The 55,352-nt window shown below is 73.5% G+C and carries 52 protein-coding genes (1 of these 52 running past the window's edge); 21 read left to right on the forward strand and 31 right to left on the reverse strand.

From position 1 onward, the window contains the following. Nucleotides 1–748 precede the first annotated feature (748 nt). Nucleotides 749–1,747: a tryptophan--tRNA ligase gene (gene trpS, locus AC0693_RS35430; RefSeq protein WP_469339774.1), complete on the forward strand. Its 999-nt coding sequence runs from the start codon at nucleotides 749–751 to the stop codon at nucleotides 1,745–1,747. A 72-nt stretch (nucleotides 1,748–1,819) separates the two neighbouring features. Here trpS and proC read toward each other — a convergent pair whose 3' ends face one another. From proC to AC0693_RS35460, 6 genes are all read right to left on the reverse strand, one after another. Beyond that, nucleotides 1,820–2,629 carry a pyrroline-5-carboxylate reductase gene (gene proC, locus AC0693_RS35435; RefSeq protein ID WP_469320649.1) on the reverse strand — a complete coding sequence of 270 codons (810 nt, stop codon included), beginning with the start codon at nucleotides 2,627–2,629 and terminating at the stop codon, nucleotides 1,820–1,822. 22 nt (nucleotides 2,630–2,651) lie between these two features. After that, the gene (locus AC0693_RS35440) at nucleotides 2,652–3,389 is read right to left on the reverse strand and encodes an ABC transporter permease (RefSeq protein ID WP_469339778.1); all 738 of its coding nucleotides are present in this window, start codon (nucleotides 3,387–3,389) and stop codon (nucleotides 2,652–2,654) included. Further along, a complete protein-coding gene (locus AC0693_RS35445; protein ID WP_478804154.1) occupies nucleotides 3,386–4,300 on the reverse strand; it encodes an ABC transporter ATP-binding protein in 915 nt (304 codons plus the stop codon). The genes AC0693_RS35440 and AC0693_RS35445 overlap by 4 nt, the downstream gene beginning before the upstream one ends. A gap of 72 nt (nucleotides 4,301–4,372) precedes the next feature. Next, nucleotides 4,373–5,482, reverse strand: a complete 1,110-nt coding sequence (locus AC0693_RS35450; RefSeq protein ID WP_478804155.1) for a lysostaphin resistance A-like protein — start codon at nucleotides 5,480–5,482, stop codon at nucleotides 4,373–4,375. 10 nt (nucleotides 5,483–5,492) lie between these two features. Beyond that, nucleotides 5,493–5,945, reverse strand: a complete 453-nt coding sequence (locus AC0693_RS35455; RefSeq protein WP_356406845.1) for a hypothetical protein — start codon at nucleotides 5,943–5,945, stop codon at nucleotides 5,493–5,495. A 196-nt stretch (nucleotides 5,946–6,141) separates the two neighbouring features. Next, nucleotides 6,142–6,453, reverse strand: coding sequence for a peptidase (locus AC0693_RS35460; RefSeq protein ID WP_356406798.1), 312 nt, complete (start codon nucleotides 6,451–6,453; stop codon nucleotides 6,142–6,144). A 126-nt stretch (nucleotides 6,454–6,579) separates the two neighbouring features. On the opposite strand from AC0693_RS35460, the gene AC0693_RS35465 reads away from it, so the two are divergent. Next, nucleotides 6,580–8,784 (forward strand): serine/threonine-protein kinase, encoded by a 2,205-nt coding sequence (locus AC0693_RS35465; protein WP_478804156.1) that lies wholly within the window; start codon nucleotides 6,580–6,582, stop codon nucleotides 8,782–8,784. A gap of 450 nt (nucleotides 8,785–9,234) precedes the next feature. On the opposite strand, the gene ilvD is transcribed toward AC0693_RS35465, so the two are convergent. From ilvD to AC0693_RS35485, 4 genes are all read right to left on the reverse strand, one after another. Further along, nucleotides 9,235–11,085 carry a dihydroxy-acid dehydratase gene (ilvD, locus tag AC0693_RS35470; RefSeq protein WP_356406792.1) on the reverse strand — a complete coding sequence of 617 codons (1,851 nt, stop codon included), beginning with the start codon at nucleotides 11,083–11,085 and terminating at the stop codon, nucleotides 9,235–9,237. Nucleotides 11,086–11,229: 144 nt separating this feature from the next. Further along, nucleotides 11,230–11,856: a TetR/AcrR family transcriptional regulator gene (locus tag AC0693_RS35475; protein WP_478804157.1), complete on the reverse strand. Its 627-nt coding sequence runs from the start codon at nucleotides 11,854–11,856 to the stop codon at nucleotides 11,230–11,232. After that, nucleotides 11,853–12,719, reverse strand: coding sequence for a sugar phosphate isomerase/epimerase family protein (locus tag AC0693_RS35480; protein WP_478804158.1), 867 nt, complete (start codon nucleotides 12,717–12,719; stop codon nucleotides 11,853–11,855). The genes AC0693_RS35475 and AC0693_RS35480 overlap by 4 nt, the downstream gene beginning before the upstream one ends. A gap of 306 nt (nucleotides 12,720–13,025) precedes the next feature. Further along, nucleotides 13,026–13,955 (reverse strand): Ppx/GppA family phosphatase, encoded by a 930-nt coding sequence (locus AC0693_RS35485; RefSeq protein WP_356406783.1) that lies wholly within the window; start codon nucleotides 13,953–13,955, stop codon nucleotides 13,026–13,028. Between the two features lie 62 nt (nucleotides 13,956–14,017). Between AC0693_RS35485 and AC0693_RS35490 the strand changes: the two genes are divergently transcribed. Continuing rightward, nucleotides 14,018–14,914, forward strand: coding sequence for a DUF3109 family protein (locus tag AC0693_RS35490; RefSeq protein ID WP_478804159.1), 897 nt, complete (start codon nucleotides 14,018–14,020; stop codon nucleotides 14,912–14,914). An 11-nt stretch (nucleotides 14,915–14,925) separates the two neighbouring features. On the opposite strand, the gene AC0693_RS35495 is transcribed toward AC0693_RS35490, so the two are convergent. Further along, a complete protein-coding gene (locus AC0693_RS35495; RefSeq protein WP_478804160.1) occupies nucleotides 14,926–16,689 on the reverse strand; it encodes an RNA polymerase sigma factor in 1,764 nt (587 codons plus the stop codon). A 168-nt stretch (nucleotides 16,690–16,857) separates the two neighbouring features. On the opposite strand from AC0693_RS35495, the gene radA reads away from it, so the two are divergent. Together radA and disA are read left to right on the forward strand one after the other, a co-directional pair. Further along, entirely contained in the window at nucleotides 16,858–18,267 is a 1,410-nt protein-coding gene (radA, locus tag AC0693_RS35500; RefSeq protein WP_356406776.1) for a DNA repair protein RadA, read from the forward strand. Nucleotides 18,268–18,442: 175 nt separating this feature from the next. Further along, a complete protein-coding gene (disA, locus tag AC0693_RS35505; RefSeq protein WP_356406773.1) occupies nucleotides 18,443–19,567 on the forward strand; it encodes a DNA integrity scanning diadenylate cyclase DisA in 1,125 nt (374 codons plus the stop codon). Between the two features lie 423 nt (nucleotides 19,568–19,990). Here disA and AC0693_RS35510 read toward each other — a convergent pair whose 3' ends face one another. After that, nucleotides 19,991–20,809 (reverse strand): hypothetical protein, encoded by an 819-nt coding sequence (locus tag AC0693_RS35510; RefSeq protein ID WP_469339800.1) that lies wholly within the window; start codon nucleotides 20,807–20,809, stop codon nucleotides 19,991–19,993. Between the two features lie 165 nt (nucleotides 20,810–20,974). Between AC0693_RS35510 and AC0693_RS35515 the strand changes: the two genes are divergently transcribed. The 7 genes from AC0693_RS35515 to AC0693_RS35545 all read left to right on the forward strand — a co-directional run bounded on the left by AC0693_RS35515 (nucleotide 20,975) and on the right by AC0693_RS35545 (nucleotide 27,315). Further along, nucleotides 20,975–21,613 carry a phosphatase PAP2 family protein gene (locus tag AC0693_RS35515; protein WP_478804161.1) on the forward strand — a complete coding sequence of 213 codons (639 nt, stop codon included), beginning with the start codon at nucleotides 20,975–20,977 and terminating at the stop codon, nucleotides 21,611–21,613. Then, nucleotides 21,610–22,587, forward strand: a complete 978-nt coding sequence (locus AC0693_RS35520) for an HhH-GPD family protein (protein WP_469339803.1) — start codon at nucleotides 21,610–21,612, stop codon at nucleotides 22,585–22,587. The genes AC0693_RS35515 and AC0693_RS35520 overlap by 4 nt, the downstream gene beginning before the upstream one ends. A gap of 174 nt (nucleotides 22,588–22,761) precedes the next feature. Then, nucleotides 22,762–23,322: a SigE family RNA polymerase sigma factor gene (locus tag AC0693_RS35525; RefSeq protein WP_356406762.1), complete on the forward strand. Its 561-nt coding sequence runs from the start codon at nucleotides 22,762–22,764 to the stop codon at nucleotides 23,320–23,322. 32 nt (nucleotides 23,323–23,354) lie between these two features. Beyond that, a complete protein-coding gene (locus AC0693_RS35530; protein WP_469339805.1) occupies nucleotides 23,355–23,972 on the forward strand; it encodes a hypothetical protein in 618 nt (205 codons plus the stop codon). A 43-nt stretch (nucleotides 23,973–24,015) separates the two neighbouring features. Continuing rightward, nucleotides 24,016–24,726 carry a two-component system response regulator CseB gene (gene cseB / locus AC0693_RS35535; RefSeq protein WP_356406756.1) on the forward strand — a complete coding sequence of 237 codons (711 nt, stop codon included), beginning with the start codon at nucleotides 24,016–24,018 and terminating at the stop codon, nucleotides 24,724–24,726. After that, a complete protein-coding gene (cseC, locus tag AC0693_RS35540; RefSeq protein ID WP_356406753.1) occupies nucleotides 24,723–26,036 on the forward strand; it encodes a two-component system sensor histidine kinase CseC in 1,314 nt (437 codons plus the stop codon). The genes cseB and cseC overlap by 4 nt, the downstream gene beginning before the upstream one ends. A gap of 82 nt (nucleotides 26,037–26,118) precedes the next feature. Next, complete coding sequence (locus tag AC0693_RS35545) at nucleotides 26,119–27,315, forward strand: LamG domain-containing protein (protein ID WP_478804162.1); 1,197 nt, start codon at nucleotides 26,119–26,121, stop codon at nucleotides 27,313–27,315. Nucleotides 27,316–27,328: 13 nt separating this feature from the next. On the opposite strand, the gene AC0693_RS35550 is transcribed toward AC0693_RS35545, so the two are convergent. Together AC0693_RS35550 and AC0693_RS35555 are read right to left on the reverse strand one after the other, a co-directional pair. Beyond that, nucleotides 27,329–27,940, reverse strand: a complete 612-nt coding sequence (locus tag AC0693_RS35550) for a M23 family metallopeptidase (protein WP_478804163.1) — start codon at nucleotides 27,938–27,940, stop codon at nucleotides 27,329–27,331. A gap of 596 nt (nucleotides 27,941–28,536) precedes the next feature. Further along, complete coding sequence (locus AC0693_RS35555; RefSeq protein ID WP_351049854.1) at nucleotides 28,537–31,062, reverse strand: ATP-dependent Clp protease ATP-binding subunit; 2,526 nt, start codon at nucleotides 31,060–31,062, stop codon at nucleotides 28,537–28,539. 475 nt (nucleotides 31,063–31,537) lie between these two features. On the opposite strand from AC0693_RS35555, the gene AC0693_RS35560 reads away from it, so the two are divergent. Then, complete coding sequence (locus AC0693_RS35560; RefSeq protein ID WP_478804164.1) at nucleotides 31,538–32,110, forward strand: SCO3374 family protein; 573 nt, start codon at nucleotides 31,538–31,540, stop codon at nucleotides 32,108–32,110. On the opposite strand, the gene AC0693_RS35565 is transcribed toward AC0693_RS35560, so the two are convergent. The 10 genes from AC0693_RS35565 to AC0693_RS35610 form a co-directional block, all read right to left on the reverse strand. Beyond that, on the reverse strand, nucleotides 32,092–32,430 hold the full coding sequence (locus AC0693_RS35565; protein ID WP_356406741.1) for a histone-like nucleoid-structuring protein Lsr2: 339 nt from the start codon (nucleotides 32,428–32,430) through the stop codon (nucleotides 32,092–32,094). The two genes, AC0693_RS35560 and AC0693_RS35565, sit on opposite strands and share 19 nt — an antisense overlap. A 198-nt stretch (nucleotides 32,431–32,628) precedes the next feature. Next, nucleotides 32,629–33,180 carry an amino-acid N-acetyltransferase gene (locus tag AC0693_RS35570; protein ID WP_356406842.1) on the reverse strand — a complete coding sequence of 184 codons (552 nt, stop codon included), beginning with the start codon at nucleotides 33,178–33,180 and terminating at the stop codon, nucleotides 32,629–32,631. Nucleotides 33,181–33,198: 18 nt separating this feature from the next. After that, nucleotides 33,199–33,648 carry a BlaI/MecI/CopY family transcriptional regulator gene (locus tag AC0693_RS35575; protein ID WP_356406738.1) on the reverse strand — a complete coding sequence of 150 codons (450 nt, stop codon included), beginning with the start codon at nucleotides 33,646–33,648 and terminating at the stop codon, nucleotides 33,199–33,201. Nucleotides 33,649–33,756: 108 nt separating this feature from the next. Continuing rightward, nucleotides 33,757–33,921: a hypothetical protein gene (locus AC0693_RS35580; protein WP_356406736.1), complete on the reverse strand. Its 165-nt coding sequence runs from the start codon at nucleotides 33,919–33,921 to the stop codon at nucleotides 33,757–33,759. Between the two features lie 13 nt (nucleotides 33,922–33,934). Further along, the gene (locus AC0693_RS35585; RefSeq protein WP_356406839.1) at nucleotides 33,935–34,501 is read right to left on the reverse strand and encodes a hypothetical protein; all 567 of its coding nucleotides are present in this window, start codon (nucleotides 34,499–34,501) and stop codon (nucleotides 33,935–33,937) included. Between the two features lie 163 nt (nucleotides 34,502–34,664). Continuing rightward, nucleotides 34,665–35,474, reverse strand: coding sequence for a type III pantothenate kinase (locus AC0693_RS35590; RefSeq protein ID WP_356406733.1), 810 nt, complete (start codon nucleotides 35,472–35,474; stop codon nucleotides 34,665–34,667). Then, on the reverse strand, nucleotides 35,475–36,500 hold the full coding sequence (gene nadC / locus AC0693_RS35595; RefSeq protein ID WP_478804165.1) for a carboxylating nicotinate-nucleotide diphosphorylase: 1,026 nt from the start codon (nucleotides 36,498–36,500) through the stop codon (nucleotides 35,475–35,477). Then, a complete protein-coding gene (locus AC0693_RS35600; RefSeq protein ID WP_469321042.1) occupies nucleotides 36,497–38,251 on the reverse strand; it encodes an L-aspartate oxidase in 1,755 nt (584 codons plus the stop codon). Before AC0693_RS35600 ends, nadC begins: the two co-directional genes overlap by 4 nt. Then, nucleotides 38,248–39,246 (reverse strand): pantoate--beta-alanine ligase, encoded by a 999-nt coding sequence (panC, locus tag AC0693_RS35605; RefSeq protein ID WP_478804166.1) that lies wholly within the window; start codon nucleotides 39,244–39,246, stop codon nucleotides 38,248–38,250. The genes AC0693_RS35600 and panC overlap by 4 nt, the downstream gene beginning before the upstream one ends. Next, nucleotides 39,243–40,208 carry a Rossmann-like and DUF2520 domain-containing protein gene (locus AC0693_RS35610; RefSeq protein ID WP_478804167.1) on the reverse strand — a complete coding sequence of 322 codons (966 nt, stop codon included), beginning with the start codon at nucleotides 40,206–40,208 and terminating at the stop codon, nucleotides 39,243–39,245. Before AC0693_RS35610 ends, panC begins: the two co-directional genes overlap by 4 nt. A gap of 134 nt (nucleotides 40,209–40,342) precedes the next feature. Here AC0693_RS35610 and AC0693_RS35615 point away from each other — a divergent pair, with 134 nt between their 5' ends. Beyond that, nucleotides 40,343–41,518, forward strand: coding sequence for a threonine aldolase family protein (locus AC0693_RS35615; protein ID WP_469321043.1), 1,176 nt, complete (start codon nucleotides 40,343–40,345; stop codon nucleotides 41,516–41,518). A gap of 56 nt (nucleotides 41,519–41,574) precedes the next feature. Here AC0693_RS35615 and AC0693_RS35620 read toward each other — a convergent pair whose 3' ends face one another. Then, nucleotides 41,575–41,823, reverse strand: a complete 249-nt coding sequence (locus AC0693_RS35620) for a hypothetical protein (protein WP_478804168.1) — start codon at nucleotides 41,821–41,823, stop codon at nucleotides 41,575–41,577. Between the two features lie 119 nt (nucleotides 41,824–41,942). On the opposite strand from AC0693_RS35620, the gene AC0693_RS35625 reads away from it, so the two are divergent. Both AC0693_RS35625 and AC0693_RS35630 read left to right on the forward strand, forming a co-directional pair. Continuing rightward, nucleotides 41,943–43,085 (forward strand): DUF5937 family protein, encoded by a 1,143-nt coding sequence (locus AC0693_RS35625; protein WP_469321045.1) that lies wholly within the window; start codon nucleotides 41,943–41,945, stop codon nucleotides 43,083–43,085. A gap of 242 nt (nucleotides 43,086–43,327) precedes the next feature. After that, nucleotides 43,328–44,881, forward strand: coding sequence for a M28 family metallopeptidase (locus AC0693_RS35630; protein ID WP_469337353.1), 1,554 nt, complete (start codon nucleotides 43,328–43,330; stop codon nucleotides 44,879–44,881). A 120-nt stretch (nucleotides 44,882–45,001) separates the two neighbouring features. Here the strand turns inward: AC0693_RS35630 and AC0693_RS35635 are convergent, their stop codons facing one another. Continuing rightward, entirely contained in the window at nucleotides 45,002–45,928 is a 927-nt protein-coding gene (locus AC0693_RS35635; protein ID WP_469319130.1) for an SAM-dependent methyltransferase, read from the reverse strand. 166 nt (nucleotides 45,929–46,094) lie between these two features. Between AC0693_RS35635 and AC0693_RS35640 the strand changes: the two genes are divergently transcribed. After that, nucleotides 46,095–47,288: a sensor histidine kinase gene (locus AC0693_RS35640; protein ID WP_469319069.1), complete on the forward strand. Its 1,194-nt coding sequence runs from the start codon at nucleotides 46,095–46,097 to the stop codon at nucleotides 47,286–47,288. Nucleotides 47,289–47,320: 32 nt separating this feature from the next. After that, complete coding sequence (locus tag AC0693_RS35645) at nucleotides 47,321–47,998, forward strand: response regulator transcription factor (protein WP_356406709.1); 678 nt, start codon at nucleotides 47,321–47,323, stop codon at nucleotides 47,996–47,998. 409 nt (nucleotides 47,999–48,407) lie between these two features. Here AC0693_RS35645 and AC0693_RS35650 read toward each other — a convergent pair whose 3' ends face one another. Continuing rightward, nucleotides 48,408–49,745, reverse strand: a complete 1,338-nt coding sequence (locus AC0693_RS35650) for a PH domain-containing protein (RefSeq protein WP_478804169.1) — start codon at nucleotides 49,743–49,745, stop codon at nucleotides 48,408–48,410. After that, complete coding sequence (locus tag AC0693_RS35655) at nucleotides 49,742–50,245, reverse strand: PH domain-containing protein (protein ID WP_478804170.1); 504 nt, start codon at nucleotides 50,243–50,245, stop codon at nucleotides 49,742–49,744. Before AC0693_RS35655 ends, AC0693_RS35650 begins: the two co-directional genes overlap by 4 nt. Nucleotides 50,246–50,276: 31 nt before the next feature. Here AC0693_RS35655 and AC0693_RS35660 point away from each other — a divergent pair, with 31 nt between their 5' ends. The 3 genes from AC0693_RS35660 (at nucleotide 50,277) to AC0693_RS35670 (ending at nucleotide 52,622) form a co-directional block, all read left to right on the forward strand. Continuing rightward, nucleotides 50,277–51,419, forward strand: coding sequence for an NADH-quinone oxidoreductase subunit D (locus AC0693_RS35660; protein WP_356406700.1), 1,143 nt, complete (start codon nucleotides 50,277–50,279; stop codon nucleotides 51,417–51,419). Nucleotides 51,420–51,487: 68 nt separating this feature from the next. After that, the gene (locus AC0693_RS35665; RefSeq protein WP_478804171.1) at nucleotides 51,488–52,363 is read left to right on the forward strand and encodes an arylamine N-acetyltransferase family protein; all 876 of its coding nucleotides are present in this window, start codon (nucleotides 51,488–51,490) and stop codon (nucleotides 52,361–52,363) included. A gap of 49 nt (nucleotides 52,364–52,412) precedes the next feature. Continuing rightward, a complete protein-coding gene (locus AC0693_RS35670) occupies nucleotides 52,413–52,622 on the forward strand; it encodes a hypothetical protein (protein WP_356406694.1) in 210 nt (69 codons plus the stop codon). Nucleotides 52,623–52,654: 32 nt separating this feature from the next. Here the strand turns inward: AC0693_RS35670 and AC0693_RS35675 are convergent, their stop codons facing one another. The 3 genes from AC0693_RS35675 to AC0693_RS35685 all read right to left on the reverse strand — a co-directional run. Further along, on the reverse strand, nucleotides 52,655–53,785 hold the full coding sequence (locus AC0693_RS35675) for a coiled-coil domain-containing protein (RefSeq protein WP_478804172.1): 1,131 nt from the start codon (nucleotides 53,783–53,785) through the stop codon (nucleotides 52,655–52,657). 132 nt (nucleotides 53,786–53,917) lie between these two features. After that, nucleotides 53,918–54,910, reverse strand: coding sequence for an ABC transporter substrate-binding protein (locus tag AC0693_RS35680; protein ID WP_478804173.1), 993 nt, complete (start codon nucleotides 54,908–54,910; stop codon nucleotides 53,918–53,920). 73 nt (nucleotides 54,911–54,983) lie between these two features. After that, nucleotides 54,984–55,352: the 3' portion of an ABC transporter permease gene (locus AC0693_RS35685; RefSeq protein WP_469319076.1), read on the reverse strand. The gene runs 303 nt beyond the window's last position; the window shows 369 of its 672 coding nt (coding positions 304–672); its start codon lies off the right edge, out of view; the stop codon is at nucleotides 54,984–54,986.

A 55,352-nucleotide genomic window follows, 5' to 3' on the forward strand; every position in this document is an offset into this window, starting at 1 on the left:
TCATCCACCGAAGTGGACGGGGTATCAACTTCTGGCGTTGATTTTTGGCACGCTGTTGAGTTCTCAAGGAACGGACGCTTCCTTCGTACTCACCCGCAGTATCACTACTGGGGCTTTCCTCCGGGCTTCGTTCTTCGTTTCCGACTCTATCAGACTCTCTCGTGTCCGATTCCCGGTCGAAGCGGGATCCTGCTTTTCGCTTTCCAGGTTTTCGCTTTCGCGTTTCCCTTTCCGGCGAGTCCGACTCTATCAGATCCTTTCGGGCCTGACTCCCAGTCAGTTGGGCTTGTCTTCGCGGCCCTTGAGCCGTTCCGACGAGGTGAGACAGTAGCGGATTCCTTGCCCCCGACCTAATCGGCGGGGGTGCCACTCGGGCACGGTTTCCTCATTCGCAAATACGCATGAAAACGAGACGACAACGTACGTCGCTTCGTTCGAATGTGTAGGGGCGGATGGCTGTCCGGGGGACCGACCGGGGTCGGCAGCTCACTTCGGACAACTCGAAGAACCTTACGGATGACGCACGGGCGTGTCAACCCCTGTGTAGCCCTACCCGCTGCGGGTGCCGGTGCGTACGCTGGGGGCATGACTACGCATCTGCTCAGCCTCGGCTGGTGGGCCGCCTGACGGCGGCCGACCTTCCACGCGCGCACTGATGCGTTCACGGCCGCCGCTTCCGGCGGCCGTTCTTGTTTCTCCCCACCCGGGGGTGGCTCGGTCGCCGACGGTGGCAGAGGAGAACAAGGACATGACGAGGATCTTCAGCGGGGTCAAGCCGACCGGTCACCTGACGCTGGGCAACTACCTGGGCGCCGTACGGCAGTGGGTCGAGGTCGCTCAGCACGAGGCCGAGGCCGTCTTCTGCGTCGTCGACCTGCACGCCCTGACCGTGGAACACGATCCGGCGCGGGTGCGCAGGCTGAGCAGGCAGGCCGCGACCCTGTTCCTCGCCTCCGGGCTCGATCCACAGCGGTGCACCCTGTTCATGCAGAGCCACGTCGCCGAACACACCCGCCTTTCCTACGTGCTGGAGTGCACGGCCACCGACGGCGAGCTGCGGCGCATGATCCAGTACAAGGAGAAGGCGGCCAAGGCGCAGGCAGCGGGGGACGGCGTACGGCTGTCGCTGCTCACCTACCCCGTGCTGATGGCCGCCGACATCCTGGCCTACGCCGCGGACGAGGTGCCGGTCGGTGAGGACCAGGCGCAGCACGTCGAGCTGACCCGGGACCTGGCCGTGCGCTTCAACCAGCGGTACGGGCACACCTTCACCGTGCCGAAGGCGACCCTCCCGGCCGTCGCGGCGCGGGTCATGGACCTCCAGGACCCGCGGTCCAAGATGGGCAAGTCCCACGAGAGCGGGGCGGGGATCGTCTACCTGCTGGACGAGCCGGCCGCGATCACCAAGAAGGTGATGCGCGCGGTGACCGACAGCGGGGACGGCGGGGTGCTCTACGACCGGGCGACGCGGCCGGGGGTGGCGAACCTGCTCGACGTGCTCGCCGCGTGTACCGGTGGCGATCCGGCGGCGCTGGCCGACGGCTACCAGGGCTACGGGGCGCTGAAGCGGGACGTGGCCGAGGCCGTGGTGGAGCTGCTGCGCCCGGTGCGGGAGCGGCACGCGGAGCTGGCGGCCGATCCGGGCGCGGTGGAGTCGGTGCTGCGCGCGGGCGCAGAGCGGGCCCGGGCGCTGGCGACGCCGGTGGTGGACCGGGCGTACGAGGCCATCGGGCTGCTCGCGCCCTGAAGGGGAGCCGCGCGGGGGCCCGCCGGGTGGGCGGGCTCCCGTACGTCCTGCGTGCGTGTGCGCCTACGGGCGTCAGCTGTTGCCGGAGGCCAGCTCGCGGCTGCGGTCGCGGGCCGCTTCGAGGGCCGCGATGAGGGCCGCCCGTACGCCGTGCTTCTCCAGCTCGACGATCGCGTTGATCGTGGTGCCGGCCGGGGAGGTGACGGCTTCACGGAGCTTGACCGGGTGTTCGCCGCTGTCGCGGAGCATGACGGCGGCGCCGACGGCGGCCTGCACGATCAGCTCGGCGGCCTGGGCGCGGGGCAGCCCGAGGAGGATGCCCGCGTCCGTCATGGCCTCGACGAGGAAGTAGAAGTACGCCGGGCCCGAGCCGGAGAGGGCGGTGGCGGCGTCCTGCTGGGACTCGGGAACGCGCAGGGTCTTGCCGACGCCGCCGAAGATCTCCTCGGTGTGGGCGAGGTGGGCGCCGGTGGCGTGGCTGCCGGCCGAGATGACGGACATGGCCTCGTCGACGAGGGCGGGGGTGTTCGTCATGACGCGGACCACGGGGGTGCCGGGGGCGAGCCGGTCCTCGAAGAAGGAGGTCGGAATGCCCGCGGCGCCGCTGATGACCAGGCGGTCCGCCGGGACGTGCGGGGCGAGCTCTTCGAGGAGCTTGCCCATGTCCTGCGGCTTGACCGTGAGGATCAGGGTGTCGGCGCGCTTGGCGGCCTCGGCGTTGCTGACGGCCTCGACGCCGTAGCGGGTGCGGAGTTCCTCGGCGCGTTCGGGGCGGCGGGCCGTGACGAGGAGCTTCGAGGCGGGCCAGCCGCCTCGGATCATCCCGCTGAGGAGGGCCTCACCGATCTTGCCGGTACCGAGAACGGCGACTGTCTGGGTCATGTCCTCATCTTTGCACCCGGGCTCAGGGGGTGCGGCGGCGCAGGGTGGCCGCGCCGAGGGCGAGGACGAGCAGGGCGCAGGCGGCGACGACGGTCGCGTCGCGGACGAAGTCGGCGGTCATGTCGGTGTGGGTGAGGACCTGGGTCATGCCGTCGACCGCGTAGGACATCGGCAGCACGTCGGAGACGGCTTCGAGGACCGGCTGCATCGTGTCGCGGGGTGCGAAGAGTCCGCACAGGAGCAGTTGGGGGAAGATCACGGCCGGCATGAACTGGACGGCCTGGAACTCGGAGGCGGCGAAGGCGGAGACGAAGAGGCCGAGCGCGGTGCCGAGGAGGGCGTCGAGGAGCGCGACCAGGAGCAGCAGCCAGGGCGAGCCGACGACGTCGAGGCCGAGGAGCCAGAGGGCGAGGCCGGTGGCGAGCAGGGACTGGACGACGGCCACGGCGCCGAAGGCGAGGGCGTAGCCGCCGATCAGGTCGCCCTTGCCCAGGGGCATGGCGAGGAGGCGTTCGAGGGTGCCGGAGGTGCGCTCGCGCAGGGTCGCGATGGAGGTCACCAGGAACATCGTGATGAGGGGGAAGATTCCGAGGAGTGACGCGCCGATGCTGTCGAAGGTGCGCGGGCTGCCGTCGAAGACGAAGCGCAGCAGGGTCAGCATCAGGACGGGCACGAGGAGCATGAGCGCGATGGAGCGCGGGTCGTGGCGGAGCTGGCGCAGGACGCGCAGGGCGGTGGCGGTGGTGCGGGCGGTGTTCATCGGGTCTCGCTCTTCCCCGGGGCGGTGGCCCGGACGTGGGTCGCGGCGTCGGCCTGGGTGGTGGCGCGGGTGCGGGGCCGGGCGTCGGCTTGGGCGTCGGTTTCGGCATCGGCTTGGGCGTTGGCCTCGTCGACGAGGTGCAGGAAGCCCTCTTCGACGGTGTCGGCGTGGGTACGGGCGCGCAGCGCGTCCGGGGTGTCCTGGGCGAGGATCCGGCCCTCGCGCATGAGGAGCAGGTCGTGGCAGCGCTCGGCCTCGTCCATGACGTGGGAGGAGACGAGGAGGGTGGCGCCGCGGGTGTCGGCGAGGGTGTGGAAGAGGGTCCAGAGGTCGCGGCGCAGGACGGGGTCGAGGCCGACGGTCGGTTCGTCGAGGACGAGCAGCTCGGGGGTGCCGAGCAGGGCGACGGCGAGGGAGACGCGGCTGCGCTGGCCGCCGGAGAGGTTTCCGGCGAGGGCGTCGGCGTGGCTGGTGAGGTCCACGTCGGCGATGGCGCGGGCGACGTCGGCGCGGCGGCGGTCGGCGGCGGCCCGGCCGGGGTCGAGGACGGCGGCGAAGTAGTCCAGGTTCTGCCGGACGGTGAGGTCGTCGTAGACGGAGGGCGCCTGGGTGACGTAGCCGATGCGGGAGCGCAGTCCGGGGTGGCCCGCGGGGCGGCCGAGGACCTCCAGGGTGCCGGTGACCTGGGCCTGGGTGCCGACGACGGCGCGCAGGAGGGTGGACTTCCCACAGCCGGAGGGGCCGAGGAGGCCGGTGATCCGGCCGCGGGGGACGTCGAAGCCGATGCCGTGGAGGACCGTGCGGGGGCTGCGGCCGGTGCCGCGGCGGACGGTGAGGCCGTGGGCGTGCACGGCGGGGGCGGGCACGGACGAGGTGGTGGCCGCGGCTTCGTCCGCCGGTTTATTCATCATGTGATGAATAATGCTCCCGGGGGTGTCGGCCGTCAACCACCCCGGCAGGTGGCGGGAGCGGGAAGGGGGAGGTCAGGGCGAGACGGTGGCGATCTTGCGGCGGTCGGCCAGCCGGACGACGAGCAGGCAGTAGAGCGGGGTCGCGACGAGTTCGAGGGCGAGGGCCTGCCAGGGCGCGTCGGCGGCCGTGCCCTCGGCCCCGAGGTCGCCCGCGAGGGCGTCGAGGGTGAAGGCCAGCAGGTTGTTCACCATGTGGTGCGCGATGGCGGCCTCCAGGCCGCCGGTGCGCAGGGTGAGCCAGGCGTACCAGGCGGCGGCGTAGAGCAGCAGGGCGAAGCCGGACCACTGGCCGAAGCCGTGGGCCAGCGCGAAGAGGACGGAGCCGACGGCGATGCCCGCCCACGGGCTGCGCAGGTGCGCGCCGAAGGCCTGCAGGATCCAGCCGCGGAAGAGGTACTCCTCCGCGGCGGCCTGGAAGGGGACGAGCAGCCACACCACGGCGAGGCCGAGCAGGAGCGCCGGCCAGGCGGGCGGGTCGAAGAAGTCGGCGGGTCCGTCGGGGCCGTCGCCGCCGGTCACGGGCAGCAGCCAGACGAGCAGCGCGATGTCGGCGGCGAGCACGGGCAGGGCGAGCCCGGCGCAGCGCGCCAGCCAGCCGAGGCGCAGCCGCCCGGTGACCGACGAGACCGTGCCGGCCGGGCGGCGCTGGATCCGGCGCACGACGAGGAGTACGGCGGGTATCGCGAGGGCGAGGCTGAGCAGGCCGAGGGCGACCTCGGCGGCCGGATCCACGAAGATCGCCCCGCTGTCGGCGTCGCCGGCCGGTATGCCCAGCACCGTCACGAGCACGAGCGCGAGGACGAACAGCGCGACCATGCCGACGACGACCGCGGCGAGGAGCAGCGCGGTACCGCCCAGCTCCCGCCGCAGGCGCTGCCCGCCGTTGCGGGCCAGGGCGGCGTACGGCGAACCGGCGGGTGCGGCGAACGGACTGGCCGGCGCCGGAACCGGGTACGGGTGGGGGTACGGGTGAGGGTGCGTGCGGGCCCCGGGGTGGGGCGGGGGCGGTACGGGCGCGGGGCCCGGGAGCGGCTCGGGGCCCGAGAGCGGCTCGGGGTGCGGGAGCGGCTCGGGGTGCGGGCCCGGGGCGGAGGTCTCGGGCGTGGGGGTGGAGCCGCTCATGTGTCGCTTCCTACTTCTTCTTGCGCTTGGGGCGGCGGGCCGCGGGGTTTCCGGTACGGGCGCCCCGGCGGCGGGTGAAATCGGCGCGGGCGCGCTCGTACTCGGCGCGGGCGAGCTTCTCACCGGGTGCCTCGACGAGGCAGCGCAGGAAGTACGCGATCAGGCCGCCGATGAAACCGATGGCTTTGAGCCCCTTGAGCGAGGCCTCGTCCGAGGAGGGCGCGGGGCGGCGGCGGAAGGACTCCCAGGCCTTGGCGAAGGCGATGGAACTCGCGATCGCGAAGAGGACGACGACCGAGATGCTGAGGAACGGGCCGACGTTGCCGATCTGCAGGCCCTCGTACGCGAAGCGCAGCAGGAAGGCCGCGACGACGGCGGCCAGCAGCGAGGCGACCGCCATGCCCGCGCGGCGCAGGTGGTAGCCCTGGTCGTGCGCGACCCAGCTGGTGCCGAAGAAGAGGATCGGCTCGGGCCGGGGGCCCTCGGCTGCGGGCTGTTCGGCGCCGCCGCCCGGGTGCTGTCCGCCGGCTCGTTCGCGGTCTCGCCCGTCGGTTCGTTCGTCGTCTCGTTCGTCGCTCACAGCGGCGATTATCCCCCGCCGGGTCGGCCCGGCGGGGTGCGTCTCACGTGGCAGACGAGGGGCGGGCCGGGTGGAACGGCTAACCGCAGTGGGTGGCGACGTAGCCGTCGCTGCCGGTCTTCACGTACGCGTCCGCGACGTAGAGGCCGTTGCCGATGCAATCCCAGATGTTCGAGGTGCCGTAGGGGCCGGAGACCGTCGTGCCCGGCGTCTGGCAGTCGATCTTCACCCAGGCGTCGTACGGGAGGACCTTCTTGACCGGGTATCCGGTGCCCGGGCCGCTGCGGACGTTGACCCGCGTGTCGGGCGCCACCGGGAACGTCAGATACCCGCCGTCCCCGGATTCCGCGGTGATGGTTTCCACCGCGTCCGCTGCCTCGTCAACCGCCATGCCGCTCTCCCCCATTGGCTGAAAATGACCGCTACCGGGCCATCACGCCCGGCAACTCGCGGAGGATAGCAGCCCCTTACGGAATCGCACGCACCGTCGACTAGGCTCCCGCGGGGGTGATGGGCGATGCGATCGCTGCGCGCTGAGCAGTCCGGGTTTCCGGAGTACGCCGGGCTGTACCGGCTGGAATCCGTGCTTGGTTCCGGCGGCATGGGCGTCGTGCATCTGGCCACTTCCGCGTCCGGGCTGAAGCTCGCCGTGAAGATCGTGCACGCGCAGCACGCGGTCGATCCCGAGTTCCGCGCCCGCTTCCAGCAGGAGGTCGCCGCGGCCCGGCGGGTGAGCGGTGCGTTCACCGCGCCCGTCGTCGACGCCGACCCCGATGCCGAACGGCCGTGGATGGCCACCCTGTTCATCGACGCGCCGACGCTCGCCGAGCGGGTGCGCGAGCGGGTGCTGGACCCGGCCGAGGTCGGGCGGCTCGGCGCCGGGCTGGCGGAGGCGCTGCGCGACATCCACCGGGCCGGGGTGGTCCACCGGGACCTCAAGCCGAGCAACGTCCTGATGGCGCCGGACGGGCCGAAGGTCATCGACTTCGGGATCTCGCGGCCGTACGACAGCGATCTGCGGACCGAGACCGGGAAGCTGATCGGGACCCCGCCCTTCATGGCGCCGGAGCAGTTCCAGCGGCCGCGCGACGTGGGGCCTGCCGCGGACGTCTTCGCGATGGGGGCGCTGCTGGTGCACGCGGCCACCGGGCACGGGCCGTTCGACTCCGAGAGCCCGTACATCGTGGCGTACCAGGTGGTGCACAACGAGCCCGACCTCAGCGGGGTGCCGCAGGAGCTGGCGCCGCTGATCGCGCGCTGCCTGGCGAAGGACCCGGCCGCGCGGCCGACCGCCGACGAGCTGATCGCCGTATTGCGCTCGGCCGCCTACCCGACGAACGAGGACACGCGGGCGTTCATACCGCGGCCGCGGCTGCGGCTGCCGGGGGCGGACCCGGTGGCGGAGCCGGTCACGCACCGGCGGGACGGGCTGCCGGGCGGGATGCCCGCGCCGGTGGACGTGGCCGGTGACCCCGCCGGCGACGAGCCTGGCGGTACGGATCGGCGTGCGGGGCGGCGGTCGCGGGCGCGGTGGCGGGTGGCCGCCGTGCTGGGAACCGGGCTGCTGGTGGCCGGCGGGGCGGTCGGCGGGTACGCGCAGTTCCGGGAGGACCCGGCCGCGGCGGTCGCGGGCCAACGGGACGGGCAGCCGAACGGGCTCGGGACCGCGGCCGGGACCGGGGCCGCGCGGATCGTGCCGTGGTCGGTGTCCCCCGGTGCGCCCGGGGCCGCCCGGCGGATCCCGGCCTGCGGCTGGATGTCGGACGCGCTCTACTGCTCCGCGCCCGGGCTCGCGGCGGTGCGGCTCGACCCGGCGACGGGCTCGGTGCGGTGGTCGGTGGCCGGGGTCACGGGGCCCGCGGACCCGGCGCCCTTCCCCGGGGGCGGGTCCCTGCTCGTGTACCTGTCCGGCGGCCATCTGCTCCAGGCGCTCGATCCCGCGACCGGTGCGCAGCGGTGGAAGGCCGACACCCCGCGCGGGGCGGACGTCGTACCGGCGGGTGCGCTGGTGCTGATCGCCGCCGCCGACGGGCAGGTCACGGCGCGGGACGCGGCGACCGGCGCCGTGCGCTGGACGAAGCGGCCGGCGGGCGCGGGCGCCGGGGCGCAGCTGGTGGCGTCGGCGGACGGTGCGCAGGTGTACGCCGTCACGCCCGCGGGGGACGGTGCCTCGACGCAGGTGGCGGCCCTCGCCGCGGCCGACGGCAGCGCCCTCTGGCAGCACCGGGCGGCCGGGCTGCTGGAACCGGTGGGGGTGGCGGACGGGGCGCTGCACCTGCTGGCGGGGGACGGGATGGCGACGGGCGCGGTGGTACGGATCGACCTGCGCACCCGGGTCGAGCGGCGGACCCTGCTCCCGACGACCTTGCCGCAGGCGCAGGCCGGGGTGGGCGGGGACGGGACGGTGTACGTCTTCGGGAGCGGCGGTGCGTTGGCTGCCGTGGGCGCGGAGCGGGAGGTGTGGCGGCTGGAGACGGCCGCGAGCCAGGGGTCGCGGCCGGTGGTGGCGGACGGGCGCGTCCACCTCATGGCCGCGGACGGGCGGCTGCTGGCGGTGGACGCGGTGCGGGGGCGGCTCGTGGGGCAGACCGCTCCGCGGATGGCTACGGGGGCGCACACGTTCGTGCCGGTGCGGCCTGCGCCGGTGGTGGGGGGTGGGCGCGTCTTCGGCTGCGCGCCGGACGGTTCCGTCTTCGCCACCGACCCCGGCCCGTGGCGCTAGCCCCGCGCCCCCCTCCGGTGGCCGCCCTCCGGGGGCGCCTCAAACGCCGGCGGGGCTGGGTATGGCCCCCGGGCCAGCGCCTTGCAGCGCTGGGTATGCCCCCGGGCCACCCCAAGCCGCCCGGCGATTGAGGGCCCGCCGGAGGCGACGGCAGCCCGCACGCGAATGAGCGCAGACCGATGTCGGCCCTCGGCCCGTCTGCCCTCCGGGGGCGCCTCAAACGCCGGCGGGGCTGGGGATGGCCCCTGGGCCAGGGGGCTCGCGGCCGCCGACGGGGCTGGATATGGCTTCTGGGCCAGGCCTTGCAGCGCTGGGGATGGCCCCCGGGCCACCCCGAGCCGCCCGGCGATTGAGGGCCCGCCGGAGGCGACGGCAGCGCACGCGCGGGTGCACCGGGCGGTCGCATCGAGCCCGCCCGGCGATTGAGGGCGCGCGCCGGGCGGGTGGGGGTCAGCCCAGGAGGGAGACGTCTCGGACGGCGCCCTTGTCGGCGCTGGTGGCCATGGCGGCGTAGGCACGCAGGGCCGCCGAGACCTTGCGCTCGCGGTTCTTCGGGGCGTACACCCCGCCGAGGGCCTCGCGGCGGGCCGCCAGGGTCTCGTCCGTCACCAGGAGGTCGATCGAGCGGTTCGGGATGTCGATCCGGATCCGGTCGCCGTCCTCGATGAGGGCGATGGCGCCGCCCGAGGCCGCCTCCGGGGAGGCGTGGCCGATGGAGAGGCCGGACGTACCGCCGGAGAAGCGCCCGTCGGTGATCAGCGCGCAGGACTTGCCGAGGCCGCGGCCCTTGAGGAAGGACGTCGGGTAGAGCATCTCCTGCATGCCCGGACCGCCGCGCGGACCCTCGTAGCGGATGACGACGACGTCACCCGGCTTGATCTCCTTGCGCAGGATCTTGTCGACGGCCTCGTCCTGCGATTCGCAGACCACGGCCGGGCCCTCGAAGGTCCAGATCGACTCGTCGACACCCGCCGTCTTGACGACGCAGCCGTCCACGGCGATGTTGCCGTGCAGGACGGCGAGCCCGCCGTCCTTGGAGTAGGCGTGCTCGACGGAGCGGATGCAGCCGCCCTCCGCGTCGAGGTCGAGGGTGTCCCAGCGCTCGGACTGCGAGAAGGCGGTCGCGGAGCGGACGCAGCCGGGGGCCGCGTGCCACAGCTCGACCGACTCCTCGGAGGCGGTGCCGCTGCGCACGTCCCAGGTGCCGAGCCACTCCTCGATGGTGGCCGAGTGCACGGTGTGGACGTCCTTGTTGAGGAGCCCGCCGCGGTACAGCTCGCCGAGGATGGCGGGGATGCCGCCGGCCCGGTGGATGTCCTCCATGTAGTACGTGCCGCCGGGCGCCACGTTCGGCGCCACCTTGGCGAGGCACGGGACGCGCAGCGAGACCTCGTTGATGTCCTTGAGGTCGTAGTCCAGGCCCGCTTCCTGCGCCGCGGCCAGCAGGTGCAGGATCGTGTTGGTGGAGCCGCCCATGGCGATGTCGAGGGCCATGGCGTTCTCGAAGGCCTCGCGCGTGGCGATGGAGCGCGGAAGGACCGAGTGGTCGTCCTGCTCGTAGTGGCGCTTGGTGATCTCGACGATCGTCCGGCCCGCGTTCTCGTACAGCGCCTTGCGGGCGGTGTGCGTGGCCAGGACGGAGCCGTTGCCGGGGAGGGCGAGGCCGATGGCCTCGGCGAGGCAGTTCATCGAGTTGGCGGTGAACATGCCGGAACACGAACCGCAGGTGGGACAGGCGTTCTCCTCGATGCGCAGGACGTCCTCGTCGGAGACGTTCTCGTTCGAGGCGTCGACCATCGCGTCGATGAGGTCGAGCTTGCGGACGGTGCCGTCGACGAGGGTGGCCTGACCGGCCTCCATCGGGCCGCCGGAGACGAAGACGACCGGGATGTTGAGGCGCATGGCGGCCATCAGCATGCCCGGGGTGATCTTGTCGCAGTTCGAGATGCAGATCAGGGCGTCGGCGCAGTGCGCTTCCACCATGTACTCGACCGAGTCCGCGATGAGGTCGCGGGAGGGGAGGGAGTACAGCATGCCGCCGTGGCCCATCGCGATGCCGTCGTCCACCGCGATCGTGTTGAACTCGCGCGGAATGGCGCCCGCCGCGAGGATCGCGTCGGAGACGATCCGGCCGACCGGGGCGAGGTGGGTGTGCCCGGGGACGAACTCCGTGAAGGAGTTGGCGACCGCGATGATCGGCTTGCCGATGTCGGCGCTCGCTACGCCCGACGCCCGCATAAGGGCGCGCGCGCCCGCCATGTTGCGGCCGTGGGTGACGGTGCGGGACCTCAGCTCGGGCATCGGGTTCACTCCCCATAGGTGGCGCTCGGATGGGCGCTCGGACGGCGCTCACACAGCACCGGTCAGAGACGACTGGCTCAGATTACGAGGCTACGCCTGCCGCCCGGGATCCGGACAGGGTGTCCGCATGCCGGGACGGGGGGTTCACGCCTCGGTCAGGTAGCGCTGGAGGGTGGGCGCGACCAGCGTGACGATGTCCTCCGGGTCGGCGGAGGCGAGGGGCTCGACCTGGACGACGTACCGCAGCAGGGCGATGCCCACCATGTGCGAGGCGGCCAGCTCGGCGCGGAAGGTGGGGTCGGGGACGTCGAGGTCGGCCGCGACCCGCTCCAGGACCCGGCGCAGGATGAGGCGGCGCAGCACCTTCGCCGCGGCCTCGTGGGTCAGCGCGGAGCGGATCACCGCCAGCAGCGGGGCGCGGGAGACGGGGTTCTCCCAGATGCCCAGGAAGTAGCGGGCGAGGCGCTCGCCGATGCCGTCGGGGCCCTCGCCGACGATGGCCGGGACCACGAGGGCGGGTTCCATGCTCATCTCGATCGCGGCGGCGAAGAGGTCGTCCTTGGTCCCGAAGTAGTGGTGGACCAACGCCGGGTCCACGCCCGCGGCCTTGGCGATGCCGCGTACGGACGTCTTGTCGTAGCCCCGTTCGGCGAACTCGGAGCGGGCGGCGAGGCGGATCCGCTCCTGGGTGCCGGGGCCGTCGCCGGCCTCGTCCTGGCGGGGGCGGCCGGGGCCGCGGCGCTTCGCGTGTCCCTCGGGGGCGTCCGTCATCGGCGCGGGGCCCTGGTGGCGGGGCCGGAGGTGGGGCCCGGGGTGGAGCCCGTGGCCGTGCCGGCGCTGGCCAGGTGCAGGCGGGTGAAGGCGAGGGCCTCGGCGAGGTCGGCCTCCCGCTCAGCGGCGGACATCGCGCGGCGGGTGTTGACCTCGATGACGACGTGGCCGTCGAAGCCGGTACGGGCGAGGCGGTCCAGCAGTTCGGCGCACGGCTGGGTGCCGCGGCCGGGGACGAGGTGCTCGTCCTTGGCGGAGCCGTTTCCGTCGGCGAGGTGGACGTGGGCGAGGCGCTCGCCCATCCGGTCGACCATCGCGGTGGCGTCCGTGCGGGCGGTCGCGGTGTGGGACAGGTCGACGGTGAAGTGCCGGTAGTCGTCCTTGGTGACGTCCCACTCGGGGGCGTACGCGAGCATCTCGCGGTCGCGGTAGCGCCAGGGGTACATGTTCTCGACCGCGAAACGGACGTCGGTCTCGTCCGCCATCCGCCAGATGCCGGAGACGAAATCGCGGGAGTACTGGCGCTGCCAGCGGAAGGGGGGGTGGACGACGACCGTGCTCGCGCCGAGCTTTTCGGCTGCCGCCTGGGCGCGCTGGAGCTTGGTCCACGGGTCGGTGGACCAGACGCGCTGCGTGATGAGGAGGCAGGGGGCGTGGATCGCGAGGATCGGGACGCCGTGGTGGTCGGAGAGGCGGCGCAGGGCCTCGATGTCCTGGCTGACGGGGTCCGTCCAGACCATCACCTCTACGCCGTCGTAGCCGAGGCGTGCGGCGATCTCGAAGGCGGTCGCCGTGGACTCCGGGTAGACGGAGGCGGTGGAGAGGGCGACTTTCGCGTCCGGGATGTGCACTGGTTCTGCCACGGGGACAGGGTACGGGGGCGCGGCCCCCGCCCCCCGCACCGGGCTCCGCCCGGACCCGGGCCGCCGCGGGCCGCCGCGGGGGTGGCTGGTGCCGCTGTGCCCTCAAGCGCCGGGCGGGCTGTATGTGCCTCCGGCGGGCCCTCAAACGCCGGGCGGGCTGGGTTTTGCCGCGCGGGCCGTCGGCGCCTTCGGCGTTGCCCTCAAACGCCGGGCGGGCTGGATTTGGCCGGGGCCGGGCGGGCTGGATTTGGGCGGGACACATCCAGCCCCGCCGGCGTTTGAGGCGCCCCCGGAGGGGTCGGCGGGTCAGGTGGGGAGGTGGTCCAGGCGGCGGAGGATGATGCCTTCGCGGAGGGCCCAGGGGCAGATTTCGAGGTCCTCTATGCCGAAGAGGTCCATGGCGGCTTCGGCGACCATCGCCCCGGCCAGCAACTGCGCCGCGCGCCCCTCCGAGACGCCGGGAAGGGCGGCCCGCTGGGTCGTGGTCATCTCCGCGAGCCGCGGCAGCCATTCCGTCAGGGACTTGCGGGTCAGCCCCCGCGGCACGAACAGGCCGTCCGCCGAGCGCGCCGCGCCCGCGATCCGGGCCAGCTGCCGGAAGGTCTTGGAGGTGGCCACGACGTGGTCCGGCGCGCCCGAGCGGCTGAATTCGCCGACCGTCCGCGCGATCTCGGCCCGTACGTGCCGGCGCAGGGCCCGTATGTCCGCCGGGTCCGGCGGGTCCCCCGGCAGCCAGCCCGAGGTGAGGCGCCCCGCGCCCAGCGGCAGGGACACCGCGGTGTCGGGGTCCTCGTCGATGCCGGAGGCGATCTCCAGGGAGCCGCCGCCGATGTCGAGCACCATCAGCTTGCCCGCCGACCAGCCGAACCAGCGGCGTACGGCGAGGAACGTCAGCCGGGCCTCGTCCGCGCCGCTGAGGACCTGGAGGTCGACGCCGGTCTCCTCGCGGACCCGGGTCAGCACCTCCTCGGCGTTCGCCGCCTCCCGCACCGCGCTGGTGGCGAAGGGCAGGACGTCCTCGCAGCCCTTGTCCTCGGCCGCCTGCGCCGCGCCCGCGATCACCGCGACCAGCCGCTCCACGCCCTCGGCGCTCACCGCGCCGTGCTCGTCGAGCAGCTCCGCCAGCCGCAGTTCGACCTTGTGGGAGTGGGCCGGCTGGGGGCGCGCGCCGGGGTGCGCGTCCACCACCAGCAGGTGGATCGTGTTCGAACCCACGTCTAGGACACCGAGTCTCATGCGCGAAACGCTACTGGCCCGCAGGCGTAGGCGTGACGTAAGGGCGGCTTAGGCTTGGGTTTGTGCCCAATACGAAGAAGGCCGGCAAGAGCGGGACCAAGAAGACCGGCAAGACGAGCGTGGCGGACGAGGTCGGGCTCGACTTCGCCCGGGCCTGGGTCGAGTTCCCCGATCCGGCCGACGACGAGCAGGTCTTCCGCTGCGACCTGACCTGGCTCACCTCCCGCTGGACCTGCATTTTCGGCAGCGGCTGCCAGGGCATCCAGGCGGGGCGGGCGGACGACGGCTGCTGCACGCTCGGCGCGCACTTCTCCGACGAGGACGACGAGAAGCGGGTCGCCGAGAACGTGGCGCGGCTGACGCCGGACCTGTGGCAGTTCCACGATGTGGGCACCGAGTCCGGCTGGGTCCAGAAGGACGAGGACGGCGAGCGGCAGACCCGGCGGTGGGAGGGGTCGTGCATCTTCCAGAACCGGCCCGGGTTCCCGGCGGGCGCGGGCTGCTCGCTGCACATCCTGGCGCTGCGGGAGGGCCGCGAACCGCTGGAGACGAAGCCGGACGTGTGCTGGCAGCTGCCGGTGCGGCGGACGTACGAGTGGATCGACCGGCCGGACGACACCCGGGTGCTCCAGGTGTCGATCGGCGAGTACGACCGCCGCGGCTGGGGCCCGGGCGGCCACGACCTGCACTGGTGGTGCACCTCGGCGACGTCCGCGCACGGCGCGGGCGACCCGGTGTACGTGACCTACCGGCCCGAGCTGACGGAGCTGATGGGCAAGGAGGGCTACGAGGCGCTGGCGGCCCTGTGCGAGGCGCGGCTGGCGTCCCTGCTGCCGATGGCCCCGCACCCCGCCGACCCGCCGGTCGTGGACGTGACGCAGCGGGCCGGGGCGACGCGGGCCGAAAAGCCGCACGTCGAGAAGCCGCAGGTCAAGGGGAAGCCGGCCAAGGGGAAGTAGGGCGGGATAGGTCAGGAGGACGGCGACGGCCCGGGGTCCGGGGGCGGGGAAACCGGTCCCTGCGACGCGGTCGGCGTCGGCGTGGGGGTCGGTGTCGGCGTGGGTGTGGGCGTCGGGGTCGGGGTCGGCGTCGGCGTCGGTGTGGGGGGCGTCGGCGTCGGGTCCGTCGGCGGCGTCTGGCTGGGCTGCGGGGCCGGGCGGCCGCGGCCGGAGACCGAGATCACGGCCCCGCTCGGGTCCACGCCGACCCGGGCGGTCCAGGCGCCCACCGGCTGCGCGTCGGGGTCCACGACGATCCGCAGGGTGACCGATTCTCCTGGGGCCAGGGTGCCGGCGGTGCGGCTCGCGCGGAGCCAGGGCGCGTCGGTCCAGAGCCGCCACTCGACGGGGGCGCCGCCGGAGGCGGTGAGCAGGAGCAGGGTGACCGCCGCGCGGGAGCCCGCGGTGACGGTGAGGCGGCCCGGGGAGCCGGGCTGGGCGGGGCTCGGCGGGGCGCCGCTGCTGATCACCTTCACGGAGACGTCCGATGCCTCGCCGCCCTCGGTGAAGCGGGGCTCGGCGCCGGTGGTGCGGGTGTTGCCCGCGTTCTCGTAGGCGGCGTAGGGGTGGCCGTCCGCGTGGGGCGGGATCTGTAGGTCGCCGGCGGAGATGCGGGTGCTGGCGTTGCCTGCCGGCTCGCCGGTGCTGGGGGCGTCCCGGTACGCGGCCCAGAGGGCCAGGACCGGGGCCGCGACCACGGTGGCGACCACGGTGGTGGTGACCGCGCGGGCCCGGATCCGCTCGCGGCGGGCGGCGCGGTCCTTGGGGTCGAGGGGGAAACCGGTCCGGGCGAAGCGCGGGGCTCCCGCGCGGCCGCGGACCCGGGCGGACCGCAGCATCGCGGTGCGCACCCCCGTCCGGGGGGCCGGGACGAGCGGGAGGGCGCCCGCGGCGACCCCGCCGGAGCCGGGCCAGGGGGCGGCCGCGCCGACGCGTTCGGCGACGCGGCGGCAGAGCGGGCAGTCGTCGACGTGGCGGACGAGTTCGGCCCGCAGGGTGCTGGAGAGCAGCACCTGGCTGTCGCCGGTGAGCCGGGAGACGGCGGGGCAGTTGCCGCTCTCGACGACGGCGAGGGCGGCGCGGGTGCGTTCGACCTCGCAGGCGGCGCCGGTGAGCAGGTCGCGGGCGGCGGTGGCCGGGGTGCCGAGGACGGCGGCGAGTTCGCTGACGGTCAGCCGGTGGCGGACGGCGAGTTCGAGGGCCTCGCGCTGCTCGGGGGTGGTCCCGGCGGCCTCGGGCCAGGCGAGGCGGGCCAGCTCGGTACGGCGGTACGCGGTGACGTCGAGCCCGTCGGCCGGTGCGGCGGGCTCCCCGGCTGGGAGCTGCGGATCCGCCTCGGGGGGCGTGCCGGGGTGGTCCGCACCCGGCGCACGGCCGGTCGCGGTGTGCTCCGGCGTACGCCGTGCGGTGTGCGCCCCCGCGGGGGCGTGCCGGGCGCGCCGCTGCTCGGACAGCCTGCGCAGACAGCCCCACCGGGCCAGCGCGTACAGCCAGGCCCGGCGGTCGCCTTCGTCCGGGCAGCGGCCCGGATTCCGCTCGGCCACGGCCAGGACCTCGCCCAGCACGTCGGTGGCGCTGTCGTGGTCGCAGAGGACGGACAGGCAATAGGTGAACAGGCCGTCCAGGTAGGGCTCGTGGCGGAAGGAGGGCGGCTGCTCCCCTTCGGAGGGAGTGCGCCCGTGCGCCCGGTGTGCGCCGGTGCGTGTCGTGGGGGTTCCGTGGTTGCTGCTGTTCACCTCGTGACCGTAGGCGGCGCACCGGCGAGGGCCCGGAAGCCTTCGGCACTTTTAGCCCTTACGGGTGAAGATATCGTGTCGTTGCTGACGGCGGCCCTGACGCCGGTGGCAGGGGGCCGGGCGGCGGTCCGGGCCGGGCTGTCGGTGGCGGCCGTTACCGTTGGCGCCATGGCAGCAGCCCGTACATCCCGTTCATCCGCCAAGGACCGGCCGTCCTACCGCTGTACCGAATGCGGCTGGACCACCGCGAAGTGGCTCGGCCGGTGCCCCGAGTGCCAGGCCTGGGGGACGGTCGAGGAGACGGGTGCGCCCGCCGTACGGACCACCGCGGCCGGCCGCGTGTCCACCGCCGCCGTCCCCATCGGCCAGGTCGACGGCCGCCAGGCGACGGCCCGCTCCACCGGCGTCGACGAACTGGACCGGGTGCTCGGCGGCGGTCTCGTCCCCGGCGCCGTGGTGCTGCTCGCCGGGGAGCCCGGCGTCGGCAAGTCCACGCTCCTCCTGGACGTCGCCGCGAAGGCCGCGAGCGACGAACACCGCACGCTCTACGTGACGGGCGAGGAATCGGCGAGCCAGGTGCGGCTGCGCGCCGACCGGATCGGCGCGATCGACGACCACCTCTACCTCGCGGCCGAGACCGACCTGTCGGCGGTCCTCGGACACCTGGACGCGGTCAAGCCGTCGCTGCTGATCCTCGACTCCGTACAGACGATCGCCTCCCCCGAGATCGACGGCGCGCCCGGCGGCATGGCCCAGGTCCGCGAGGTCGCGGGGGCGCTGATCCGCGCGTCCAAGGAGCGCGGGATGTCCACGCTGCTCGTCGGGCACGTCACCAAGGACGGCGCGATCGCCGGACCGCGGCTGCTGGAACACCTCGTCGACGTGGTGCTCAGCTTCGAGGGCGACCGGCACGCGCGGCTGCGCCTGGTCCGCGGCATCAAGAACCGGTACGGCACCACCGACGAGGTCGGCTGCTTCGAACTGCACGACGAGGGGATCACCGGGCTCGCCGACCCGAGCGGCCTGTTCCTGACCCGGCGCGCGGAGGCGGTGCCGGGCACCTGCCTGACGGTGACGCTGGAGGGCAAGCGGCCGCTGGTCGCCGAGGTGCAGGCGCTGACCGTCGACTCGCAGATCCCCTCGCCCCGGCGGACCACCTCCGGGCTGGAGACCTCCCGGGTCTCGATGATGCTGGCCGTGCTGGAGCAGCGCGGCCGGATCACCGCGCTCGGCAAGCGGGACATCTACACCGCGACCGTCGGCGGGGTGAAGCTGACCGAGCCGGCCGCCGACCTGGCCGTGGCGTTGGCCCTCGCCTCGGCCGCCAGCGACGTACCGCTGCCGAAGAACCTGGTCGCGATCGGGGAGGTCGGGCTGGCCGGTGAGGTGCGGCGGGTGACGGGCGTACAGCGCAGGCTCGCCGAGGCGCACCGGCTCGGCTTCACCCACGCCCTGGTCCCCTCCGATCCGGGCCGGGTGCCCGCGGGGATGAAGGTCATCGAGGTGGCCGACATGGGGGACGCGCTGCGGGTGCTGCCGCGCGGCCGGAGCCGGACGCCCGCCAAGAGCGAGGCCTGACAGGGGCGTAAGGCGCTGGTCAGGGGGCCCGTCCGGGGCCCGCTGAGGACCGTAGTGGCCAAGCCACGGCGGGGGTGTGGCGCGCGCCGGTAGACTTTGTGCTGGTCCGCCCGGCCGTACGCACTCCCCTGTGCCCGTGGTGCGGGGCGGCGGAACCCGCGACCGGAGGAGTGCAGTGGCAGCCAAGGACGGGGCAGCAGCATCCGGGAAGTCCGGCGCAGGCAGCAAGCAGGAGGCCCTGATGCGGGCTTCGCTGAGCGCGGTCGCACCTGGTCAGCAGCTGCGCGACGGCCTGGAGCGGATCCTGCGCGGCAACACGGGCGGTCTGATCGTCCTCGGCATGGACAAGAGCGTCGAGGCGATGTGCACCGGCGGTTTCGTGCTGGACGTGGAGTTCACCGCGACCCGGCTGCGCGAGCTGTGCAAGCTCGACGGGGCGCTCATCGTGGACAAGGACATCACCAAGATCCTGCGGGCGGGCGTCCAGCTGGTGCCGGACGCCTCGATCCCCACGGAGGAGACGGGCACCCGGCACCGCACGGCCGACCGCGTCTCCAAGCAGTGCAACTTCCCCGTCGTCTCGGTGTCGCAGTCGATGCGGCTGATCGCGCTGTACGTCGACGGCGAGCGGCGCGTGCTGGAGGAGTCCGGGGCGATCCTGTCCCGGGCCAACCAGGCGCTGGCCACGCTGGAGCGGTACAAGCTGCGGCTCGACGAGGTCGCGGGCACGCTGTCGGCGCTGGAGATCGAGGACCTGGTGACGGTCCGGGACGTGACGGCGGTCGCGCAGCGGCTGGAGATGGTGCGGCGGATCGCGACCGAGATCGCCGAATACGTGGTGGAGCTGGGCACCGACGGGCGGCTGCTGTCCCTCCAGCTGGACGAGCTGACGGTCGGGATCGAGCAGGAGCGGGAACTGGTCATCCGGGACTACGTGCCGGAGCCGACGGCGAAGCGGTCCCGCACGGTGGACGAGGCACTGGCCGAGCTGGACTCCCTCTCGCACGCGGAGCTGCTGGAGCTGGCGACGGTGGCGCGGGGGCTGGGTTACACGGGCTCGCCCGAGACCCTCGACTCGGCCGTCTCGCCGCGCGGTTACCGGCTGCTGGCGAAGGTGCCGAGGCTGCCGGGGGCGATCATCGAGCGGCTGGTGGAGCACTTCGGGGGGCTGCAGAAGCTGCTCGCCGCCAGCGTGGACGACCTGCAGACCGTCGACGGGGTCGGCGAGGCGCGGGCTCGGTCGGTGCGGGAGGGGCTGTCGCGCTTGGCGGAGTCTTCGATCCTGGAGCGCTACGTCTAGCCTGCGGCGCGAGCGTGGGGCGCGGGCCGGTGCCCCCTCCCCCTGGCAGTGGCCCCACCTGCACCCCTCCGGGGGCGCCTCAAACGCCGGCGAGGCTGCAATGGCCCACCGGCGGCGCTGAAGTCACACGGCGCGGCCCGACCCCGCCCGTCCCCACGCATGCCCTCCGGGGGCGCCTCAAACGCCGGCGAGGCTGGATGGCCCGCCGAGCCCGGCCCGAGCGCACCCACCCCCAGCCGCCCGGCGCTTGAGGGCCCGCCGGAGGCGGCACCAGCCTGACCGGGCGGGCCAGGGCAAATTCAGCCCGCCCGGCGTTTGAGGGCCCGCCGGAGGCGGCGCCAGCCTGACCGGGCGGGCCGGGGTGAAGGCAGCCCGCCCGGCGATTGAGGGCGGCGGTTGGGGCGGGGCGGGCCCGGGCCGGGGTCAGTCCTGTTTCAGGACGAACGAGGTGCGGGCCACCGGCATGCCGGGGGACTTGACCTCGACCACGTACGTGTCGGCCACCGCACCCCCCGCCGGAGGCGTCTGGCACTGGGCCGCCACACTCGGCTTCCGGTCCCATTCCAGCGACTGCGTCGTCTCGCCGTTCGCCGGCAGCCGGTGGAAGACGTTGCCCGCGCCCGCCGGGCAGTCCGCCGAGGACCAGACCGTCTTGCCCGTGGTCGCCTGGGTGATGCTCAGGATCGCCTGCTTCGGGCCGAGGTCGACCTTGCAGGTGGTGCCCGAGGTGTTGCGGGCGATGAGGTCGAGGCGGGGGCGTTCGTTCGGCTCGTACTCGTTCTTGGTGCTCTTGACCTCCCACTGGAGCGCACCGGGCGCACAGGTGGGGAGCGGGGAGTCCGCCGGGATCCGGCCCGGCCCGGAGGAGGACGTGCCGTCCTCGCCACCGCCGCCGCCCGGTTCGCCGTTCTTGCCGGTGCCCGAGCCTCCCGCGCCGCCCGCGCCGGTACCCGCCGCCGCGCCCCCGTGGTCGCCCCCGGTGGCACCGCCCGCGCCCGACTCGTCGCGGCCGCCCGGGGCCTGACTGATCGCCGGCCCGGATCCGGGCGCGCCGGGCGTGATGGAGACCGCCGGGTGCGGGCCGCCGCCGCCCTTGCCGTTCTGAGTGGTCTTGCCCCCGCCGGAACTGACGGTCCATACGGCGAGGAGCGCCAGTAGTGCGGCGACGGACGCCAGAACGGCCCTCCGTCGCCAGTAGATGGAAGAGGGGAGCGGCCCGACCGGATTGCGCAGAGATCCCACGGAGGGAACTTTACGAGAGTCGGGGGCGCGATCCGTGCCCCACATGCCGCACGGCCGGCGTGTTTTGGCGATGATCATCCCGCTGCTCCCCCCGGTACGGCCGTCCGGGCCATCCGGGCCGTCCGGATGGCGGCGCCGGGCGGCCGTTTGCGTAAGGTCGGCGGGATGGACAGTTCCGACCTCTACCGAGACGTCACCGACTTCGCGCACACCACCCCCGGCTGGGTGCGGTCCCTCGCCGAGGCGTGGACCACGAGCGGGCTGCTGGTGTTCGGCGCGCTCTTCCTCCTCGTCTGGTGGCGCGCCCGCACCCGCGGGGACGGGGCGATGGCCCTGGCCGTCCTCGCCCCGCTGGCCACCGCCGTCGCGTACGTCGCCTCCGAGGTCGCGAAGAGCGGCGTGCACGAGGAGCGGCCCTGCCGGGCCGTCTCCGGCGCGCTCGCCCCGCTGGTGCCGTGCCCGGCGCCCGGCGACTGGTCGTTCCCGAGCAACCACTCCGTGATCGCGGGCGCCGCGGCCGTCGCGCTGGCCCTGGCGGTGCCGCGGCTCGCGCTGCTCACCGTGCCGCTCGCGCTGCTGATGGCCTTCTCCCGGGTCTTCGTCGGGGTGCACTATCCGCACGACGTGGCGATGGGCCTGCTGCTGGGTGCCTCGGTGGGCGCCCTGGTGGTCCTCGCACTGACCGGCCCGGTCCGTAGGATCATCCGCTCGGCGCGTACGGGCGGGGGCCGCGCCGCCGTCCTGTTCACCGGTCCGGGGCCCGCGCCGCAGGGGCGAACCGTGCCAGGATTGCCCCTGCCATGACTGCATCCCCCGAATCCCCCGCCCTGTCCGAGGCGTCGGCCGTGCCCGGCGCCGCATCCGCCCGCGCGCTGCACGCCCCCGTCATCGCCTGGTTCCGCGAGAACGCCCGTGACCTGCCCTGGCGCCGTCCCGAGGCAGGTCCCTGGGGCGTCATGGTCAGCGAGTTCATGCTCCAGCAGACCCCGGTCGCCCGCGTGCTGCCGGTGTACGAGCAGTGGCTGGCCCGCTGGCCCCGGCCGGCCGATCTGGCCGCCGAGGCGCCCGGGGAGGCCGTACGGGCCTGGGGCCGCCTCGGCTATCCGCGCCGGGCACTGCGGCTGCACGGCGCGGCCGTCGCCATAACGGAACGGCACGGGGGCGACGTACCGCGGGACCACGACCGGCTGCTGTCGCTGCCGGGCATCGGCGAGTACACGGCCGCGGCCGTGGCCTCCTTCGCCTACGGGCAGCGCCACCCGGTGCTGGACACGAACGTGCGCCGGGTCTTCGCCCGGACCGCGACCGGTGTGGAGTACCCGCCGAACGCCACCACCGCCGCCGAGCGGCGCCTGGCCCGCGCGCTGCTGCCCGACGACGAGGAGACGGCCGCGGGGTGGGCCGCGGCGTCGATGGAGCTGGGCGCGCTGGTGTGCACCGCGAAGAACCCGGACTGCGGGCGCTGCCCGGTGGCCGGGCTGTGTGCCTGGCGGCTGGCGGGCAAGCCGGCGCACGAGGGTCCGCCGCGGCGCGGGCAGACGTACGCCGGTACGGACCGGCAGGTGCGCGGCAGGCTGCTGGCGGTGCTGCGCGAGGCGGTGGGGCCCGTTCCGCGGGCCGTGCTGGACACCGTGTGGGACGAGCCGGTGCAGCGGGCCCGGGCGCTGGACGGGCTGGTGGCCGACGGGCTGGTGGAGCCGGTCGGCGACGGGGACGACGGCGGTGACAGCGGCCGCGACGGGTCGCTCGCGACCGCCTACCGGCTCCCGCTCGGCTGACTCCCTCATTCCGCTTGAGCCCGCTAAACCCCAGCTCACGGGCGCTGTTACACAACCTATGGACAGCCGTGTTCCCACCGAAGGCTGACCCGCACAGTGCCGTGACAACCGCTCCGTACCTTCGGTTCCGCAAGCACGGGACGAAGAGCGGTAAACGGGCGGAGGCGGTCTGAGATGGCGCACGGCGAGGTACTCGAATTCGAAGAGTACGTACGCACTCGGCAGGACGCGCTGCTGCGCAGTGCCCGTCGCCTGGTCCCGGACCCCACCGACGCGCAGGACCTCCTCCAGACCGCCCTCGTGCGCACCTACGGCCGCTGGGACGGCATCGCCGACAAGTCGCTCGCCGATGCCTACCTGCGCCGGGTCATGATCAACACGCGGACCGAGTGGTGGCGCGCCCGCAAGCTCGAAGAGGTCCCCACCGAGCAGCTGCCGGACGCCCGCGTCGAGGACGGCGCCGAGCAGCGCGCCGACCGCGCGCTGCTGATGGACATCCTCAAGGTGCTCGCGCCCAAGCAGCGCAGCGTGGTCGTGCTGCGACACTGGGAGCAGATGAGCACCGAGGAGACGGCCGCGGCGCTCGGCATGTCGGCCGGTACCGTGAAGAGCACGCTGCACCGTGCGCTGGCCCGCCTGCGCCAGGAGCTGGAGAGCCGGGACCTGGACATGCGGGCGCTGGAGCGCGGTGACCACACCGTGCGGTACGAGGGGCGGGAGCGGTGCGCGGCCTGACAGGCCTACGGGGCAGGAGCCCGCTGGTACTGATGTCGACGGGGATGGTCATCCTCGTCGGCACTGTGCTGTTCGCGGTCGGCTGCTCCACCGGCGGTACCGGGCTGCGGGACGGCGGCCCGGCGCGCACCGAGTCCGTGTCGAAGACGGCGCCGCCCACCGCGGCCGGGCAGCCGTCCGCGTCGTCCTTCAAGAAGGTCCAGGACGTGGTCGCCCTGGTGAAGGCCGATCCCAAGGTCAGCGACGCGGTCAAGAAGGACCTGAAGCCGTGCTCGGGCAAGGAGTACCCGGTCGACGTCAGCTACGGCAAGGTCACCGGGAGCACCTCGCCCGACCTGGTCGTCAACATCCTGTCCTGCGCGGACGCGATCGGCGTGGGGACGTACGTGTACAAGCAGGAGGGCGCGGCGTACGAGAATGTGTTCTCGGACGAGGCGCCCCCCGTCTACGCGGAGATCGACCGGGGCGACCTGGTGGTGAGCAAGCCGGTCTACGTCAAGAGCGAGGCCTACGCCACCGGCGAGGACGTGATCACCTTCCGCTGGAACGGGGAGAAGTTCACCGAGCACGACCGCGTGCACTCCGAGTACAGCAACGTGGGCGGTGGTGGGAGCCAGCCCGCCCCGGCCGTGACACCGCAGAAGAACTGAACCCCGGAAGAACTGAACCGCAGAAGAACTGAGGCGACTGGGCATGGCCGAGACCCATGTGCTGTTTGTGGAGGACGACGACGTCATCCGGGAGGCCACGACCCTGGCGCTGGAGCGCGACGGGTTCGTGGTCACCGCCATGCCCGACGGCCTCTCCGGCCTGGAGTCCTTCCGCGCGGACCGGCCCGACATCGCCCTGCTCGACGTGATGGTGCCCGGCATGGACGGGGTCAGCCTGTGCCGGCGGATCCGTGACGAGTCCACCGTCCCCGTGATCATGCTCTCCGCGCGCGCCGACTCGATCGACGTGGTGCTCGGCCTGGAGGCCGGCGCCGACGACTACGTCACCAAGCCCTTCGACGGCTCCGTCCTGGTGGCCCGGATCCGCGCCGTCCTGCGCCGCTTCGGTCACGCGGGCGGCCCGAACGGCGGCGGCCCCGGCTCCGACGGCGACCCGGCCGGGGAGCGCGGGGTGCTCTCCTTCGGCGACCTGGAGGTCGACACCGAGGGCATGGAGGTGCTCAAGGCCGGAGCCCCGGTGGCGCTGACGCCGACCGAGATGCGGCTGCTGCTGGAGTTCTCCTCCGCGCCCGGCACCGTCCTGTCCCGGGACCGGCTGCTGGAGCGCGTCTGGGACTACGACTGGGGCGGTGACACGCGGGTCGTCGACGTCCACGTCCAGCGGCTGCGGACCAAGATCGGACAGGACCGGATCGAGACGGTCCGTGGCTTCGGATACAAGCTGAAGGCATGAGGAGCTTCACCTTCCGCACCGGCATCCGCTGGAAGATCACCCTCGCCATCGCGGCCGTGGGTGCGCTGACCGCGCTCGCGCTGAGCCTGGTGGTGCACAGCGCCGCCCGGGTGTCGATGCTGGAGAGCGCCCGCGAGGCGCAGCTGGAACGCGTCCAGTACGTCTCGCGCAACGCCGAGTCCGGCCGCAAGCCCTTCATGGGCGCCAAGCTCAACGACCCCGACCTGCCCGCCGACCTGCGGGAGAAGGCGCGCTCGGGGCGGCGCGGCACCTACATCCAGGAGAAGCCGAGGGGCGCCCCGGAGGTCTGGGCCGCCGTACCGCTCGGCAACGGGCAGGTGCTGTCGATGCACTCGGGCTTCCAGCAGAGCGCCAACATGGTGCGCGACCTGGACCGGGCCCTGGTCGTCGGATCGCTCGCCGTCGTCATCGGCAGCTCGGCCCTCGGCGTCCTCATCGGCGGCCAGATCTCGCGGCGGCTGCGCAAGGCGGCCGCAGCCGCCGGCCGGGTCGCGCTCGGCGACCCGCAGGTCCGGGTGCGCGACGCGGTCGGCGGAGTGGTCCGGGACGAGACCGACGACCTCGCGCGCGCCGTCGACGCCATGGCCGACACGCTCCAGCAGCGGCTGGAGGCCGAGCGCCGGGTGACCGCCGACATCGCGCACGAGCTGCGCACCCCGGTGACGGGCCTGCTCACGGCGGCGGAACTGCTGCCCCCGGGGCGGCCGACCGAGCTGGTGCGGGACCGGGCGCAGGCCATGCGGGTGCTGGTCGAGGACGTGCTGGAGGTGGCTCGGCTGGACAGCGCGTCCGAGCGGGCCGAGCTCCAGGACGTGGCGCTGGGCGAGTTCGTGGGGCGGCGGGTGGCCTCGCTGATGCCGGAGGCGACCGTACGGATCGTGGCGGACGAGATCGTGAACACCGACCCGCGGCGCCTGGAGCGGATCCTGGGCAACCTGCTCGCCAACGCGGCGCGGTACGGGCGCCCCCCGGTCCAGGTGGACGTCGAGGGCCGGGTCGTGCGCGTCCGGGACCACGGGCCCGGATTTCCCGAGGCGCTGCTGCGCGAGGGGCCGAGCCGGTTCCGGACCGGCTCGACGGACCGCGCGGGCGTGGGCCACGGGCTGGGCCTGACCATCGCGGCGGGCCAGGCGCGGGTGCTGGGCGCCCGGCTCACGTTCCGAAACGTCGCCGCTCCGGGCGGACTTGACCGCGAGGGCGCGGCGGCGGGCGCGGTGGCGGTGCTGTGGCTGCCGGAGCACGCGCCGACGGCGACGGGCAGCTTCCCGATCATCCGGCTGCCGGGCTGAGGGGAACGCGCGCCGCCGTCCCGCCGTCTTCATGGGCCTCCGGCCTGTCTGGCGGCGGCGGCAATGTTTTAACATCCGTGCCATGACTGACGGTACGGATCGCCCGAACAGCCCCCAGCCCGGTCCCGCGCACGCGAGCGGCGGCGGCAGCGGGAGCGGCGGCTACGGATATCCGTCCGCTCCCGGCGCGGGCGGACCGGGCGCCGCGGGCGGCTACGGCTATCCGCAGGCGCCCGTACCGGGCGGCGCACCGGGTGTGCCGGGCGTGGCGGGCGTACCGGGCGGGTACGGCTTTCCGCAGCCCGGGCAGCCGAACCCGTACCAGCAGGACCCCTACCCGCAGGAGCCGCGGCCCGAGCCGCTGCCCGGTCCCGCCTTCACCCCGGCGCCGCAGCCGGACTGGCAGGCCATGGCGGAGCGCTCGGACACGAGCCGCCGCACCCGGCGCCGCCTGATGATCATCGGCGCCGCCGTCGCCGTCTGCGCCGTGGCCGCCGCGGGGACCCTGTGGTTCATGAACGACTCCGGCGGCGACGACCCGAAGCCCGGGCCGGTGGCCGAGGGCTCGCAGAGCCCCTCCGCCTCCGCGAGCGAGCCCGCCTGGGACGACCCGCACACGGTGCCGGGCCAGGCGAACCTGCTGCGCGACCGGACCGGCTCGACGAACATCGCGCTGGGCCCGCAGGCCGAGCAGGGTTCGGGCACCAAGCGCGGTGAGGTCCGGTTCAAGGACAACGCGAATTCCTACGCCCAGGGCGCGGGCCAGGCCGTGGACACCACCAAGAGCTTCAGCGTCTCGGCTCGCGTCTACACCTCGGCGAAGAGCGGCAGCCACATCGCGGTGAGCCAGGGGGACGGGGTGTCCTACTCCTTCGAGCTGGGCCACGAGGCGGTGAACGGCAAGAACGCGTGGATCTTCCGCGTCCAGAGCGGCACGGGAGGCGCCGAGGCCACCACCGCGCAGGTCGCCTCCGACGGGCTGAAGACCGCGAGCGCCTGGGCGATGATCACCGGCACCTACGACGCCACGACGAAGACCATCAAGCTGTACGTCGACGGGAAGCAGGCGGGCGAGGTGCCCGTGGCGGCCGGGATCTGGGCCGCTCCGGGCCCGATCCAGCTGGGCCGGGCCCGCCACCACGACATCTGGGCCGGCCCGTGGGCCGGGGCGATCGACAACGTCCGCACCTGGGACAGCGCCTTGACGCCCGCGCAGGTGGCGAACGTCAAGGGGGGCAAGAGCGAGGTCAAGCCGACCCACTCGTGGCTGATCAGCTGACGGCGGACCGTCGTCAGAGGCGGACGCCCGCCTGGCGCAGGAAGGCGACCGGGTTCACGGCCGAGCCGTAGTTCGGGGTGGTGCGGATCTCGAAGTGCAGGTGGGGGCCCGTCGAGTTGCCGGTGTTGCCGGACAGGGCGATCAGCTGGTCCGCGGAGACCTTCTGGCCGACCTTCACCTGGACCCTCGACAGGTGGGCGTACTGCGAGTAGGTCCCGGCCGCGTGCTTGATCACGATCGCGTTGCCGTAGGCCGGACCGTCACCGGCGCCGTTCGGGCCCGCCTTGACGACGACGCCCGCGTGGACGGCGTGCACCTTGGTGCCGACCGGCACCGCGAAGTCCTGGCCGGAGTGCTTGTGCGACCAGAGGTTGCCGCCCTTGCCGAAGGTCGCGGACAGCGTGTAGGACGCCACGGGCGCCTTCCAGGCGGCGGCCTTGCCCGCGGCGGCCTTGCCGGCCGCGGCCTGCGCGGTGGCCTGGGCCTCGATCAGGCCGGCCGTCCCGGTCAGCGCGGCCGGCGCCTCGTCGGCGAACGCGGTACCGGCGCCGAACGTCACGGCCGCCCCGAGCCCTGCGGCGAGGACGGCGGTACGGATGCGGTGGGTACGGGCGCTCTTCGACATGGCGGAACCTCCGGGGGATGGAGCACGGGGGCGGAGCACGTCGATGGATCACGGGCTCACGGGGCACAGGGCGACCCGGCACGCTGAGCGGTGTGCCGGGCTGCGGATCCTTGGTAACCCGAGCCGCGCGAACTTCCCAAACCCCCCGATTACTACCGCGCCTCGTAGCAGCGAAGAGGGCCTCCAGGCCTGTTGACCGCGTCCTTACTGGGCCGGAGCCGCCCCGGGAGGGCCCCCGAGGTCTACGACTGCGCGTAGTACGTCCGATTTGCCCTGTGCGGCTTGTCACCGGCCCAGGACCTCCGGCCCGCCCGTTCCGGGACCGAAGACCGGCCGGCGGAGCCGGGCTCGCGCGCGCCCGGCGGAGACCGGGGTGGGCCGCCACGCAGGCCGGCCGGCCCGACACGCGCGGCCAAGCGGCCCTGACGGCCCTGGAGCGGCCCGTCCCGGCCCGCGGGCCTTCGCCGATGCGCTGCGCCCCCGGGCCCTCCCCGGGCCCGAGGGGGTGCCCTGAGCGCGGGGGCACGGCAAAGGGGCGGGCCCGGAACCTGTCGGTTCCGGGCCCGCCCCTTCGTACCGCCGCTAGAGCGGGAGCGCTACGCGCCCTTGCTCAGGTCCGGGCCGGAGCCCGTGGCCTCGATCGGGGGGACGTCCGGCAGTGCGGACTTCTCCTCGCCGCGGAAGGTGAACTTGGCGGTCTCGCCCTCACCCTCCACGCCGACGACCACGATGTGACCGGGGCGCAGCTCACCGAAGAGGATCTTCTCGGAGAGGATGTCCTCGATCTCGCGCTGGATCGTGCGGCGCAGCGGACGCGCACCCATGATCGGGTCGTAACCGCGCTTGGCGAGGAGCTGCTTCGCGTCACCGCTGAGCTCGATGCCCATGTCGCGGTCCTTGAGGCGCTCGTCCACCTTGGCGATCATCAGGTCGACGATCTGGATGATGTCTTCCTGCGTGAGCTGGTGGAAGACGACCGTGTCGTCGACGCGGTTGAGGAACTCGGGCCGGAAGTGCTGCTTGAGCTCTTCGTTGACCTTCGCCTTCATCCGGTCGTAACCGGTCTTGGTGTCGCCCTGGGCCGCGAAGCCCAGGTTGAAGCCCTTGGAGATGTCCCGCGTACCCAGGTTGGTCGTCATGATGATGACCGTGTTCTTGAAGTCCACGACCCGGCCCTGGGAGTCGGTCAGACGACCGTCCTCCAGGATCTGGAGAAGGGAATTGAAGATATCCGGGTGCGCCTTCTCGACCTCGTCGAAGAGGACGACGGAGAACGGCTTCCGGCGGACCTTCTCGGTCAGCTGGCCGCCCTCTTCGTAGCCCACGTAGCCGGGGGGCGAACCGAAGAGACGGGAAACCGTGTGCTTCTCGCTGAACTCCGACATGTCGAGGGAGATCAGTGCGTCCTCGTCGCCGAAGAGGAATTCGGCGAGCGTCTTGGACAGCTCGGTCTTACCGACACCGGACGGACCGGCGAAGATGAACGAGCCACCGGGACGCTTCGGGTCCTTCAGACCCGCACGGGTCCGTCGGATCGCCTGCGAAAGGGCCTTGATGGCGTCCTTCTGGCCGATGACGCGGCGGTGGAGCTCGTCCTCCATGCGCAGGAGCCGCGAGGACTCCTCCTCGGTCAGCTTGAACACCGGAATGCCGGTCGCGGTCGCGAGGACTTCGGCGATCAGCTCGCCGTCGACCTCGGCCACGACGTCCATGTCGCCGGCCTTCCACTCCTTCTCGCGCTTGGCCTTCGCCGCCAGCAGCTGCTTCTCCGAATCACGGAGGGAAGCCGCCTTCTCGAAGTCCTGGGAGTCGATGGCCGACTCCTTGTCGCGGCGGACGTTCGCGATCTTCTCGTCGAATTCGCGGAGGTCCGGCGGCGCGGTCATCCGGCGGATGCGCATCCGGGAGCCGGCCTCGTCGATCAGGTCGATCGCCTTGTCCGGGAGGAAGCGGTCCGAGATGTACCGGTCGGCCAGGGTGGCCGCCTGCACGAGGGCCTCGTCCGTGATGGAGACGCGGTGGTGGGCCTCGTAGCGGTCGCGCAGGCCCTTGAGGATCTCGATCGTGTGGGGGAGGGAAGGCTCCGCCACCTGGATCGGCTGGAAACGGCGCTCCAGCGCCGCGTCCTTCTCAAGGTGCTTGCGGTACTCGTCCAGCGTGGTGGCACCGATGGTCTGCAGCTCACCACGGGCCAGCATGGGCTTCAGGATCGAAGCGGCGTCGATGGCGCCCTCGGCGGCACCCGCACCGACGAGCGTGTGCAGCTCGTCGATGAACAGGATGATGTCGCCGCGGGTGCGGATCTCCTTGAGGACCTTCTTCAGGCGCTCCTCGAAGTCACCGCGGTAGCGGGAACCGGCGACGAGCGCGCCGAGGTCGAGGGTGTAGAGGTGCTTGTCCTTGAGAGTCTCGGGCACCTCGCCCTTGACGATCGCCTGGGCCAGGCCCTCGACGACGGCGGTCTTGCCGACGCCGGGCTCGCCGATGAGGACCGGGTTGTTCTTGGTCCGGCGGGACAGCACCTGCATGACCCGCTCGATCTCCTTCTCGCGCCCGATGACCGGGTCGAGCTTGGATTCGCGGGCCGCCTGGGTGAGATTGCGGCCGAACTGGTCGAGGACCAGGGAGGTCGAGGGGCTGCCCTCGGCCGGTCCGCCGGCCGTGGCCGCTTCCTTGCCGCCCCCGGAGTAACCGGAGAGCAGCTGGATGACCTGCTGCCGGACCCTGTTGAGATCGGCGCCCAGCTTCACCAGGACCTGGGCGGCGACGCCCTCGCCCTCGCGGATCAGGCCGAGCAGGATGTGCTCGGTGCCGATGTAGTTGTGGCCGAGCTGGAGGGCCTCGCGGAGCGAAAGCTCCAGGACCTTCTTCGCCCGCGGGGTGAAGGGGATGTGGCCGGACGGGGCCTGCTGGCCCTGCCCGATGATCTCCTCGACCTGCTGACGAACAGCCTCGAGCGAAATCCCGAGGCTCTCCAGGGCCTTAGCGGCGACACCCTCACCCTCGTGGATCAAGCCCAGGAGGATGTGCTCGGTGCCGATGTAGTTGTGGTTGAGCATCCGGGCTTCTTCCTGAGCCAGGACGACAACCCGCCGCGCGCGGTCGGTGAACCTCTCGAACATCGTTTATCGCTCCTCAGAGCGGTCGGGCAGTTCGGGGTCGGTCCCCGCCCTGTCCTTCCGCATGCTAGTCCCGCGGGGCGGGACAGCTCATTCCAACTGCCGACATCCGTCCGCGGCTCACCCCACTCGCTGGGGAATCTCCGCCTTGCACAGCCGACAACTGCTCCAACCCGATGGTGCGAGACGATGTTCCCGCAGGCCAGGCAGATACCCGTCACAGGTGTACGCCGATGGCGAACGGGGACCGGTCTTCCCAGGGTGCCACCCCTATCCCGCCCCGTTCCACTAGGGATGTTCCTACCCCCAAGGCCGGACACTCCATGCGGGGTTCCCCCGGCCCCTCCGCTAAGGGCGAACACACTTCCCGCACGAATTCGGGAAGTCACCCCGGTCGGTGTTTACGTTCCGCGTCGGCACGCATGCGTTGCGTGACCGGCGGCCGTAACCCATCGGCGCGCACGGAGTTGCTCCGGGCATGACCCTCACCGTTCCGCTGCCCCGCGTCGCACCCGAAGCGGGACACGCCCTCTGGTACGAGCGCGTGCTCGGCTGGACGGTCACGGGCGGGCCGCCCCCGCAGTTGGTCACCGGGACGCGGTTCGACGTGCTGGACATGCCGGCGGACGCCGGGACGGAGCTGTTGCACGGGCCCCTGGCCACGGGTCCGGTGGCACTCACGGGGCGCAGGATGCGGTTCCTGGTGGCCGCGGGCAGCGCGGACGAGCTGGACGGACTGCTCGACTGGCTGGAGTGGGGCGGTGTGGCCCTGGATCTGACCGCCCTGGGTGCGGGCGGCCGGATGACGGCTCCTGCTCCCCCCGGCGCCGCCGGGGAAAGTCCTCGGGGGGCCGCCGTGTGGCTGCGGCCCCCCGAGCAGGGGTGTGACGTACTGCTTCCGGCCCTGCCCGCCGCGGGGCAGGGCGCGAGGCCCGATCTCGTCCGCCTGGTCGGCGCGGCGGCGACGGCGTGCCACCGGGCGCGCCTGAGGCGGTCCCACGGCTCCGGTGCGCCCCTGCGGGGCGCGCCGGATCAGCCCCTGTTCTCGTAGGCCTCGCGGATCTCGGAGGGGACCCGCCCGCGGTCGTTCACGCTGAGGCCCTTGGCCTTGGCCCAGGCGCGGATCTCGGCGGTGTCGGGGTTGCCCGAGGTGGCCGCCGTACGGCCCTTGGCGCGCCCCGCGGTGGCCGCGCGGCCACCGGTGCGGCGGCCGCCCTTGACGTAGGGCTCGAGCAGACCGCGGAGCTTTTCAGCGTTGGCGGTGGTGAGGTCGATCTCAAAGGTCTTGCCGTCCAGAGCGAACGTCACGGTCTCGTCCGCCTCGCCGCCGTCGAGGTCGTCGACAAGAAGGACCTGAACCTTCTGTGCCACCGGGATTTCCTTTCATCGAAAATGCAGTACGCGGAAAGGAAACCGCTTTTCCCGGAAAAACACAAACCCCCGGGTCGAGGTTCAGGGACTCAACACGACGGGAAACGTGCGCGATTCGGACATAGGCCACAGGGGGACGGAGGACCGTAAAAGCCGCTCCGATCGATCGGTTCGGATCGGTTCGCGGATCGGATCCGATCAGAGGTGCAGAAGCATCCGGCTGTTGCCCAAGGTGTTCGGCTTCACTCGTTCGAGACCCAGGAACTCGGCGACGCCCTCGTCATAGGAACGCAGCAGCTCGGTGTAGACATCCGTGTCCACCGGCGTCTCGCCGATCTCGACGAAGCCGTGCTTCGCGAAGAAGTCCACTTCGAAGGTCAGGCAGAAAACCCGGCGGACACCGAGTGCGCGCGCCGTGTGCAACAACTTGTCGAGCACCCGGTGGCCGACGCCGCCGCCCAGGAGATCCCGGTCCACGGCGAGAGTGCGGACTTCCGCCAGGTCTTCCCAGATGACGTGAAGAGCGCCGCATCCCACGACCAGCCCGTCGGCTTCGCGTTCCGCGACCCAGAACTCCTGGATGTCCTCGTAAAGGGTCACGGGCGCTTTGTCGAGCAGGATCCGCTGCTGTACGTACTGGTCCAGCAGGCGGCGCAGTGCCGGAACGTCGCCGGTGCGGGCGCGGCGGATCGTCACCGCTTTTGCATTCGCAGCGTCCAGGACCGGGTCCCGACGCGAATCGTCTTCCATGCCTTCCATGCCCGGACGCTATCGCCCCGGGCCGGCCGGCCGCTCATCGGTATCGGCGGCGTCGCTTTCCGCGGCCGGCGGGGCTTCGGAAGGAGCGGCGGGAGGGGCGTCGCCCTGCACGATCTGTACGGCGGCCCGCAGGGCCTCGCGCTGTTCGGGCGACATCATGCCGAAGAAGGCGACCAGGGCGGCGGCGGGGTTGTCACTGGTGGACCAGGCCTCGTTCATCAGCGCGGCCGAGTAGGCGGCGCGCGTGGAGACCGCCGTGTAGCGGTAGGCCCGGCCTTCGGCTTCGCGCCGGACCCAGCCCTTCTGGTGGAGGTTGTCCATGACGGTCATGACCGTCGTGTAAGCGATGGACCGTTCCCGCTGGAGGTCCTCCAGCACTTCCCGGACCGTGACCGGGCGGTTCCACTGCCACACCCGCGTCATGACGGCGTCTTCGAGGTCTCCCAGGGGGCGAGGCACATCAGCACGATAGTGCGGGATGTCCGCAATTGCCTGGTGAACCGGCGGGGGCGCGCGACGAAATCGGGCGTACGGCACGCGCGCCGTACGCCCGGGTCGCGGCGGGCGTCAGTTCTGCCGGGGCGCGGCGTCGGCGCGGGCGAGCGCCGCGTCGACCGCGGCGTCCTCCTTGGCCTTGTTGGCGCCGCCCTGGCTCTTGACGATCGTCCGGACGAGCAGGATGAACAGCACGGCCATCACGAAGGGGGGCACGAGCGCGGAGACGTAGTCCATGGCCCCAGCCTAGCTAGCCGACCGCGCGGCGGGACGCGGGGGGCGGGGCGGGGCTCCGGCGGGGCGGGAAGACCTCGCTGGGCTTGGGCACCGGACGCTCCGGCCCGTCGGCGCCGTCCTGCTCGCCCGGCCGCTCCGGCGGGGCGGGACGGGCCGGCGGTTCGTCCCCTCTGCCCCCGGCCAGGGCGCGCAGCCGGGTCCGCGGGGCGGTCAGGCGACGGCGTACGGAGCGCTCGGCGACGCCGCAGGCGCGGTCCAGGAGTGCGGCGGCGCCCGGGTTGCCGCGCAGTGCGCGCAGCGCGGCGAGGTCGTCGGGGACGGGCTCGTACCCGGCGCCCAGGGCGTCCCGGAGCAGTTCCAGGTAGCCGGGCAGGGAGCCCGGCAGGGCCTGCCGGTAGCGGGCGAGGTCCGCGACGAGGAAGTCTGCGAGTCTGCCCGCCTCCGCGACCGCCTCGTCCATCGACCGCGCCAGGCGCAGGCAGTCCTGGACCTCGCCGAGCGGGAGGGGGGCCGGGGAGGGGTGGAGGGCGTGGGCGAGCGAGCGCCGGAGCAGGTGCAGCTCGGCGGCACTGAACGCCATGCCGCCGCGGGATCCGTAGGGCGTGGGCATGGCCCGAAGATACGCGCTAATCGGACAAAACTCCCCGAAATTCCCGTTTCCGGCGCGGCGCTGCCCGGCCGGAAACGGTCGTGCCGCCCCCGCGGGAGGGGGCGGCACGACCGGGACGGCGCGGGGGCGGCCGCTACTCGAAGTTGGGCGCGTTGCGCTCGTAGACCAGGCGCAGGCCGATCAGGGTCAGCCAGGGCTCGTGCTCGTCGATCACCGAGGCGTCGCCGAGGACCATCGGGGCCAGGCCGCCCGTGGCGATGACGCGGACGTCGTCCGGGTCGCCGTTCGGGCCCACCAGCTCCTTCGCCATGCGGGTGACCACGCCGTCGACCTGGCCCGCGAAGCCGTAGACCACGCCCGACTGCATGGCCTCGACCGTGGACTTGCCGATGACGTTGCGCGGGCGGGCCAGCTCGATCTTGCGCAGCATCGCGCCGCGCACGCCGAGCGCGTCCATCGAGATCTCGATGCCCGGGGCGATCACCCCGCCCACGTACTCGCCCTTGACGGACACCGCGTCGAAGGTGGTCGCGGTGCCGAAGTCGACCACGATGGCCGGGCCCCCGTACAGCTCGACGGCGGCGCACGCGTTGATGATGCGGTCCGCGCCGACCTCCTTCGGGTTGTCCGTCAGGATCGGCACGCCCGTCTTGATGCCGGGTTCCACCAGGACCGCCGGGACGTCCCCGTAGTAGCGCCGGGTGACCTCGCGCAGCTCGTGCAGCACGGAGGGGACCGTGGAGCAGATCGCGATGCCGTGGATGCCGTCGCCCAGCTCGTTGCCGAGCATCGGGTGCATGCCCATCAGGCCCTGCATCAGGACGGCCAGCTCGTCGGCGGTGCGGCGCGGGTCGGTGGAGACGCGCCAGTGCTCGACGATCTCCTCCCCGTCGAACAGGCCCAGGACCGTCTGGGAGTTGCCGACGTCGATGGTGAGGAGCATCTACCGCTCCTCGCGCAGGTCCAGGCCGATGTCCAGGATCGGCGAGGAGTGGGTGAGGCCGCCGACGGCCAGGTAGTCGACGCCGGTCTCCGCGTACGCGCGGGCCGTCTCCAGGGTGAGGCGGCCCGAGGACTCCAGGACCGCGCGGCCCGCGACGACGGCGACGGCCGCGGCGGTCTCCTGCGGCGTGAAGTTGTCCAGCAGGATCAGGTCGGCGCCCGCCTCCAGCGCCTCGGTGACCTGCGCCGCGGTGTCGACCTCGACCTCGATCGGCACCTCGGGGAAGGCTTCGCGCACGGCCTTGAAGGCCTGTGCGACGCCGCCCGCGGCGACCACGTGGTTGTCCTTGACCAGGGCCGCGTCCCACAGGGACATGCGGTGGTTGACGCCGCCGCCGCAGCGGACCGCGTACTTCTCCAGCGCGCGCAGGCCCGGGGTGGTCTTGCGGGTGTCGCGGACCTTGGCGCCGGTGCCCTCCAGGACGTCCGCCCAGCGGCGGGTGGCCGTCGCGATGCCCGAGAGGCGGCACAGCAGGTTCAGCGCGCTGCGCTCGCCGGTCAGCAGGTCGCGGGTGTGGGCGCGGACGGAGAGCAGCACCTGGCCCGCTTCGACCCGGTCGCCGTCCTCGGCGTGCCGCTCGACCTCGAAGGACTCGGTGCAGACGACCGACAGGACGGCTTCGGCGATCCGCAGGCCCGCCACGACGCCCGCCTCGCGCGCCGTGAAGTCGGCGGTGGCGACGGCGTCCTCGGGGACGGTGGCGACGCTGGTGACGTCGACCCCGCCGTCGAGGTCCTCGGAGAGCGCCATGTGGGCGATGTCCTCGACCTCGATGGGGTCCAGGCCGGCGTCGGCGAGCAGCTGGGCGAGCGCCGGGTCCAGGCCCGACTCCTCGCCGCCGCCACAGCCGCAGTCGTCGCCGCAGCCGCCCGCGCCGTCGGCCTCCGCGTCGATCAGCGGGAGTCCGGCGTGCTCGGGCCCGGCGTGGTCGTGCCCGGCGTGGTCGTGGTGCTGGGGGGTGCTCACGGTTGCTGCTCCATCGTGTCGGTGCCCGGAAGGTGGCGTACGGACGGGAAGTCCGCGGAGTCGGTGGCGGTCACGACCAGGGCGCGCGTGCGTGCGCGGGAGAGCCGGACCACGAGGTGGTGGCGCCAGGCCGCGTCGTCGCGGTCGGGGTGGTCCTCGCGCCAGTGGCAGCCGCGGGTCTCCTCGCGGCGCAGGGCGGCGGCGACCAGGACCCGGGCCACGCACAGGAGGTTGGTCGCCTCCCAGGTGTCGGTGCCGGGCTCGGCCGTCTTGCCGTGCACGTCGAGGTCGTGCAGCGCGGCGGCGTACAGGTCCTCCAGGGCGGTGGCCGCCCCGCGCAGGGAGTCGGCGGAGCGCAGCACGCCCGCGCCCGCGGTCATGATCCGCTGGATCTCCGTACGGGCTCCGCCGGGCAGCAGGGGCCCGGTGGAGGGCACGGGGACGCCCGGCCCGTGGGAGGCGGGCGGCCGGGACACGATGTCCGCGGCGATCCGCTCCGCGAAGACCAGGCCCTCCAGCAGGGAGTTGGAGGCGAGCCGGTTCGCCCCGTGCACGCCGGTGCAGGCGACCTCGCCGCAGGCGTAGAGACCGGGGACGGTGGTCCGCCCGTCCAGGTCGGTGCGCACCCCGCCGCTCGCGTAGTGCGCGGCGGGCGCGACCGGGACAGGCTCGGTCACGGGGTCGATGCCGTGGGCGCGGCAGGCGGCCAGGATGGTGGGGAAGCGGTGTTCCCACATGTCCGCGCCGAAGTGCCGGCCGTCCAGGTACATGTGGTCGACGCCCTGCTCCTGCATGCGGCGCGTGATGCCCTTGGCGACGATGTCGCGCGGGGCGAGTTCCGCCAGCTCGTGCTGGCCGACCATGAAGCGGACGCCGTCCGCGTCGACGAGGTGGGCGCCCTCGCCGCGCACGGCCTCGGAGACCAGCGGCTGCTGGCCCTCGGAGCCGGCGCCGAGGAAGAGCACCGTCGGGTGGAACTGCACGAATTCGAGGTCGGAGACCTCGGCTCCGGCGCGCAGCGCCAGGGCCACGCCGTCGCCCGTGGACACGGACGGGTTGGTGGTCGCGGAGAAGACCTGGCCCATGCCGCCGGTCGCCAGGATCACGGCGGGCGCGTGGACGGCGCCGACGCCGTCGTGCTGGCCCTCGCCCATGACGTGCAGGGTGACCCCGGCCGTGCGACCTTCGGCGTCGGTCAGCAGGTCCAGTACGAGCGCGTTCTCCACGGTCTCGATGCCCGCGGCGTGGACGGCCTCCACGAGGGCCCGGGAGATCTCGGCGCCGGTGGCGTCGCCGCCCGCGTGCGCGATCCGGCGGCGGTGGTGGCCGCCCTCGCGGGTCAGCTCGATCTCGCCCGTCTCGGCGGAGGTGTCGAAGACGGCGCCCGCGTCGATGAGCCGGCGGACCGCGCCGGGCCCGTCGGTGACCAGCAGCCGCACGGCGCCCTCGTCGCAGAGGCCGGCGCCCGCCACGAGGGTGTCGTCCAGGTGCTGTTCGGGGGTGTCGCCGTCGCCGAGGGCGGCGGCGATGCCGCCCTGGGCCCAGCGCGTGGACCCGTCGTCCAGGCGCGCCTTGGTGACGACGACGGTGCGGCGGCCCGCGGCGGCGCAGCGCAGCGCGGCCGTCAGGCCCGCGACGCCGGAGCCGACGACCACGACGTCCGCCTCGACGGACCAGCCGGGGGCGGGGGCGTGCAGCCGTATGCCGGTACCGCCCGCCGGGGTACCTGCGCCACCACTGCCTGTGCTCACGAGTGTGCTCCGAACTCCAATGGAAGGTTGTCGATCAGCCTGGTCGTGCCGACGTTCGCGGCGACGGCCAGTACGGCCGGCCCGATGTGACCGGGGCCGACCTCGGTGAAGTCTGCGGGGTCCACCAGGGCCAGGTAGTCCAGGCGCAGGGGTGGTGTGTCACGTCCCGCCTCCTCCAGGACCTGGCGGGCAGCGGCCCGTACGGCGTCGGGCAGCCCGCCGCGCGCGGCGGCCACCGCGTGGGCGTCGGCCGAGGCGCGGACCTCGCCGAGCAGGGCCAGCGCTCCGGCCCGGCCGTCGCCGGCCGGGGCCCCGGCCTCGGCGCGCTCGCGCAGCGCGGCCTGGGCGGCGAGCCGGTCGCGGCCCGCGGTCAGGGCGCGGGAGAGGGCGAGGGCGGTGCGGCGCCCGGGCCCGTCGAGGTAGCGGTTGCGGCTGGAGAGGGCGAGTCCGTCGTCCTCGCGGACGGTGGGGACGCCGACCACCTCGACGGGGAAGTTCAGGTCGGTCACCATGCGCCGGATCAGCGCCAGTTGCTGCGCGTCCTTCTGCCCGAAGAGCGCGACGTCGGGGCCGGTGAGGTGGAGCAGTTTGGCGACGACGGTCAGCATGCCGTCGAAGTGGCCGGGGCGGGTGGCGCCCTCCAGCCGGGTGCCCATGGGACCCGCGCTGATCCGTACCTGCGGTTCGCCGCCGGGGTAGACCTCGTCGGCGGACGGGGCGAAGACCACGTCGGCGCCCGCCGCGCGGGCGATCTCCAGGTCGGCGTCCAGGGTGCGGGGGTAGCGGTCGAGGTCCTCGTTCGCTCCGAACTGGAGCGGGTTGACGAAGACGGTGACGACGACCTGCCCGGCCGTTCCGGCGCGCTCGCGGGCGGTGCGGATCAAGGTGGCGTGGCCCTCGTGCAGGGCCCCCATGGTCATGACCACGACGCGCGGGGCGTCCCCGGCGCGGGGCAGTTCGCGCAGTTCTCGGGCGGTGGCCAGCAGGTCCGTCATCGGGGGTCCCCTCCCAGGTCGTCCGGGCCGAGCGGGCCGGGCGGCTGCCCGGCGTCCTGGCCGAGCACGCCGAGCAGGTCCTCGGCGAGTTCCGGCTTGAGCAGGCCGTGGGCCAGGGCCCGGTCGGCGGTGGTGCGGGCCATCGCGAGGTAGCCCGCGACGGTGCCGGGAGCGTGCTTGCGCAGCTCGGCGACGTGGGCGGCGACCGTACCGGCGTCGCCGCGGGCGACCGGGCCGGTCAACGCCGCGTCGCCGGAGCGCAGGGCGTTGTCCAGGGCCGCGCCGAGCAGCGGGCCGAGCATCCGGTCGGGGTGCTCGACCCCGGCGGTGCGCAGCAGTTCCATGGCCTGGGCCACCAGGGTGACCAGGTGGTTCGCGCCGAGGGCGAGGGCCGCGTGGTAGAGCGGACGGGACTCCTCCGCGATCCACTCGGGTTCGCCGCCCATCTCGATGACCAGGGCCTCGGCGGCCAGGCGCAGCTCGTCGGGCGCGGTCACCCCGAAGGAGCAGCCCGCGAGCCGGTGGACGTCGACCATGGTTCCGGTGAAGGTCATGGCGGGGTGCAGGGCCAGCGGCAGGGCCCCGACGCGGCGCGCGGGGTCCAGTACGGCCGTCCCGTAGCGCCCGGAGGTGTGCACGAGCAGCTGCCCGGGGCGGATCGCGCCGGTCTCGGCGAGGCCTTCGACGAGCGCGGGCAGCGTGTCGTCGGGGACCGTCAGCAGGACCAGTTCCGCCCGGGCGAACACCTCGGCGGGCGGGACGAGCGGCACGTCGGGCAGGAGCTCCGCCGCGCGCCGCCGGGAGGCGTCGGAGACGCCGGAGACCGCCACGGGCCGGTGGCCGGCCTGCTGGAGCGCGCGGGCGAGGGCCGGGCCGACCCGGCCGGCGCCGACGACGCCGACGGTGAGCCGGGCGGGGCGGGCGGACGGATCCCGGAACTCCGTCTGATGGGGTGTGTTCACGCGGGGCGAGCCTTCTTCCGTTCCAGTCCGCGGGGGGTACCGGACGATACGCCGCCATCGTAGGCCCTGCCGCCGCAGGCCGTCCGGCCCGTCCGCCCCGGTGGACCGGACGGGCCGTCGGGCAGGATCGGGCCATGGCATACGACACGGACGACGAAGCGGCGCGGGCGAAGCGGCGGCGGGACGCCTGGCGGGGCGCGGAGCGCAGGCTCTCGCCCGCAGGCTCCGAGACCCTCGCGGAGCAGCTGGCCGGTCTGGCGGCGCTGCCGGCGCTGCTGGGCCGCGACCCCGGGGAGGATCCCGACGTCTACGGCGACGGGGTGGTCGCGGAGCTGGAGGGGCGGGTCGCGGAGCTGCTGGGCACCGAGGACGCGGCGTACTTCCCCTCCGGGACGATGGCCCAGCAGATCGCGCTGCGCTGCTGGGCGGCCCGCACGGGCAATCCGGTGGTGGCGCTGCACCCGGGCAGCCACCCCGAACGGCACGAGGACGACGCGCTGGGCGTCGTGTCGGGGCTGCGGACGGTGTACCCGACGCGGGAGGCGCGCCAGCCGACGGCCCAGGAGGTGCGGGAGCACCCGGAGCCCTTCGGCACGCTGATGGTGGAGCTGCCGCTGCGCGATCCGGGCTTCTTGCTGCCCACGTGGGAGGAGCTGGAGGAGCTGGTGGCGGCGGGCCGGGAGCGGGACGCGGTCATCCACTTCGACGGGGCGCGGCTGTGGGAGACCACCGTCCACTTCGGCCGGACGCTGCCGGAGATCGCGGCCCTCGCCGACACCGTGTACGTCTCCTTCTACAAGTCGCTGGGCGGGCTGAGCGGGGCGGCCCTGGCCGGGCCGCGCTCCCTGATCGAGGAGGCGCGGGTCTGGCGCCACCGGTACGGCGGTCAGGTGTTCCGCCAGTACCCGCAGGTGCTGAGCGCGCTGGCCGGGCTGGAGCGGGAGCTGCCGCGGCTGGCGTCGTACGTGGACCACGCGAAGGTGGTCGCGCGGGCGCTGCGGGAGGGCTTCGAGGACGCGGGGCTGCCGTGGCTGCGGATCGTGCCGGAGGTGCCGGTGACCCACCAGTTCCACGTGTGGGCGGCGTACGACGCGGACGCGCTGACGGAGGCGGCGGTGCGGCAGGCGGAGGAGACCGGGACCCAGCTGTTCGGCCGCTGGCGGGCCGAGGGGCCGCCGGGGCTGGCGCTGGCGGAGCTGACGGTGGCCGGCGAGGCCCTGTCGTGGACGGAGCAGGACGTGCGGGACGCGGTGCGCGGCTTCGTGGAGCGGGTGGAGGGGCTCGGCACGAAGGAGGGCGGCGCACGGTAGGGCGGCGCCGCGGGGCAGGGCGGCGCCAGGGAGCGCCCCGGCCGCGGCCGGGCCCGTCAGCAGGACGGCGTGCGGTGCGGGCGGTGGTGCGGCGGCAGCCGGTCCCGCATCCGGTGCAGCAGCCGGTGCAGGGCGGCCCGCCACGGGTGGCGCGCCGCCCTGCCGTCGAGTACTGCCTGGAAGCGCTCGTAGGTCCGGGCGGCCCGCAGCTCCGCGAGGTCGTGGCGGCCGGGCTCGGGCGGCATCGGGGCCCCCTGCTGGGCGGCGCGGTAGGTGTCGACGAGGTACTGCTCGATGGCGGTCATGCACCCACTCTCACTCCGTCGGCCGCATCCCGCCCGTCGATTGACGGGTGCCGTCAATCGGCCCATCGCCGGGGCGCGCGATGCGCCGGGTCCGGCCGCTGACCGGCCAGAATGGGCCCATGAGCGTCACCATCGACATCGCCGGCCTGCCCACCGGGCGCATCACCTTCGCGCCCTCGCCGCTCGCCGAGCTGTGCATGGCGCTGCACGCGCTCTCGCAGCCCGCCCACCACCCCGGGCTGCACTCCTGGGTCACGGCCACCTCCGCCGCGCTGGACCCGTGCCTGGCCGACCGGCTGCTGGAGTGCGACTTCATGTGGCGCAGTTCCTTCTCCGACATCTTCATGGCGTTCGCCGGGGTGCCCGGCGGGACCGGGCGGCCCGCCGGGACGCTCGCCGAGGAACTGGACGTGCTCGACCGGATGGACGACGAGCGCTTCGTGCTCGCCGCCCTGGAGCACTGCTGGCTGAAGCTGTACGACGACGGCACCGCCGCCTCCCCGCTGACCGACCCCGCGGCCCGGGCGAAGGCCCTGGAAACGGCCGCGGCGCGCGGTCCGCGCCAGCTGGACTTCTCGGTGCGGCTGCTGGACGACCCGGCGGGGGTCCGGGTGTGGCTGCGGCGGCTGCTGGAGGACTGCGACGAGGCCTTCTTCGCGGACACCTGGCGGCGAATCGAGCCGCGGCAGAGCGCGGACGCCCGGCACAAGGCGGAGGTGCTGCGCCGCAAGGGCCTGCCCGCCGCGCTCAGGGAGGTGTCGGGGGCGCTGAGCGTGGACCCGGCCGCCACCGTGATCACGGTGGACAAGATGGTCCACGGCACGGCGAGCGCGACCGATCCGCGGGCCGGGACGGGGCTGGTCTTCATCCCGACGAACTTCGGCTGGCCGCACCTGCTGGTGGTGCACGCGCCGGGCTGGCTCCCGGTGGTGCACTACCCGATCGCCTCCCCGGACATCGCCGCCTCCCCGGCGTCCCCGGGGTCTCCCGGCTCGGTGGAACTGCTCCAGCGGCGCATGGAGGCACTGGCCCATCCGATGCGGATGCGGCTGTGCCGGAGTCTTGCGCGGGCGACGTACACCACGAGCGAATTGGCCACCGTGTACGGGATATCCGCGCCCGAGGTGTCGCGCCACCTGTCCGTGCTGAAGAAGGCCGGACTGCTGCGGACGCGGCGCCAAGGGCGCTACGTACAGCATGAGTTGGATCTGGCCACGGTGGTCCGCATCGGCGCGGACTTCATCGAGGCGCTGCTGCGGTGACCGCTGGCCGGAGGCGATGTCCGGCACTGGCCGAAATCCGTCGGCCGGGCCCGTATCGACGTACCGATATACGGAATTCATAAACCGGAATCGGCGAAAACTCTGGCCATAGCGGGTCGTTGCTGCCTAACGTGCGTCACATCGGCCACACAGCTCCTTCACAGTTTCAGCCGAGCTTCCAACTGCCGACGCCTGACGGTCAGTCCGCCCGCTCCGCCCGCTTGTCGTGAAAGGACTTCTGCATGCCCTCACGCCGTATAGCCGCCGCCACCGCCGCCCTGGCGGCCGCAGCGCTCGTCTCGCCCCTGCTGCTCGTGGGACCGGCCGGAGCCAGTGCCTCCACGCCCGTCAGCGACGCCGCGCGCGGTGACGCGCTGGCCAAGAAGCTGGTCGCCGACGCGACGGGGAAGGGCGCCTACAGCCACCTCAAGGTCCTGCAGTCCATCGCGGACTACAACAACGGCACCCGAGTGGCCGGTTCGAAGGGCCACGAGCAGTCGGCGACCTACATCAGCCAGGTCCTGAAGGCGGCCGGATACACCGTCACGAAGAACGAATTCGACTTCGTGTACGTCGAGGCCATCGCCCAGACCCTGAAGGTGAACGGTGCGGCGCCCCGCGACGTCCCGATCCACCTCATGACCTACACCGCCAGCGGCCCCGCGGACGGCGTGAGCGCCCAGCTGGCCGCCGCGCCCGTCGACGCGGACGGCAGCAACGGCTGCGAGCCGGGCGACTTCGCCGCGGGCGCCTTCACCGGCAAGATCGCGCTGGTCAAGCGCGGGGGCTGCACCTTCGCCGTCAAGCAGACCAACGCGGCCGCGGCCGGGGCGGTCGGCGCGATCATCTTCAACAACACCGACGGCGGCCTGAACGGCACCCTGGGCGACCCGGCCGTGGGCAAGGTCCCCACCGGCGGCATCTCCCAGGCGGACGGCGAGAAGCTCCTCGCCGACCTGGCGGCCGCCCCGGTCGAGGTCACCCTCGACCTGCGGGAACTGCGCGAGAACCGCAAGACGTACAACGTCATCGCGGAGACCAGGGGCGGAGACGCGGACAACACCGTCTTCCTCGGCGCGCACCTCGACTCGGTCGCGGCGGGCCCCGGCATCAACGACAACGGCTCCGGCTCGGCCGGCATCCTCCAGGTCGCGCAGCGGCTCGCGAGCAGCCAGTCGAAGGTCAAGAACAAGGTGAAGTTCGCCTGGTGGTCGGCGGAGGAGTACGGCCTCCTCGGCTCCGAGGCGTACGTCGCCTCGCTGACCCCCGAGCAGCAGAAGCAGATCAAGCTCTACCTGAACTTCGACATGATCGCCTCGCCGAACTCCGCGTACTTCGTCTACGACGGCGACGACTCGGACGCCACCGGCGCGGGCCCCGGCCCCGCGGGCTCGGCGCAGCTGGAGAAGGGGATCACCGACTTCCTCGACGCCAAGAAGGTCCCGCACGAGGGCACGGACTTCTCCGGGCGCTCGGACTACGGCCCCTTCATCGCGGTCGGCATCCCCTCGGGCGGTACGTTCACCGGCGCCGAGGGCATCAAGACGGCCGAGCAGGCCGCGAAGTTCGGCGGCACGGCCGGAGTCGCCTACGACGTGAACTACCACGCCAAGGGCGACGACATCACCAACATCGACCAGAAGGCGCTCGACATCAACGTCGACGTCATCGCGAACGCGGTCGGCCACTACGCGCACGACCTGTCGCCCCTGACCCAGCCGGTCACCTCCCACCCGACCAACGGCCAGGGCAGCGGAGGCGGCCTCCACGCGGGCCACGACGGCGTGACCGAGTAACCCACCCCGGGCCCTCGAACGCCGGCGCGGGCACTTCCAGCCCGTCCGGCGTTCGAGGACCGGCGCGGGCACTTCCAGCCCGTCCGGCGTTCGAGGACCGGGTCCGGGCGGAGCCCGGTGCTACCCCGGCCAGGCCGCGAGGCCCACCGGCTGGACGAGCCACCCGAAGTCCCCCAGCCCCCCGCGCGCGGTCAGCTCGGCCGCCTCCCCCGCCGCCGCGAGCCCCCGCACGTAGGCCGCCGGATCCACCGAGGCGAGGCCCAGCGGCGGCCGCCCGCCCGACACCCCGAGCGCCCCCAGCGCCTCCCGCTGGCTCAGCAGCACCGCCCCCGGCCCCGCACACGCGTCCAGCGCGACGTGCGCGGTGACGTCGGCCCCGCCGTCCGGCACCGGCGGCACCTCCCGCCCCTCCCGGAACCCGGTCAGCGTGCCGAACGGCGGCCGCGCCCCCCGCGTGTGGGCGTAGTCCACCGCCACCGCCAGCCCCCGCTCCACGCTCGCCACGGCCGCCGCCCACGCCTCGTCCCGGGGCCGCCCGATCTCCGCCCGGCCCCGCTCCCCCGGCCACCACCGCTCCAGCCACTCCCGGTCGGCCGCCTCCAGGGGGCCGCCGCGGGACTCCGTGCCCTCGCGGTCGACCAGCACGTACCGGCCGTCCTCGGCGACGTCCAGCGGCACGTTGTCGAGCCACTCGTTGGCGAACAGGAGCCCCCGCGTCCCGGCGGGCGGCTCGGCCACCCAGCGGATCCGCGGGTCGAGCCCCGTCGGCGCGGGGGCCCGTTCCACCGCGTACGCCCGGACCCGCGCCGCCACCTCCGGCGCCAGCGCCCCCAGCACGCCCGTCAGCAGCTCGCCGCGCCCGGCCCCCACGTCCACCAGGTCCAGCTCCGCCGGACGCCCCAGTTCCGCGTCCACCCGCAGCAGCAGCCGGGCCACCGCCCCCGCGAACAGCGGCGAGGCGTGCACCGACGTGCGGAAGTGCCCGGCGGGACCCGGGCCGCCGGGGCGCACGTAGAACCCGCCCGGCCCGTACAGCGCGGCCTCCATCGCCACCCGCCAGCGCACCGGTCCCGCGCCGTCCCCCGTGCCTTCACCCTGAGTGCTCACGACGGAAAGGCTAAGGTCGCCTCCACCTTCGGGAGTACACCTCCCGAGGACGGATCGCCCCTGTGGTTGACTCCAGCACCTATCTCCTGTCCCTACTCTGGGTTACGTGCAGCGCCTCTACGATTTCCTCCGCAGACACCCGACGGGCGTCGACAGCTTCTGGGCTGTCCTCCTGTTCGGGATGGCCATGCTGCAGGTATCCGGGAGTTACCACTCGACCCGCGCGCGGGTGCTCGCCGTACCGACCGTCTTCGCGCTGTCCGCGGCCGTGTCCCTGCGCCGCAAGTGGACCGTGCCGATGCTGTGGCTGACGGTCGGCGCGGGCGCCTACCAGCTGGCCACCGGCTCCCGGCCCAACCTGGCGAACCTGGCCATGCTGGTCATCGTGTACACCGTCGCGGCCGCCGAAGTGCCCCGGTGGACCTCGCGGACCGCGCTCGGCCTCGGCCTGCTCGCCGCCCCCGTCACGGCGCTGCGCTGGGGCGTCGACAAGAACGACGTCTACGCCGACGTCTTCTTCGTCCTCATGCTGATCGTGCCCTTCGCGCTGGCCTGGGTGCTCGGCGACTCCCTGCGCACCCGGCGGGCGTACTACGCCCAGCTGATCGAGCGCAACCAGCGCCTGGAGGGGGAACGCGCCGCCCAGGCCAAGATCGCGGTCGCCGCCGAGCGCGCCCGGATCGCCCGTGAGCTGCACGACGTCGTCGCGCACAACGTCTCGGTCATGGTCGTCCAGGCCGACGGCGCCGCCTACGTCATGGACGCCGCCCCCGAGCAGGCCAAGGAAGCCCTCCAGACGATCTCCGGCACCGGCCGCCAGGCCCTCGCCGAGATGCGCCGGCTGCTCGGCGTCCTGCGCACCGGCGAACCGCAGGAGTCCGAGGACTACGTGCCGCAGCCCGACGTCGAGCAGATCGAGGTGCTGGTCGAGCAGGTCCGGACGGCCGGACTCAGCGTCGACTTCGAGGTCGAGGGAGCCCCCCGGCCGCTGCCGACCGGCGTCGAGCTGACCGCGTACCGGATCGTCCAGGAAGCCCTCACCAACACCCGCAAGCACGGCGGACCCGACGCCAGCGCCAGCGTCCGGCTGGTCTACTTCGACGACGGGCTCGGCCTGCTCGTCGAGGACACCGGCCGGGGCGCCGCCCACGAGCTGTACGAGGACGGTGGCGCGGACGGCGCCGGACACGGCCTGATCGGCATGCGGGAGCGGGTCGGTATGGTCGGCGGAACCCTGGACGCGGGGCCGCGCCCGGGCGGGGGCTTCCGGATCAGCGCGCTGCTCCCGCTGAAGAAGTGAAGCCGCGGACAACGATGAGGACGAGGTAACGAATGTCCATCCGAGTGATGCTCGTCGACGACCAGGTGCTGCTGCGCACCGGTTTCCGGATGGTGCTCGCCGCCCAGCCGGACATGGAAGTGGTGGCCGAGGCGGGGAACGGGCTGGAGGCGCTGGAGGTGCTGCGGGCGACGAAGGTCGACGTGGTGCTGATGGACGTCCGCATGCCGAAGCTCGACGGGGTCGAGGCGACGCGTCGGATCTGCGCGCCGGACGAACACCCCAAGGTGATCATCCTGACCACCTTCGACCTCGACGAGTACGCCTTCTCGGGGCTCAAGGCGGGAGCGAGCGGCTTCATGCTGAAGGACGTGCCGCCCGGGGAGCTGCTGGCGGCGATCCGCTCGGTGCACTCCGGGGACGCGGTGGTCGCCCCGTCGACGACGCGCCGGCTGCTGGACCGGTTCGCCCCGATGCTGCCGTCGGCTTCGGCCGAGCCGCAGAACAAGGAGGTCGAGCGGCTGACGGAGCGGGAGCGGGAGGTCATGCTGCTGGTGGCGCAGGGCCTGTCGAACGGTGAGATCGCGGCCCGGCTCGTCCTGTCGGAGGCCACGGTCAAGACCCACGTGGGCCGCATCCTGACGAAGCTGAACCTCCGCGACCGCGTCCAGGTCGTCGTCCTGGCCTACGAAACGGGCCTGGTCCGAGCGGGCAGCGGCCCGGCGACGTAGCGGTCCCGGGGGGCGGGGGCCCGGGCCCGGTGGCCACCCGCCCCGCCCCTGTGACACCTGCGGCGCACCGTGCCCTCCGGGGCCGCCTCAAACGCCGGCGAGGCTGATTTTTCCCCCTGCCCGGCACCATGCGCCCGGCCCCGCCGGGACTGACTACGCCCGCCAAATCCTGCGGCCCGCCGTGCCCTCCGGGGGCGCCTCAAACGCCGGCGAGGCTGATTTTCCCCCTGCCCGGCACCATGCGCGCCCGGCCCCGCCGGTACCGACCACGCCAACCAAATCCAGCCCCGCCGGCGTTTGAGGCGCCGCCGGAGGCAGGGCCCCGAGGGCGGGGCCGAGCAGTCGTACCCGGGCCCGGGCCGGGGTCGAGCAGTCGCGGCCCGCACCAGGGCCAGTACCCCGCCCGGGGTCACGTCATCCAGCGGTCCGGGCGGGACGCGGCGCGGGAGGTCCGGGACCGCACCGCTTGGGCGGCCAGCACATCGGCGGCCTCCGCCGCGCCCCGGAGCCAGGCGGTCACCGTCCCGTTCGCCCCCGTGTCCACGTGCACGTTCGCCACCCCCCACACCCGCCCCCACGGCCCCTGCGTCACCCGCACGCTCTGCACCTTCGCGTGCGGCACGATCTCCGTCCGCCGGCACACCCGCCCGTACCGCGCCACGAAGACCTCCGGCGTCACCGCGAGCCCGAACCCCTTCCACCACACCGGCACGGCCCACCGCGCCCCCGCCCGCGGCGCGGGCGAGAACTCCAGCCCGGCCAGGTCCACCCCCGGCAACACCCGCGCGACCACCCCGTACGCCGCCTCCCGCGAAGCCACCGGCACCAGCACGTCGTTCTTCGACCCGGCCACCGCCAGCTCCACCCGCACCCAGTCGCGCCGCCGCCACAGCAGCGGTTCCACGATGCGCACGGTCTGCACCCGCCCCGGCGGCACCGTCTCGTGCGCCCGGTCGGCGAGCCCGTGGTCCAGGCGCAGGCCGTCCGGCGATTCGGCGACCGTCCAGTCGTACTCGGTCAGGAACCGCCCGAGGCTGCGCCCCCACACCGCGCCCAGCAGCGGCACCAGCGTGACGACGGCGGCCCACAGGCTGGAGCTGAGCCAGAAGACCACGGCCGGCGCCGCGAGCCCGCCCGCGACCGCGGCCCAGACGCCCATGCTGAGCAGCAGGGACCGCACCAGCTGCGGGGTGCCCAGGCGCAGCAGTTCGCGGACCGGCGCCTCGCCGACCCCGACGGCCTCCTCGGGCGCGAATCCGGCGGCCCGCGCGAGCAGCTCGGCGCGCAGGGCGACGGCGTCGTCCTCGGAGAGGTAGGCCAGTTCGTCCTTGTCCTCGGTGCCTATGACGTCCAGCTTGAGCTTCGCGACACCGGTGATCCGGGCCAGCAGCGGGCGGGTGACGTCGACGGCCTGGAGCCGGTCGAGGCGGATGTGCGCGGTGCGCCGGAAGAAGAGGCCGGTGCGGATGCGCAGTTCGGTGGAGGTGACGGCGTAATAGGTGAAGCGCCAGCTCAGGAAGCCGTAGAGGCCGGCGGCGGCGATCACCGCGAGCAGGACGAGGGCGCCGAGGCCGCTGCCGAGGCCCTCGGCGGAGTCCTTGAGCCACTCCTGCGCGTTCTCGCCCTGCTGGACGAGCACACCGGCGGTGCCGCCGATCGGCACCCAGGCCCGGCGCAGCGGTGTGAAGGGGTGCAGCCTGCGTTCCCCGGCGGGAGGGGTCGCCGGGGGCCCCGCCGGCGGCGTCACAGGCCCGCCGACCTTGCCTCGCCCAGCTCGGTCAGCCGGTCGCGCAGCCGCTCGGCCTCCGCCGGGACCAGCCCGGGGATGGTCGCGTCGGTGGTCGCGGCCGCCGTGTGCAGTTGTACGGAGGCCAGCCCGAAGCGGCGCTCCAGCGGCCCGGAGGTCACCTCGACCAGCTGCATCCGCCCGTACGGCACCACCGTCTCGTGCCGCCACATCACGCCGCGGCTGATCAGCAGGTCGTCGGCGCGCTCGGCGTACCGCCAGGACCGCCAGTTCCGCCCGAGCAGCACCCAGCTCCACACCCCCGGCACCGCCCAGACCAGCGCGAACGCCCCCCAGGCCGGCCCGGCCAGCCACCCGAGCAGGACGCCCGTACCGACGGCGAACAGCCCCAGCCAGATCACCAGCAGCAGCCGCCGGAGCGTGAGCAGCCCCCGCGGCAGCCCCACCCACCCGGTCCCGCCCGCCGCACCCGCCGTGCCACCCGCGCTCCCCGTTTCCATCCCCCCACCCTAGGGCTGCGAGAATGCGCGCATGACGGAGACCACGGTCGGCATCGGCGGCGCGGCGGAGAGCACCGACATGGTGCTCAACATCGGCCCCCAGCACCCTTCCACGCACGGCGTGCTGCGCCTGCGCATCGTCCTGGACGGCGAGCGGATCATCTCCGCCGAGCCCGTGGTCGGCTACATGCACCGGGGCGCCGAGAAGCTCTTCGAGGCGCGGGACTACCGCCAGATCGTGATGCTCGCCAACCGCCACGACTGGCTCTCCGCGTTCTCCAACGAGCTGGGCGTGGTGATGGGCGTCGAGCGCATGCTCGGCATGGAGGTCCCCGAGCGGGCGGTGTGGATGCGCACGCTGCTGGCCGAGCTGAACCGGGTGCTGAACCACCTGATGTTCCTGGGCTCGTACCCCCTGGAGCTGGGCGGGATCACCCCGATCTTCCACGCGTTCCGCGAGCGCGAGGAACTCCAGGCGGTGATGGAGGAGATCTCCGGCGGCCGGATGCACTACATGTTCAACCGGGTCGGCGGCCTCAAGGAGGACCTCCCGGCGGGCTGGCTCGGCCGGGCGCGGGCCGCGGTGGCGGACGTCCGCTCGCGGATGTCCGTGTACGACGAGCTGGTGCACGGGAACGAGATCTTCCGCGGCCGCACCCGCGGGGTCGGCGTCCTGTCGGCGGAGGCCGTGCACGCGTACGGCGTCTCCGGGCCGATCGCCCGCGCCTCCGGCGTCGACTTCGACCTGCGCCGCGACGAGCCGTACCTCGCCTACGGCGAACTCCAGGACGTCCTCAAGGTGGTCACCCGCAGCGAGGGCGACTGCCTGGCCCGCTTCGAGTGCCTGCTGGACCAGACCCACAACGCGCTGGACCTGGCGGTCGCCTGCCTGGACCGGATGGAACAGCTGCCGCCCGGGCCGGTCAACCAGCGCCTCCCGAAGGTCCTGAAGGCGCCGGAGGGCCAGACGTACGCCTGGACCGAGAACCCGCTCGGGATCAACGGCTACTACCTCGTCTCCAAGGGCGAGAAGACCCCGTACCGGCTGAAGCTGCGGTCGGCCTCCTTCAACAACATCCAGGCGCTGGCCGTGCTGCTGCCCGGCCAGCTGGTCGCGGACATGGTGGCGATCCTCGGCTCGCTCTTCTTCGTCGTGGGCGACATCGACAAGTAGTCGCGGACCGCCCGGGCGGCGCCCGCGAACGATCGACAAGCGGGGGGCGAGCCAGCAGGCTGGGGGCCATGACCTCCGGCCTGAGCCCAGCACTGGTGGGCGCGTACCTGCGGCGGCTCGGCACCGGCGAGCCCGGACCGCCCTCGGCCGCCGCCCTGTTCGCGCTCCACCGCGCGCACGTGGAGCGCGTCCCCTACGAGAACCTCGACATCCAGCTGGGGCGCCCGCCGGGCATCGACCCCGTGGAGTCGGCGCGCCGGCTGGCCGCCGGGCGGGGCGGCTACTGCTTCCACCTCAACGGCGCCTTCGCGCTGCTCCTCGAAGCGCTCGGTTACGAGGTCACCCGGCACGTCGGCGGCGTGGACGACGACCGCGGTTCCCGGAAGGTCAACGGCAACCACCTCGCGCTGAGCGTCCGGGTGCCGGGCGAGCCGGGCGGCGGCGCGGGCGGTGCGTACCTCGTGGACACCGGGCTCGGCGACGGGCCGTACGAGCCGGTCCCGCTGCGCGGGGGCACGTACGCGCAGGGCGGGTTCCGGTACACCCTGGCCCCGCTACCGGACGGCTCCGGCTGGAGCTTCCACAACGTCGGCGGCCCCTTCCCGGTGATGAACTTCCGCTCGGTCCCGGCGACCATGGCCGACTTCGCGGCCGAGCACCTGCGGCTGACCACCGCCGCCGACTCCTGCTTCGTACGGACGCTCGCCGTCCTGCGCCGGGACGCGACCGGCATGGACGTGCTGCGCGGCCGCACCCTGAGCCGGGTCGAGGCCCACGCCGATCCGGTCAAGCGGGAACTGGCCACGCCCGGGGAGTTCTTCGAGGTGCTGACGGGCCTCTTCGGGCGGGAGCTGGACGATCTGGACGCGGCGGACCGGACCGCCCTGTGGACCCGGGCGACGGCCCCGGTCTGCCACAAGGAGAAGGCCGCGATCCAGGTCTGACGACTCGACGGATGGGCGCGGTGTCGGTGCGAGGGGGCAGACTGGGACCATGTCCCACTCCCCCCGCCGCGCCTGCCCCGCCTGCGGACGCGACTGCGCCGTGACCGCCGGCCGGATCGCCCGCCACGATCCCCCCGGCGGCAGGGGCGAGCTGGTCTCCTGCCCGGGCTCGCGGGCGCGCGTGGTGCTGGGCGCCTCGGCGCCGACGCTGGACGGCTTCGTCCTCGCCGAACTGCCGGGCCAGCTCCCGCTGTTCTGACCGGGGCACGGCGGGGCCGCGCGGCCCCCGGGCTACGAGATCGCGGTGCGCAGCCGGGCGACGTCGATCGGCTCGGTCTCGTCGTGCTCGGTCAGGTCGATGACCTGGCCCGGGGTGCGCGCCTCGGGGGTGGCCGGCCCGGCCTCCGGCCGGTCCGCTTCCGCCGCCGACTCCGCCTCGTGGGCCGCGAGGGCCTCGGCGCCCACGACATCGGCGAGGTCCTCGTGCTGGACCGCCTCGATCGCGGCGCGGGTCTGGGCGGCGGTCTTGGTGCCGAAGAAGTCGAAGCCCCCCTCGACGCGGGAGGTCGGACGGCGCGACGCGGCGTAGGGGGCCACGGCGGCCGCGAGCCGCCGGGCCGGGACCGCGGCCGCGGGGCCGGGCCGGGAGTGGGGGGCCGCCTGGCGCGGGGCCGCCGCCGCGGCGCCGCCCTCCGTGTCCGATGCGGCGCCGGATTCCGGTGCGGCCGGCGATCCCGTTCCCGCTCCTGCCGGGGTGCCGGTCCGCGTGCCGGATCCCGCCCCGCCCCGGACTGACGGCGGGGTGCGCCGGGTGGTCGGCTCGCCTGGCCCGCCCGTCTGCCCCGTACGGGCGAGGGCGGCCAGGGCAGCGTTGGCCCGGGCGTAGCCCACCGGGGTGGGCGCGCCGCTCGCGGTGCGCTCCTCGGAGACCGGCGGGAGTTCCCGGGGCGCCTTGGCCGGCGTCGCGGCGGCCTCGATGGCCAGCAGCCGGCGGCCCTCCAGCGCGCTGGCCCGCTCGGTCTCGGCGGTCGCGTACCGGCGCAGCAGCGCGGCGTGCTCGCCGCGCAGGCCCGCCAGTTCGACGCGCTTGGCGCGCAGCTTGGTGTCCAGGCGGGCCCGCAGCGCGCGGGACTCCTCCAGGTCGGACTCCAGCTCGGCTATCCGCTCATCAGTGCGCCACTCGTCCTTGACCCGCTCGCGCGTCAGCTCCGCGACCCGGCGGCCGGCCGCCCGGTCCCAGGCGCGCATGACGACGGCGCCGGTGACCCCGGCAGCGCCGGCGAAGGCCACGAGCAGCCGGAGCGCCACGGGTTCCGCGAGCAGCCAGGCCACGCCCGCGCTGGTGATCGAGGCACCTGCGAGGGTCGTCGGCGTGAGCAGCCGGTGCAGGGGTTCGGGATTGCGGTGGCGTCCACGGGGCATGGCCAGAAATTTACAGGGCGTACGGGGCCCGTGGGGTAACTGCCCGGCAATCTGTTTCCGGGCAGTTACCCGACGTGTGGCCATCGACCGTGTAACGGCGCTTGAGGCGCCCGCTCCTGACCCTTTTTCCGGTTACTTCTTCAGCAGGCCCTTCGACTCCAGATAGGCCTTCGCGACGTCCGCGGGCTTGGCCCGCTCCGCGTCCACCTTGCGGTTCAGGTCGACCAGGTCGGCCGTCGTGAGCGTCTTGGTGAGCTTGTCGAGCGCGGCCGCGACCTCGGGCGCGCCCGCGTCCTTGGCGTTGACCACGGGCAGGACGTTGTCCGCGTTCTGGAGCTTCTTGTCGTCCTCCAGCAGCACCAGGCCGTAGCTGTCGAGGGTGGCGTCGGTGGTCGTGGTGAGCACGAGCTGGTCGACGCCGTCCTTGACGGCCTGCTTGGCCTGCGGGGTGCCGACGCCCTTGGGGTCGATACCGGAAATGTCGATTCCGTATGTTCCCTTCAATCCCACCGCGCAGAAGGGGCGGACGGTGCATTCGTCGCTCGCCGCGATCTTCACCTTCACCCCCGACTTGCCCAGGTCGGAAAGGGACTTCAGGTTGTTCTTCGCCGCGAATTCCTTGGTCACCGCGAAGGCGTTCTGGTCGACCGCCGCGCCCGCCGGGAGCACCTTGAGCCCGAGCGGACCCGCGAGCTTCTCCAGGGCGGCGACCGTCGCCGTCACGTCGCTGGACGCGACGGGCTTCTGCTCGGGCGCCTTGGAGCCGTTCACCTTGGCGTTGAGGAACTCCGCGAGGGTGGCCGCGTACTCCGGGACGATGTCGATCTCGCCCTTCTCCAGCGACGGCTCGTACAGCTCGCGGTTGTTGACCGTGGTGATCGAGGTGCCGTAGCCCGCGTCCTTGAGGACCTGGGCGTACAGCTCGGCCAGCACGTTCGACTCGGTGAACCCGGCGGCGCCGATCACCAGCTTGCCCTTGGCCCCGCCGGACGAGGAGGTGTCGGAGGAGGACGACGCGCCGCCGTCCTTCGTCTTCTCCAGGCTGTCACCGCCGCACGCGGAGAGCGAAGCGGTGAGGGCCACCGCGCCCAGTGTCGCGCCGAGGATGCGCGTGGTCTTGCCCATGGTTGCTCCGTTCAGGAGTCGAGAAGCAGAGGATGACGAACGAGAGAAAAGAGGGTCCGCAGCCGACGCGCTGTCAGCCGGCCGGTACCGCCGGGCGCAGCAGCAGCCGGTCGACGGCCACCAGGACGCCTTCGACCACCAGGGCCAGCGCCGCGACCAGCAGGGCGCCCGCGATGACCTGCGGGGTGTTGAAGGTGTTGAACCCGGCCGTGATGATGCGGCCGAGGCCGCCCTGGCCGACCATGGCCGCGATCGTGGCCGTCGCGATGACCTGGACGGCCGCCGACCGCAGGCCCGTCATCACCAGGGGGCGCGCGAGCGGCAGCTCCACGCGCAGGAACAGCTGGCGCCCGGACATGCCCATGCCCCGGGCCGCCTCCACCACCGAGCGGTCCACGCCGCGCATGCCGACATAGGCGTTGGTGAGCAGCGGCGGCACGGC

Source organism: Streptomyces sp. NPDC043876 (genome assembly GCF_056435825.1).

What these genes read in the sequence shown, in the direction of transcription:
- AC0693_RS35485 (WP_356406783.1), bottom strand. Translation starts at nt 13,955, where the DNA reads ATGAGACTCGGTGTCCTAGACGTGGGTTCGAACACGATCCACCTGCTG.
- AC0693_RS35625 (WP_469321045.1), top strand. Translation starts at nt 41,943, where the DNA reads ATGAGCGTCACCATCGACATCGCCGGCCTGCCCACCGGGCGCATCACC.
- AC0693_RS35630 (WP_469337353.1), top strand. Translation starts at nt 43,328, where the DNA reads ATGCCCTCACGCCGTATAGCCGCCGCCACCGCCGCCCTGGCGGCCGCA.
- cseB (WP_356406756.1), top strand. Translation starts at nt 24,016, where the DNA reads ATGGCCGAGACCCATGTGCTGTTTGTGGAGGACGACGACGTCATCCGG.
- AC0693_RS35620 (WP_478804168.1), bottom strand. Translation starts at nt 41,823, where the DNA reads ATGACCGCCATCGAGCAGTACCTCGTCGACACCTACCGCGCCGCCCAG.
- radA (WP_356406776.1), top strand. Translation starts at nt 16,858, where the DNA reads ATGGCAGCAGCCCGTACATCCCGTTCATCCGCCAAGGACCGGCCGTCC.
- proC (WP_469320649.1), bottom strand. Translation starts at nt 2,629, where the DNA reads ATGACCCAGACAGTCGCCGTTCTCGGTACCGGCAAGATCGGTGAGGCC.
- AC0693_RS35675 (WP_478804172.1), bottom strand. Translation starts at nt 53,785, where the DNA reads ATGCCCCGTGGACGCCACCGCAATCCCGAACCCCTGCACCGGCTGCTC.
- AC0693_RS35520 (WP_469339803.1), top strand. Translation starts at nt 21,610, where the DNA reads ATGACTGCATCCCCCGAATCCCCCGCCCTGTCCGAGGCGTCGGCCGTG.
- AC0693_RS35440 (WP_469339778.1), bottom strand. Translation starts at nt 3,389, where the DNA reads ATGAACACCGCCCGCACCACCGCCACCGCCCTGCGCGTCCTGCGCCAG.
- AC0693_RS35560 (WP_478804164.1), top strand. Translation starts at nt 31,538, where the DNA reads ATGACCCTCACCGTTCCGCTGCCCCGCGTCGCACCCGAAGCGGGACAC.
- AC0693_RS35545 (WP_478804162.1), top strand. Translation starts at nt 26,119, where the DNA reads ATGACTGACGGTACGGATCGCCCGAACAGCCCCCAGCCCGGTCCCGCG.
- AC0693_RS35450 (WP_478804155.1), bottom strand. Translation starts at nt 5,482, where the DNA reads ATGAGCGGCTCCACCCCCACGCCCGAGACCTCCGCCCCGGGCCCGCAC.
- AC0693_RS35665 (WP_478804171.1), top strand. Translation starts at nt 51,488, where the DNA reads ATGACCTCCGGCCTGAGCCCAGCACTGGTGGGCGCGTACCTGCGGCGG.
- AC0693_RS35615 (WP_469321043.1), top strand. Translation starts at nt 40,343, where the DNA reads ATGGCATACGACACGGACGACGAAGCGGCGCGGGCGAAGCGGCGGCGG.
- AC0693_RS35570 (WP_356406842.1), bottom strand. Translation starts at nt 33,180, where the DNA reads ATGGAAGACGATTCGCGTCGGGACCCGGTCCTGGACGCTGCGAATGCA.
- AC0693_RS35465 (WP_478804156.1), top strand. Translation starts at nt 6,580, where the DNA reads ATGCGATCGCTGCGCGCTGAGCAGTCCGGGTTTCCGGAGTACGCCGGG.
- AC0693_RS35580 (WP_356406736.1), bottom strand. Translation starts at nt 33,921, where the DNA reads ATGGACTACGTCTCCGCGCTCGTGCCCCCCTTCGTGATGGCCGTGCTG.
- AC0693_RS35655 (WP_478804170.1), bottom strand. Translation starts at nt 50,245, where the DNA reads ATGGAAACGGGGAGCGCGGGTGGCACGGCGGGTGCGGCGGGCGGGACC.
- AC0693_RS35670 (WP_356406694.1), top strand. Translation starts at nt 52,413, where the DNA reads ATGTCCCACTCCCCCCGCCGCGCCTGCCCCGCCTGCGGACGCGACTGC.
- AC0693_RS35660 (WP_356406700.1), top strand. Translation starts at nt 50,277, where the DNA reads ATGACGGAGACCACGGTCGGCATCGGCGGCGCGGCGGAGAGCACCGAC.
- AC0693_RS35645 (WP_356406709.1), top strand. Translation starts at nt 47,321, where the DNA reads ATGTCCATCCGAGTGATGCTCGTCGACGACCAGGTGCTGCTGCGCACC.
- AC0693_RS35635 (WP_469319130.1), bottom strand. Translation starts at nt 45,928, where the DNA reads ATGGAGGCCGCGCTGTACGGGCCGGGCGGGTTCTACGTGCGCCCCGGC.
- AC0693_RS35585 (WP_356406839.1), bottom strand. Translation starts at nt 34,501, where the DNA reads ATGGCGTTCAGTGCCGCCGAGCTGCACCTGCTCCGGCGCTCGCTCGCC.
- AC0693_RS35680 (WP_478804173.1), bottom strand. Translation starts at nt 54,910, where the DNA reads ATGGGCAAGACCACGCGCATCCTCGGCGCGACACTGGGCGCGGTGGCC.
- cseC (WP_356406753.1), top strand. Translation starts at nt 24,723, where the DNA reads ATGAGGAGCTTCACCTTCCGCACCGGCATCCGCTGGAAGATCACCCTC.
- AC0693_RS35550 (WP_478804163.1), bottom strand. Translation starts at nt 27,940, where the DNA reads ATGTCGAAGAGCGCCCGTACCCACCGCATCCGTACCGCCGTCCTCGCC.
- AC0693_RS35530 (WP_469339805.1), top strand. Translation starts at nt 23,355, where the DNA reads ATGTCGACGGGGATGGTCATCCTCGTCGGCACTGTGCTGTTCGCGGTC.
- trpS (WP_469339774.1), top strand. Translation starts at nt 749, where the DNA reads ATGACGAGGATCTTCAGCGGGGTCAAGCCGACCGGTCACCTGACGCTG.
- ilvD (WP_356406792.1), bottom strand. Translation starts at nt 11,085, where the DNA reads ATGCCCGAGCTGAGGTCCCGCACCGTCACCCACGGCCGCAACATGGCG.
- AC0693_RS35515 (WP_478804161.1), top strand. Translation starts at nt 20,975, where the DNA reads ATGGACAGTTCCGACCTCTACCGAGACGTCACCGACTTCGCGCACACC.
- panC (WP_478804166.1), bottom strand. Translation starts at nt 39,246, where the DNA reads ATGACGGACCTGCTGGCCACCGCCCGAGAACTGCGCGAACTGCCCCGC.
- AC0693_RS35475 (WP_478804157.1), bottom strand. Translation starts at nt 11,856, where the DNA reads ATGACGGACGCCCCCGAGGGACACGCGAAGCGCCGCGGCCCCGGCCGC.
- AC0693_RS35460 (WP_356406798.1), bottom strand. Translation starts at nt 6,453, where the DNA reads ATGGCGGTTGACGAGGCAGCGGACGCGGTGGAAACCATCACCGCGGAA.
- AC0693_RS35590 (WP_356406733.1), bottom strand. Translation starts at nt 35,474, where the DNA reads ATGCTCCTCACCATCGACGTCGGCAACTCCCAGACGGTCCTGGGCCTG.
- AC0693_RS35525 (WP_356406762.1), top strand. Translation starts at nt 22,762, where the DNA reads ATGGCGCACGGCGAGGTACTCGAATTCGAAGAGTACGTACGCACTCGG.
- AC0693_RS35445 (WP_478804154.1), bottom strand. Translation starts at nt 4,300, where the DNA reads ATGATGAATAAACCGGCGGACGAAGCCGCGGCCACCACCTCGTCCGTG.
- AC0693_RS35555 (WP_351049854.1), bottom strand. Translation starts at nt 31,062, where the DNA reads ATGTTCGAGAGGTTCACCGACCGCGCGCGGCGGGTTGTCGTCCTGGCT.